Annotated in this window: 56 protein-coding genes and 3 tRNA genes (1 of these 59 only partly in view); 27 read left to right on the forward strand and 32 right to left on the reverse strand. The window is 70.7% G+C overall.

Annotated elements, in window-relative coordinates; translation table 11 throughout:
* Window positions 1–368 precede the first annotated feature (368 nt).
* Window positions 369–1208: a Rieske (2Fe-2S) protein gene (locus ACFY36_RS46910; RefSeq protein WP_499752428.1), complete on the reverse strand. Its 840-nt coding sequence runs from the start codon at window positions 1206–1208 to the stop codon at window positions 369–371.
* 50 nt (window positions 1209–1258) lie between these two features.
* Between ACFY36_RS46910 and ACFY36_RS46915 the strand changes: the two genes are divergently transcribed.
* Window positions 1259–2083: an MEDS domain-containing protein gene (locus ACFY36_RS46915; protein ID WP_499752429.1), complete on the forward strand. Its 825-nt coding sequence runs from the start codon at window positions 1259–1261 to the stop codon at window positions 2081–2083.
* On the opposite strand, the gene ACFY36_RS46920 is transcribed toward ACFY36_RS46915, so the two are convergent.
* Entirely contained in the window at window positions 2063–3415 is a 1353-nt protein-coding gene (locus ACFY36_RS46920; RefSeq protein WP_499752430.1) for a dihydrolipoyl dehydrogenase family protein, read from the reverse strand. The genes ACFY36_RS46915 and ACFY36_RS46920 overlap by 21 nt on opposite strands.
* Window positions 3416–3454: 39 nt before the next feature.
* Between ACFY36_RS46920 and ACFY36_RS46925 the strand changes: the two genes are divergently transcribed.
* Complete coding sequence (locus tag ACFY36_RS46925; protein WP_499752431.1) at window positions 3455–4561, forward strand: serine hydrolase domain-containing protein; 1107 nt, start codon at window positions 3455–3457, stop codon at window positions 4559–4561.
* 13 nt (window positions 4562–4574) lie between these two features.
* Here the strand turns inward: ACFY36_RS46925 and ACFY36_RS46930 are convergent, their stop codons facing one another.
* Window positions 4575–5564 (reverse strand): trypsin-like serine peptidase, encoded by a 990-nt coding sequence (locus ACFY36_RS46930; RefSeq protein WP_499752432.1) that lies wholly within the window; start codon window positions 5562–5564, stop codon window positions 4575–4577.
* A gap of 40 nt (window positions 5565–5604) precedes the next feature.
* Window positions 5605–6027, reverse strand: coding sequence for a nuclear transport factor 2 family protein (locus tag ACFY36_RS46935; protein ID WP_499752433.1), 423 nt, complete (start codon window positions 6025–6027; stop codon window positions 5605–5607).
* A 92-nt stretch (window positions 6028–6119) separates the two neighbouring features.
* Here ACFY36_RS46935 and ACFY36_RS46940 point away from each other — a divergent pair, with 92 nt between their 5' ends.
* Both ACFY36_RS46940 and ACFY36_RS46945 read left to right on the forward strand, forming a co-directional pair.
* On the forward strand, window positions 6120–6488 hold the full coding sequence (locus ACFY36_RS46940) for a YciI family protein (RefSeq protein ID WP_499752434.1): 369 nt from the start codon (window positions 6120–6122) through the stop codon (window positions 6486–6488).
* The gene (locus ACFY36_RS46945) at window positions 6479–7642 is read left to right on the forward strand and encodes an RNA polymerase sigma factor (protein ID WP_499752435.1); all 1164 of its coding nucleotides are present in this window, start codon (window positions 6479–6481) and stop codon (window positions 7640–7642) included. The genes ACFY36_RS46940 and ACFY36_RS46945 overlap by 10 nt, the downstream gene beginning before the upstream one ends.
* Window positions 7643–7753: 111 nt before the next feature.
* Here ACFY36_RS46945 and ACFY36_RS46950 read toward each other — a convergent pair whose 3' ends face one another.
* Window positions 7754–9073, reverse strand: a complete 1320-nt coding sequence (locus tag ACFY36_RS46950) for a cryptochrome/photolyase family protein (RefSeq protein WP_499752436.1) — start codon at window positions 9071–9073, stop codon at window positions 7754–7756.
* Window positions 9073–9960, reverse strand: coding sequence for a phytoene/squalene synthase family protein (locus ACFY36_RS46955; RefSeq protein WP_499752437.1), 888 nt, complete (start codon window positions 9958–9960; stop codon window positions 9073–9075). The genes ACFY36_RS46950 and ACFY36_RS46955 overlap by 1 nt, the downstream gene beginning before the upstream one ends.
* Before the next feature lie 64 nt (window positions 9961–10024).
* Here ACFY36_RS46955 and ACFY36_RS46960 point away from each other — a divergent pair, with 64 nt between their 5' ends.
* From ACFY36_RS46960 to ACFY36_RS47000, 9 genes are all read left to right on the forward strand, one after another.
* Window positions 10025–11125, forward strand: coding sequence for a polyprenyl synthetase family protein (locus ACFY36_RS46960; protein WP_499752438.1), 1101 nt, complete (start codon window positions 10025–10027; stop codon window positions 11123–11125).
* 8 nt (window positions 11126–11133) lie between these two features.
* Window positions 11134–12606: a phytoene desaturase family protein gene (gene crtI / locus ACFY36_RS46965; protein ID WP_499752439.1), complete on the forward strand. Its 1473-nt coding sequence runs from the start codon at window positions 11134–11136 to the stop codon at window positions 12604–12606.
* Window positions 12603–13193: an isopentenyl-diphosphate Delta-isomerase gene (gene idi / locus ACFY36_RS46970; RefSeq protein WP_499752440.1), complete on the forward strand. Its 591-nt coding sequence runs from the start codon at window positions 12603–12605 to the stop codon at window positions 13191–13193. Before crtI ends, idi begins: the two co-directional genes overlap by 4 nt.
* Window positions 13183–14112, forward strand: a complete 930-nt coding sequence (locus ACFY36_RS46975; RefSeq protein ID WP_499752441.1) for a MerR family transcriptional regulator — start codon at window positions 13183–13185, stop codon at window positions 14110–14112. Before idi ends, ACFY36_RS46975 begins: the two co-directional genes overlap by 11 nt.
* Window positions 14113–14274: 162 nt before the next feature.
* A tRNA-Glu gene (locus ACFY36_RS46980) sits at window positions 14275–14347 on the forward strand.
* 63 nt (window positions 14348–14410) lie between these two features.
* Window positions 14411–14484: transfer RNA gene (locus ACFY36_RS46985), tRNA-Asp, on the forward strand.
* A 10-nt stretch (window positions 14485–14494) separates the two neighbouring features.
* Window positions 14495–14571: transfer RNA gene (locus tag ACFY36_RS46990), tRNA-Phe, on the forward strand.
* 314 nt (window positions 14572–14885) lie between these two features.
* Window positions 14886–15275: a hypothetical protein gene (locus ACFY36_RS46995; RefSeq protein ID WP_499752442.1), complete on the forward strand. Its 390-nt coding sequence runs from the start codon at window positions 14886–14888 to the stop codon at window positions 15273–15275.
* A 263-nt stretch (window positions 15276–15538) separates the two neighbouring features.
* Entirely contained in the window at window positions 15539–15847 is a 309-nt protein-coding gene (locus tag ACFY36_RS47000) for a hypothetical protein (RefSeq protein ID WP_499752443.1), read from the forward strand.
* Here ACFY36_RS47000 and ACFY36_RS47005 read toward each other — a convergent pair.
* Window positions 15844–16236: a hypothetical protein gene (locus ACFY36_RS47005; protein WP_498693661.1), complete on the reverse strand. Its 393-nt coding sequence runs from the start codon at window positions 16234–16236 to the stop codon at window positions 15844–15846. The genes ACFY36_RS47000 and ACFY36_RS47005 overlap by 4 nt on opposite strands.
* Before the next feature lie 52 nt (window positions 16237–16288).
* The gene (locus ACFY36_RS47010; RefSeq protein WP_498656284.1) at window positions 16289–16711 is read right to left on the reverse strand and encodes a PaaI family thioesterase; all 423 of its coding nucleotides are present in this window, start codon (window positions 16709–16711) and stop codon (window positions 16289–16291) included.
* A gap of 84 nt (window positions 16712–16795) precedes the next feature.
* On the opposite strand from ACFY36_RS47010, the gene ACFY36_RS47015 reads away from it, so the two are divergent.
* Window positions 16796–17044 (forward strand): hypothetical protein, encoded by a 249-nt coding sequence (locus tag ACFY36_RS47015; RefSeq protein WP_499752444.1) that lies wholly within the window; start codon window positions 16796–16798, stop codon window positions 17042–17044.
* Here ACFY36_RS47015 and ACFY36_RS47020 read toward each other — a convergent pair.
* From ACFY36_RS47020 to ACFY36_RS47045, 6 genes are all read right to left on the reverse strand, one after another.
* The gene (locus ACFY36_RS47020) at window positions 17041–18270 is read right to left on the reverse strand and encodes a PrsW family intramembrane metalloprotease (RefSeq protein ID WP_499752445.1); all 1230 of its coding nucleotides are present in this window, start codon (window positions 18268–18270) and stop codon (window positions 17041–17043) included. The genes ACFY36_RS47015 and ACFY36_RS47020 overlap by 4 nt on opposite strands.
* The gene (locus ACFY36_RS47025; protein WP_499752446.1) at window positions 18267–18833 is read right to left on the reverse strand and encodes a hypothetical protein; all 567 of its coding nucleotides are present in this window, start codon (window positions 18831–18833) and stop codon (window positions 18267–18269) included. The genes ACFY36_RS47020 and ACFY36_RS47025 overlap by 4 nt, the downstream gene beginning before the upstream one ends.
* Before the next feature lie 51 nt (window positions 18834–18884).
* Window positions 18885–19427, reverse strand: a complete 543-nt coding sequence (locus ACFY36_RS47030; protein ID WP_499752447.1) for an RNA 2'-phosphotransferase — start codon at window positions 19425–19427, stop codon at window positions 18885–18887.
* Complete coding sequence (locus ACFY36_RS47035; protein WP_499752448.1) at window positions 19424–20200, reverse strand: class I SAM-dependent methyltransferase; 777 nt, start codon at window positions 20198–20200, stop codon at window positions 19424–19426. The genes ACFY36_RS47030 and ACFY36_RS47035 overlap by 4 nt, the downstream gene beginning before the upstream one ends.
* 192 nt (window positions 20201–20392) lie before the next feature.
* Complete coding sequence (locus tag ACFY36_RS47040) at window positions 20393–20602, reverse strand: BldC family transcriptional regulator (protein WP_014687221.1); 210 nt, start codon at window positions 20600–20602, stop codon at window positions 20393–20395.
* 282 nt (window positions 20603–20884) lie between these two features.
* A complete protein-coding gene (locus ACFY36_RS47045; RefSeq protein WP_498656278.1) occupies window positions 20885–21724 on the reverse strand; it encodes a DUF8083 family protein in 840 nt (279 codons plus the stop codon).
* Window positions 21725–21878: 154 nt separating this feature from the next.
* Between ACFY36_RS47045 and ACFY36_RS47050 the strand changes: the two genes are divergently transcribed.
* Both ACFY36_RS47050 and ACFY36_RS47055 read left to right on the forward strand, forming a co-directional pair.
* A complete protein-coding gene (locus tag ACFY36_RS47050) occupies window positions 21879–22958 on the forward strand; it encodes a Glu/Leu/Phe/Val family dehydrogenase (RefSeq protein WP_499752449.1) in 1080 nt (359 codons plus the stop codon).
* A 204-nt stretch (window positions 22959–23162) separates the two neighbouring features.
* Window positions 23163–23375 carry a DUF3073 domain-containing protein gene (locus ACFY36_RS47055; protein WP_097326961.1) on the forward strand — a complete coding sequence of 71 codons (213 nt, stop codon included), beginning with the start codon at window positions 23163–23165 and terminating at the stop codon, window positions 23373–23375.
* Between the two features lie 119 nt (window positions 23376–23494).
* Here the strand turns inward: ACFY36_RS47055 and amcA are convergent, their stop codons facing one another.
* The 5 genes from amcA to ACFY36_RS47080 all read right to left on the reverse strand — a co-directional run bounded on the left by amcA (window position 23495) and on the right by ACFY36_RS47080 (window position 28111).
* On the reverse strand, window positions 23495–23722 hold the full coding sequence (gene amcA / locus ACFY36_RS47060; protein WP_498693649.1) for a multiple cyclophane-containing RiPP AmcA: 228 nt from the start codon (window positions 23720–23722) through the stop codon (window positions 23495–23497).
* Window positions 23691–24794: a cyclophane-forming radical SAM peptide maturase AmcB gene (gene amcB, locus ACFY36_RS47065; RefSeq protein WP_499752565.1), complete on the reverse strand. Its 1104-nt coding sequence runs from the start codon at window positions 24792–24794 to the stop codon at window positions 23691–23693. The genes amcA and amcB overlap by 32 nt, the downstream gene beginning before the upstream one ends.
* 127 nt (window positions 24795–24921) lie before the next feature.
* A complete protein-coding gene (gene purM / locus ACFY36_RS47070; RefSeq protein ID WP_499752450.1) occupies window positions 24922–26055 on the reverse strand; it encodes a phosphoribosylformylglycinamidine cyclo-ligase in 1134 nt (377 codons plus the stop codon).
* Window positions 26056–26089: 34 nt separating this feature from the next.
* Complete coding sequence (gene purF, locus ACFY36_RS47075; RefSeq protein ID WP_499752566.1) at window positions 26090–27637, reverse strand: amidophosphoribosyltransferase; 1548 nt, start codon at window positions 27635–27637, stop codon at window positions 26090–26092.
* Between the two features lie 102 nt (window positions 27638–27739).
* Complete coding sequence (locus ACFY36_RS47080) at window positions 27740–28111, reverse strand: sterol carrier family protein (protein WP_499752451.1); 372 nt, start codon at window positions 28109–28111, stop codon at window positions 27740–27742.
* 267 nt (window positions 28112–28378) lie between these two features.
* Here ACFY36_RS47080 and ACFY36_RS47085 point away from each other — a divergent pair, with 267 nt between their 5' ends.
* Window positions 28379–29995 carry a carboxypeptidase-like regulatory domain-containing protein gene (locus tag ACFY36_RS47085; RefSeq protein WP_499752452.1) on the forward strand — a complete coding sequence of 539 codons (1617 nt, stop codon included), beginning with the start codon at window positions 28379–28381 and terminating at the stop codon, window positions 29993–29995.
* A gap of 60 nt (window positions 29996–30055) precedes the next feature.
* On the opposite strand, the gene purL is transcribed toward ACFY36_RS47085, so the two are convergent.
* From purL to ACFY36_RS47115, 6 genes are all read right to left on the reverse strand, one after another.
* Window positions 30056–32680: a phosphoribosylformylglycinamidine synthase subunit PurL gene (gene purL, locus ACFY36_RS47090; RefSeq protein ID WP_499752453.1), complete on the reverse strand. Its 2625-nt coding sequence runs from the start codon at window positions 32678–32680 to the stop codon at window positions 30056–30058.
* Window positions 32680–33390 carry a phosphoribosylformylglycinamidine synthase subunit PurQ gene (purQ, locus tag ACFY36_RS47095; RefSeq protein ID WP_499752567.1) on the reverse strand — a complete coding sequence of 237 codons (711 nt, stop codon included), beginning with the start codon at window positions 33388–33390 and terminating at the stop codon, window positions 32680–32682. The genes purL and purQ overlap by 1 nt, the downstream gene beginning before the upstream one ends.
* Window positions 33387–33644, reverse strand: coding sequence for a phosphoribosylformylglycinamidine synthase subunit PurS (gene purS, locus ACFY36_RS47100; protein WP_097326998.1), 258 nt, complete (start codon window positions 33642–33644; stop codon window positions 33387–33389). The genes purQ and purS overlap by 4 nt, the downstream gene beginning before the upstream one ends.
* 292 nt (window positions 33645–33936) lie before the next feature.
* Window positions 33937–35358, reverse strand: a complete 1422-nt coding sequence (gene purB / locus ACFY36_RS47105) for an adenylosuccinate lyase (RefSeq protein WP_499752454.1) — start codon at window positions 35356–35358, stop codon at window positions 33937–33939.
* Window positions 35355–36656 carry an MFS transporter gene (locus ACFY36_RS47110; protein ID WP_499752455.1) on the reverse strand — a complete coding sequence of 434 codons (1302 nt, stop codon included), beginning with the start codon at window positions 36654–36656 and terminating at the stop codon, window positions 35355–35357. The genes purB and ACFY36_RS47110 overlap by 4 nt, the downstream gene beginning before the upstream one ends.
* Window positions 36656–37189, reverse strand: a complete 534-nt coding sequence (locus ACFY36_RS47115) for an ArsR/SmtB family transcription factor (protein ID WP_499752456.1) — start codon at window positions 37187–37189, stop codon at window positions 36656–36658. The genes ACFY36_RS47110 and ACFY36_RS47115 overlap by 1 nt, the downstream gene beginning before the upstream one ends.
* Before the next feature lie 131 nt (window positions 37190–37320).
* On the opposite strand from ACFY36_RS47115, the gene ACFY36_RS47120 reads away from it, so the two are divergent.
* Complete coding sequence (locus ACFY36_RS47120) at window positions 37321–37773, forward strand: SCP2 sterol-binding domain-containing protein (protein ID WP_499752457.1); 453 nt, start codon at window positions 37321–37323, stop codon at window positions 37771–37773.
* Here the strand turns inward: ACFY36_RS47120 and purD are convergent.
* Window positions 37770–39005, reverse strand: a complete 1236-nt coding sequence (gene purD, locus ACFY36_RS47125) for a phosphoribosylamine--glycine ligase (protein WP_499752458.1) — start codon at window positions 39003–39005, stop codon at window positions 37770–37772. The two genes, ACFY36_RS47120 and purD, sit on opposite strands and share 4 nt — an antisense overlap.
* Before the next feature lie 119 nt (window positions 39006–39124).
* Here purD and ACFY36_RS47130 point away from each other — a divergent pair, with 119 nt between their 5' ends.
* From ACFY36_RS47130 to ACFY36_RS47140, 3 genes are read left to right on the forward strand one after another with little or no spacing between them, the layout of a single operon-like run.
* Window positions 39125–40417, forward strand: a complete 1293-nt coding sequence (locus tag ACFY36_RS47130) for an adenylosuccinate synthase (RefSeq protein ID WP_499752459.1) — start codon at window positions 39125–39127, stop codon at window positions 40415–40417.
* Window positions 40417–41388, forward strand: a complete 972-nt coding sequence (locus ACFY36_RS47135) for a diacylglycerol kinase family protein (RefSeq protein ID WP_499752460.1) — start codon at window positions 40417–40419, stop codon at window positions 41386–41388. Before ACFY36_RS47130 ends, ACFY36_RS47135 begins: the two co-directional genes overlap by 1 nt.
* Before the next feature lie 59 nt (window positions 41389–41447).
* A complete protein-coding gene (locus ACFY36_RS47140) occupies window positions 41448–43157 on the forward strand; it encodes a MinD/ParA family ATP-binding protein (RefSeq protein ID WP_499752568.1) in 1710 nt (569 codons plus the stop codon).
* Window positions 43158–43194: 37 nt separating this feature from the next.
* Here ACFY36_RS47140 and ACFY36_RS47145 read toward each other — a convergent pair whose 3' ends face one another.
* Both ACFY36_RS47145 and ACFY36_RS47150 read right to left on the reverse strand, forming a co-directional pair.
* Entirely contained in the window at window positions 43195–43617 is a 423-nt protein-coding gene (locus tag ACFY36_RS47145; RefSeq protein WP_499752461.1) for a DUF3151 domain-containing protein, read from the reverse strand.
* A gap of 43 nt (window positions 43618–43660) precedes the next feature.
* A complete protein-coding gene (locus ACFY36_RS47150; RefSeq protein ID WP_499752462.1) occupies window positions 43661–44671 on the reverse strand; it encodes an ADP-ribosylglycohydrolase family protein in 1011 nt (336 codons plus the stop codon).
* Between ACFY36_RS47150 and ACFY36_RS47155 the strand changes: the two genes are divergently transcribed.
* Complete coding sequence (locus tag ACFY36_RS47155) at window positions 44670–45887, forward strand: LOG family protein (protein ID WP_499752463.1); 1218 nt, start codon at window positions 44670–44672, stop codon at window positions 45885–45887. The two genes, ACFY36_RS47150 and ACFY36_RS47155, sit on opposite strands and share 2 nt — an antisense overlap.
* Here ACFY36_RS47155 and ACFY36_RS47160 read toward each other — a convergent pair.
* Window positions 45859–46380: a hypothetical protein gene (locus tag ACFY36_RS47160; RefSeq protein ID WP_499752464.1), complete on the reverse strand. Its 522-nt coding sequence runs from the start codon at window positions 46378–46380 to the stop codon at window positions 45859–45861. The genes ACFY36_RS47155 and ACFY36_RS47160 overlap by 29 nt on opposite strands.
* Window positions 46381–46483: 103 nt before the next feature.
* Window positions 46484–47509, reverse strand: a complete 1026-nt coding sequence (fbaA, locus tag ACFY36_RS47165; RefSeq protein ID WP_499752465.1) for a class II fructose-bisphosphate aldolase — start codon at window positions 47507–47509, stop codon at window positions 46484–46486.
* 159 nt (window positions 47510–47668) lie between these two features.
* Here fbaA and ACFY36_RS47170 point away from each other — a divergent pair, with 159 nt between their 5' ends.
* From ACFY36_RS47170 to ACFY36_RS47190, 5 genes are all read left to right on the forward strand, one after another.
* Window positions 47669–49234 (forward strand): COG1470 family protein, encoded by a 1566-nt coding sequence (locus ACFY36_RS47170; protein WP_499752466.1) that lies wholly within the window; start codon window positions 47669–47671, stop codon window positions 49232–49234.
* 19 nt (window positions 49235–49253) lie between these two features.
* A complete protein-coding gene (locus ACFY36_RS47175; protein WP_499752467.1) occupies window positions 49254–49433 on the forward strand; it encodes a hypothetical protein in 180 nt (59 codons plus the stop codon).
* A gap of 46 nt (window positions 49434–49479) precedes the next feature.
* Window positions 49480–50844, forward strand: coding sequence for a 3' terminal RNA ribose 2'-O-methyltransferase Hen1 (locus ACFY36_RS47180; RefSeq protein ID WP_499752468.1), 1365 nt, complete (start codon window positions 49480–49482; stop codon window positions 50842–50844).
* Window positions 50841–53330: a polynucleotide kinase-phosphatase gene (locus ACFY36_RS47185; RefSeq protein ID WP_499752469.1), complete on the forward strand. Its 2490-nt coding sequence runs from the start codon at window positions 50841–50843 to the stop codon at window positions 53328–53330. Before ACFY36_RS47180 ends, ACFY36_RS47185 begins: the two co-directional genes overlap by 4 nt.
* Before the next feature lie 120 nt (window positions 53331–53450).
* Window positions 53451–54269 (forward strand): DedA family protein, encoded by an 819-nt coding sequence (locus tag ACFY36_RS47190; protein ID WP_499752470.1) that lies wholly within the window; start codon window positions 53451–53453, stop codon window positions 54267–54269.
* Window positions 54270–54372: 103 nt separating this feature from the next.
* On the opposite strand, the gene ACFY36_RS47195 is transcribed toward ACFY36_RS47190, so the two are convergent.
* Together ACFY36_RS47195 and ACFY36_RS47200 are read right to left on the reverse strand one after the other, a co-directional pair.
* On the reverse strand, window positions 54373–55047 hold the full coding sequence (locus ACFY36_RS47195) for a class II aldolase/adducin family protein (RefSeq protein WP_499752471.1): 675 nt from the start codon (window positions 55045–55047) through the stop codon (window positions 54373–54375).
* Window positions 55048–55152: 105 nt separating this feature from the next.
* Window positions 55153–55404, reverse strand: the 3' portion of a protein-coding gene (locus ACFY36_RS47200; protein ID WP_014440216.1) for an ArsR/SmtB family transcription factor. Its footprint extends 126 nt past the window's final position; only the last 252 of its 378 coding nucleotides appear in the window; its start codon lies off the right edge, out of view; it ends in the stop codon at window positions 55153–55155.

The raw sequence follows: 55404 nt of genomic DNA on the forward strand, positions 1-55404 counted from the left end.
GACATCCAAAGACGCCGGCCGGGGTATTACTTAATTGGCACTGGCTTATCAAGCACCCTGTTGAGTTCTCAAAGAACAACCGCTACCCGGTTAACTGCCCCGGGGCACTCGCTCAACTTTACTAGGTCTTCCTGGCCGTGTCAACCGGTATCTCCCGGTTGGTGCCGATCTGCCCTAGCTTGCCTCCCCCGCCCTGAAGCGCGCAGCATCGCTGCGATCCGCAGTTCGAAGGATTTGGCAGAACGGCCGTCAAGCGAATCTCTCCGCTTGCCTCGCCCGTTTCCCTGCCGGCTCGCAAAACATTACAGGCTCGTTCCCGGGCCGCCAAATCGGGTACCACTGTCTCACGTATGCGCAGGTCAGCGTGGCTAAACGCTGACCGAGACCACTCCGCCGGACACCTCGACCCGCAGCAGCGGCTGATCACTGGCGGCCGGCCCGTGCACGACGCCACCGTCGGTAAGCCGGAAGACACTCCCGTGCCACGGACAGACCACACACGCCTCAGCGCCCGAGCCCACGACATCGCCCTCACCCAGCGGCCCCGTCTCGTGCCCGCATGCCTCGATCATCGCCGTCACCTGGTCGCCCAGCCGGTAGAAGAGCACGGGCACGTCCCCGACGTTCCGGACGAACGGCTTTCCCTCCGGCATCGAGGCGAGCGAACCGACCACGACAGGCGAGGAAGGGACCCGCATCAGCGCCGGCACCGCCTGATTGACGCCCGCTCCACGGGCGTACGACAAATGACCCCCGAGATAGGCACCCAGCCCAGCCACCGACAGACCGGCGAAGCTCAGCGCCCGCCCGGACCGCCCGCGCAAGCGGGCCACCAGCGAGGCCGCGTAGAGGCCGACCGCCACCGCGTTGGCCGAGGCGTGCACGAGACCGAGCCGCTGCCGGTCTTTCGCCATCTGAGACCAGTCGACCCAGCCCGCCGCGATCGCCGGCGGCGCGCCCGCCACCCCGACACCGACGAGGATGGTGGCGGCCCGGCGGGTTCCCGGCAGCAGGTCGAGGATCGCGGACGAGATGAACGCCCCCACCGGCACCTGCACCAGCACCGGGTGCAGGGGATGCCCCAGCCAGGTGCCGTGCAGGAGATCGCGGAGCCGCTGCGGCTTGACCGCGGCGCTCACGGCGGCCTGGAGCTTCTCCACCACGGGATCGAGGGAGCGGTTCTCTTCGAGCCGGTTGAGGATCTGCATGTGATGGCGGTTCCCGATAGAGGACGGGTGAAACGGGGTAACAGCCGTTCATGACGGCGGTGGACAGGCTTCAGCCCGGCGATCACGCCTGCCTGACCTTCAGCGAGACGGAGGAGCGGCTCGATCTGCTGGCCGCCTTCGTCACCGCCGGCATCCAGCGGGGTGAGCGGACGCTCTGCTTCACCGACGCGCTGAGCGTGGACGATCTTCACCACGATCTGCGACTTCGGGGCGTTCCGGACGAGGAGGAGATCCGGCCCGCCGGCGACCTCTGGGCCAGTGGCGCCTCACCCGACGCGTCGAACATGGTGCGGCGTCTCGCGGCGGAGCGCGACCGTTCCCCGCGCGGTCTGCGGGTCACCCTGGACATGTGCTGGGCCGCCCGCCCTCAGGCCGGGGCCGAGCAGCTGCTCGTCTTCGAGAACGAGGTGGCCAAGCTGTTCGCCGACGGCGGCATCACCGCCATCTGCGAATACGACCGGGAGGCGTTCGATTCGGTCACTTTGGCGTACGCCTCCAGGACGCACCCGAGAACGGTGACCGCCACCGTCTACCACGAGGACGCGACTCTCCGGATCTGCCGCCAGCACGTCCCGCCGGGCGTGCGGGTCGCCGGCGAGCTCGACGCCGGCGGGGCCGGTCCGCTGCGGGACGCGCTGGCCGAGGCCGTACGGCTGGACCCGGACGTACATCTCAACCTCGGCCAGCTGCGCCATCTGGACGACGACGCGGCCGCGGTGATCGTGCGGGCCGCCTCCGGTCTTCCCCGCAACCGGCACATGATCGTGGTCGGCGACCGCCGTACCGGCCGTGCGCTCCGGCTGGCCGGGGCGCACGGCGTGCCGAATCTGCGGCTACTGGAGAAGTCCCTCTAGCGCCGAGCCGATTCCACGGTGGAACGTCGGGTAGGCCCAGATGGTGCTGTGCAGGGTGGACACCGGAACGGACGCGTGCACGGCGACCGACAGCGCGCCGATCATCTCCCCGCCCGACGGCCCGGCCGTGGTGGCGCCGACGATCACCCCGTCGGCCGCGATGAGCTTGATGAAGCCGTCGTTGCCGGGCCCGTGGATGAAGCCACGGGACGTCGACGACAGCGGCACGTAGCCGACCCGCACGTCCAGACCGGCGTCGCGGGCCTGTTTCTCGGTGAGACCGACCGCGCCGATCTCCGGGTCGATGAAGGTGACCCGCGGCTTCGCGCGGTAGTCGGCGGGCGGGCCGCCCTGTCCGAGGATGTCGCGGACCGCGACGTCGGCCTCGTACATCGCCATGTGGGTGAAGGCCCCGTTGCCGGTGACGTCGCCGACGGCCCAGATCTTGTCGCCGGCTCGCAGCCATTCGTCCGTTTTCACGAAGCGCGCGGACGTGTCGACCCCCAGCGCCTCGAGGCCGGTCAGCCGGGCCGCCCGGCCCGTCGCCACCAGCAGTTTCTCCCCGGTGAGGGTCGAGCCGTCGTCGAGCGAGACAGTGAAACCGTCGTTGTAGGAGACCTGGGTCGCGTGCACGCCGGTCCGGATCGTCACCCCGTCGGCGGCCAGCGCCGTCGCCGCCACCTCGGACGACTCCGGCTCCTCCATGGCGAGCAGCCGGGCGCTCCCCTCGATGATCGTGACCTGGACGCCGAACCGGGCCAGCACCTGGGCCAGCTCGACCCCGATGGCGCCGCCGCCGAGCACCAGCAGCGTCGCGGGCAGCATCTCGAGCTCGACGACGTCGCGGTTGGTCCAGTACGGCGTGCCGGCCAGCCCGTCGATCGGCGGGATCACGGCCGCCGTGCCGGTGGCGATCACGATGCCGCGCGTGGCCTCGTACACCCGGTCGTCGACCCGAATCGTGTTCGGCCCGACGGCCTCGGCCGTGCCGCGCACGAAATGCCCGCCCTTGCCGATGAAGCGATCGACCGCGACCTTGTCGTTCCAGTCGTCGGTGGCGACCTCGCGGATGCGCTTCGCGACCGGCTGCCAGTCCGGGGTGACGGTCGCGACCCCGGCCAGCCCCGGGATGCGCCACGCCTCGGCGATCGCCGACCCGGCCCGCACCCTCATCTTCGTCGGCACGCATCCCCAGTACGGGCACTCGCCGCCGACCAGCGTGTTCTCCACCCCCACGACGTTCAGTCCGGCCGCGGCCAGGCGGCCCGCCGCCTCCTCGCCGCCGACTCCCAGTCCCATGACGACCACGTCGACCTGCTGAATCTCGCCCATGGCTCCACCTAAGCATCTGCGCGCGTTACCGTGCCCCGGATGGAGGGCTTGATCGCATCAGGTTTCGAGGCCGTCGCCGCGGCCTTCGCCACCGACCCCCGGGGCGGTTCCGCTTTGACCGTTCTTCGGCATGGCGAACCGGTGGTCGAGATCCACGAGGGCTGGCGGGACGCGGGACGCACCCAGCCCTGGACGGCCGACACGCTGGTCGATGTCTATTCGACCGGGAAGCCGGTCATCGCGGCGGCCGTCCTGCGGCTCGGCATCGATCTGGACAAACCGATGTCCGCTTACTGGCCGTCCTTCCAGGCCGAGGTTTCCGTACGGCAGGTGCTCTGCCACACCGCGGGACTGGCGTCGTTCCCGGTGCCGCGCCCGGTGTCGGCCTGGGCGGAGTGGGATCTGCTCTGCGCCGATCTGGCCGCGGCCACACCCGCCTGGGAACCGGGATCGGTGGCCGGGGAACACGCTTTGACGTACGGACATCTGCTCGGTGAATTGGTCCGCCTCGTCGATGGCCGGTCGCCCGCTCGTTTCGTACGGGAAGAATTCGGTCCTGATCTGCTCTATGACCTGACCCCGGACGAGCAGGACCGGTGCGCCGAGCTCGAATATTCGTCGCCGTCCTGGCTCGCGACGACGTTGGCGCGCTCGTCGATGCTGGCCAATCCGCCGGGCGCCTTCGACGTGGATGTGGTGAACAGTCCGCTCTGGCGTCAGGCGACGATCCCGGCCGTCAACCTGCACACCACGGCGACCGCCGTCGCACGGTTCTACGCTTTTTCGGCCGCCGACCTGCCCGTCCCTCAGTACACGGGCCCCGACCGGTTCATCGGCGAGGAGGTGACCTGGGGTTACGGCGTGCAGTTCGAGCCTGACGGCAGCTGGGGCCACGGCGGCACCGGAGGCTCCGCCGGCTGGTACGACCCGGCTCGCGGCCTGGCCGTCGGCTACGTCACCCGGCGCCTGGGCGACTTCGCCGCCGTCGACCGCATCGAAGCCGCCCTCGGCCACGCCGAAACCGCCCCCGGCCACGCCGAAACCGCCCCCGGCCACACCGAAACCGCCCCCGGCCACACCGAAACCGCCCCCGGCCACACCGAAACCGCCCTCGGCGACGCCGAACAGGCCCGGCACGACCTCTGAGCTCGGCCGGGGATCAGAATCCCGGATCGGCGCGGTCGGCGCGCATCCACGTCCGCAACTGCCGCAGGATCGGCTCGGTGATGCGGACGCCCTGGTTGGCCACGATGTCGAAGGGCGCGACATCGCGCGGCGAACCGCCGGTGAAGACGGCCACGAGGTTGCGGTGGCCCTCCCAGTTCAGCCACACCGGGCCGCCGCTCTGCCCCCGGGCCGCGTCCAGGTCGAAGGTCATCCGTGCCGGATCGAGCAGCCGGCCGGTGGACAGCCACTGCGTCGACCCCTGGTCCAGCCACTCCGGCATGTCGGGGATGTGGCCCGTGCAGGCCGCCAGATCGGCCGGCGTCGCCGATCCGCGCGGCGGCTGGTCACGGCACTTGTCGACCGGGTAGCCCGCGTGGTTGACCAGCACGTTCTCCCGGCGCAGCCGCCGCAGCACGTCGGCGTCGTAGGCCCGGATGCGCGTGGTGCCGCCGAAGCGGGGATGGCCCCACCAGCCCAGCGGCGGAGGCGGCAACGCCATCGTGACCACCGGAGGGAAGCGCGAGCCGAGCGGTGCGTCCAACGTCAGAAGGGCGAAATCACCCGCGGCCGGCCCGAAAACTCGCTGGGTGTTGCCATTTCGGGTCTGCCGGTTCGCCGCCGCCCGCCACAGAGGAGAAACGCGCATCCTCCGGACCGTGGAGGCGTGGCCGAGCAGTTGCCGGTCGTTCCGGGCCGGCGCGACCTGCATGTTGGCCGACCAGATGTAGCGCATGGGCAGCGGGGTGCGGTTCGAGTAGTCCTCGAGGACGTTGTGGGCGGCGGTCAGCACATGGCGTTCCCCGATGAGCGTTCCCGACCCGCGCACGAGGAACCGGCCGCCCGTGTGGGGATCCGCCACTTCCCAGCCGAGGCAGCAGACGAAGCGGAACGGCGTCCGCAGGGTATTCGTGACGAGGCTGCGCTGGTCGGGCAGGAAGATCTCGGTCTCCTGCCCGGCCCGAACACCGAGTCCGTTTCTCATGCCCTGTGGGCAGCAAGATGCGGACCAGCCCGCCGCTCCGCTAAGGCTCGAGATCGATGGCGGCTCGCATCTCGGCGTCCATGTGGAACGGGACCGACTCGTGCTCGTGGGTCACCAGCCAGCGGCCGTCGATGCGGCGCAGGCCCAAGGTGACCCGGTACCAGAGGGTGAACGGCTCCGTGCTGCCCTTCGGAGTGGCCGACATCGAGTCGATGCTGGTGGCGAACGCGACGTCGCCGTCGGCTGTGATCTCCAGTTGGGTCACCTCGCGGCGGGGTGGGGCCTCGAACGTGGCCAGCCACCGCTCGGTCGGGGCCGGGTCGGTGGTGTCGACGCGCGTGCTCAGCGGCGGCGCCAGGCTGAACTCGACCACCTCGGGGGCCGAGTAGGCCAGCATCGCCTTGACGTCGCCGGCCTGGAGCAGGGCGGCGCGGCGCTCGATGACCTCGCGGATCTCTTGCATGTTGGCCTCCTTGAAGGAAGAAATCTCGTCGGAGACGTCGAAGCCGGCGCCGTGGTTTCGACATCCTGGGCGAGGACGAATGGAGACGACCGATGAAATATCTGATCCTGATTCAGTCGAACCCGCGCAGCCTGGCCGTCTGGGACAAGATGTCCGACGACGATCGGACGGCGTTCGGCAAGGGGCACATGGACCTGAACGCGGAGATGCAGGAGGCGGGGGTGCACGTCGCCTCCGAAGGGCTGGCCGATCCGTCGCTGGCCAAGTGGGTGTCGGTGCGCGGCGGGGAGACGATCGTGTCCGACGGGCCTTACGCCGAGGTCAAGGAGCATCTGGCCGGCTTCTATCTGATCGACGTGGCGAGCATGGAGGAGGCCGCGGCCTGGGCCGCCAAGGTCCCGGACGCCGCCAACACCGAGGTCGAGGTGCGGCCGATCCTCGACATGAGCGCATGGGAATAGAGAGCGTTCTCCGCACTGCCGCGCCGCAGGCGCTGGGCGCGGTGGTGCGGCGCTACGGCGACTTCGACGCTTGCGAGGACGCTGTGCAGGAGGCGCTGCTCGCGGCGGCCCGGCAGTGGCCGGCCGAGGGGGTTCCCGACGATCCGCGGGCCTGGCTCATCCGGGTGGCGTCGCGGCGCCGCATCGAGACTCTGCGCAGTGATGAGGCCCGGCGCCGGCGGGAGGCGCTGCCTCCCGATCCCCTTCCGGTCGTACGCGGTGACGACGAGCTCACACTGCTCCTGCTCTGCTGCCACCCGGAGCTGACGCCCTCGTCGCAGATCGCGCTCACCTTGAGGGCGGTCGGCGGACTCACCACGGCCGAGATCGCCCGCGCTCTGCTGATTCCGGAAAGCACGGTCGGGCAGCGGATCAGCCGGGCGAAACGGCGCGTCAAACAGACCGGTGCCCGGTTCGTCGAGGGCAGTCCTGAGGCCGTACGCCAAGTGCTGTATTTGATCTTCAATGAGGGGCACACCGCGAGCGCGGGCCCGAAGCTGCAACGGGTCGAGCTCAGCACCGAGGCGATCCGCCTGACGCGGCAGCTGCACGCGCGGCTGCCGGACGATGGCGAGGTCACCGGGCTGCTCGCGTTGATGCTGCTCACCGACGCCCGCCGGCCGGCCCGGACCAACGACGGCGCTCTCGTGCCGCTGGCCGAGCAGGACCGGGCGAAATGGGACCGGGCGGCGATCGACGAGGGCATCCGCCTGATCACCGAGGCGCTGCGGGAGACCGCGGTCGGCCCGTTCCAGGTCCAGGCCGCCATCGCCGCCGTCCACGCCGAGGCGGCGAAGGCCGAGGACACCGACTGGCCGCAGATCCTCGAGCTCTACCGCCTGCTCGACGTGCTCGCGCCCGGACCGATGGTCACGCTGAACCGGATCGTGGCCCTGGCCGAGGTGGACGGGCCGCTCATCGCCCTGCGGGCGCTGGAGGACATCGCGCTGGACCATCACCGGGTGGCGGCGGTCCGCGCCCATCTGCTGGAGAAGGCCGGTGATCTCGTGGCGGCCGAGAAGGCGTACAGGGAAGCCGCCCGCCGGACCTTGAGCCTGCCGGAACGGCGCTATCTGGAGTCGCGGGCCTCGCATTTGCGGGTCGGCGAGGCATGAAAACCGGCCACGGCGGTAAGAAGGGCGGGGCCCGCCGGCCTTGACGTTATGACGGACGCAACCGGGCCGGCGGGCTCCGCTTTTACCCGCCCGGGCGTACCGGGCGGGGGTTCACGGCCGTAGCCAGACCGCCTCGTCCCGGTGCGACTCGAGCGGCCCTGGGTAGTCGAGGCCGCGGCGCACGTCCGCGGGCAACCGCCACGGCTGGTGGACCGCCACGCCCTCGATTCCCTTGAGCTCCGGTACGTAGCGACGAACGTACACGCCCGACGGATCGAAACGCTCCGCTTGGCGGATCGGATTGAAACGGCGGTAGGGCCGGGTGTCGTTGCCGGTGCCGGCCACCCACTGCCAATTGCCGGAATTGTTGGGCACGTCCCCGTCGAGCAGCCAGCGGAAGAACCACTGCACTCCCGGCCGCCAGTCGACGCCGAGATGCTTGGTCAGGAAGGCCGCGGTGATCAGCCGGGCCCGGTTGTGCATCCATCCCTCCGCCCGAAGCTGGCGCATCCCGGCGTCCACGATCGGCACGCCGGTAAGGCCATCCTTCCAGTGCTGGAGGGCGTCCGGATCATCCCGCCATGATGAGTCCGCGGCCGGGCGCATCGGCTTCACCGAGATCTCCGGGAAGGCCAGCGTGACCTGGTAGTAGAAGTCGCGCCAGCACAACTGCCGGACGTACGGCTCGTTCTCGCGCGCGGCGTTGGCCAGTTCGAGCGGCGACAGGCATCCGAAGCGCAGGTACGGGCTGAGCCGGCTCGTCCCGTCGGCCGGCATGTCGTCGTGCAGGTCGGCGTACGGCTCCAAATGGCGCAACCAAGTGGAAAGCCGCTTCCGGGCCTCGGTCTCCCCGCCCTCGGCGGCGTCCGGGGACTCGCCGTCGGGCAGCGACAGCAGACGGCCGACCGCGACGCCCTGAGGCAGAGTGATCTTCTCCGGCGCCGCCACCTCGTCGCGCCACTGTGCCGCCTGCCAGACCTTGAAGTACGGCGAGAAGACGCGGTACGACTGTCCGCCGCCGCCGGGCCGCAGCGCTCCCGGGTCGACCACGGTCAGACCGGGGAAGAGCCGCAGGGCGATCCGGTGCCGTTCACACTCGCGGCGCAGCCGCTCCTCGCGGCGGCGGGCGTAGCCGCTGACGTCGGCGGCCATCCCGATGCCCTCGGCGCCGACCGAGCGGGCCACCTCGATCGCCTCGGCCACCGGATCGCCCATGCGGACGACCAGGTCGCCACCGCGGGCCCGCAGCGTTTCGCGCAGATCGGCCAGGGCCTGGTGCAGGAAGCGCGTGCGGTTCGGGGAGAGCCTGCCGAGCGCCGGATCGAGCACGTAGAGGGGCACCACGTGTTCGGCGTTGGCACACGCGGCGGCCAGGGCGGGGTTGTCGTGCACCCGCAGGTCGCGGGTGAACAGGACGACGGCGGTCCGCATCAGGAAACCAGCTGCACGGGGGTGCCGGGGCGGGTGAGCAGGCTCCGCATCGCCACGGCGGCCCGGCGCCGGTTGGGCACGGTGGCCCGGCCGGCGAAGACGTCGTAGTCGGCCGCCTCGATCTCGGCCAGGATGCCGCCGTACAGGGCGAACGCCGTGCGCATGCACGCCTGCGAGGCCGGTTCGAGCATCGGGATGCCGAGCGCGGCCGCCGCATAGTGCTCCCGGGCGCGCTCCGTCTCGTACTTGATCAATGCTTTGACCGCCGGGGTCGACTGCCGTTTCTCCAGCGTGCGGCGGGTGACGCCGAACTCGGAGAGGTCTGACTCGGGCAGGTAGACGCGGCCCCGGTCGAGGTCCTCGGCGACGTCGCGGATGAAGTTCGTCAGCTGGAAGGCGAAGCCGAGCTGGCGGGCCGGCTCGCGGGCGGCGGCCGGATCGCTCGACCCGAGGATCGGCAGCATCATCGTGCCGATCACGGCGGCCGAGCCCTCCATGTAATCGAGCAGGTCGTCGTACGTCCCGTAGGACGTGACCGTGAGGTCCATCGCCATGCAGCGCAGGAACGTCGCGAAGTCGTCCACGTCGAGGTCGAAGACGGCGATGGTGTGCAGCACGGCCGGCAGCAGCGGATCGTCGACCGGCTCGCCGCGCAGGCCGGCCACGAACAGGTCGGACCATTCGGTCAGCAGCGCGGCCCGCTCGACCGGCGGCAGGTCCTCGGTGCGGTCGACGATCTCGTCGGCGTATCGGGTGAAGCCGTAGAGGGCGTGCACATGGCGGCGCTTCCAGGCGGGTAGGAGCCGGGTCGCCAGGTAGTAGGTGCGGCCGTGCTTCTTGTGCAGTTCGCGGCAGCGCTCATACGACGCGGCCAGATCTAGATCCACTTTTTCTCCCACTGAATCGACGCACGAATCGACGCAACCCTGAGGCTAGGGTACGGTAAATCTCGTGGCCAACGACACGCTCGAGGGAAACAGGCACCGCGGGATACCCCGCCAGGGCGCCACCCCCCACTCGCTCATCCACGCGATCCAGGGCACGCTGGCCGATTTCCTGGCCGCGCAGACCGCCTCGCTCGACTCGATCGACCCGGAGCTCGGCGGGTTCGCCCGCACGGCTCGTGACCTGGTGCTCGCCGGCGGCAAGCGGCTGCGCCCCGTCTTCGCCTACTGGGGCTGGCGCGGCGCCGTCGGTCCCGACGAGCCGATCGAGCCCGTGCTGCCGGCGTTCGCGGCGCTCGAGCTCATGCACACGTTCGCGCTGGTGCACGACGACGTCATGGACGAGTCCGACACCCGGCGCGGGCACCCGACGGCCCACCGCATCTTCGGCCGCCGCAACGGAGAGCGGTTCGGTTCCTCCGCCGCCATCCTGGTCGGCGACCTCTGCCTGGTCTGGGCCGACCAGTTGCTCGCCCGCGCCCGGGCCCCGCAGGGCGTCCGGACCGTCTACGACCGGATGCGCGTCGAAGCCATCGCCGGGCAATATCTCGACGTCCTCGGCGAGGCCGAGCCCGGATCGTGGTCGGTCGAGCGCGCGCTGCTCGTGGCCCGGCACAAGACCGCCAGCTACACCATCCAGCGGCCCCTGCAATTCGGCCTCGCTCTCTCCGGGCTCGCACACCCCGAGATCGATCTGGCGTACGGACGGTACGGCCTCGCCGTCGGCGAGGCGTTCCAACTGCGCGACGACCTGCTCGGTGTCTACGGCGATCCCTCGGTCACCGGCAAGCCCGCCGGTGACGACCTGCGGTCGGGCAAGCCGACAGCACTGCTGATGCTGGCCCGCCGCCTCGCCTCTCCCGCACAGCGAGAGGCCCTCGACCCCGCCGGAGCCGTCAACCCCGCCGACGGCTCCGGCGGGCTTACCGTCGATATTTCGGAAAAGGCGCAGGTGATCGCCGAGACCGGCGCCCCGGCCCGGCTCGAAGCGATGATCCAGGAGCGGGTCGCCGACGGCATCGCCGCGCTGGCCGGCGCTCCCCTCCACGAGGACGCGCGTGCCGCCCTCATCGAGCTTGCGGTGCGGGCTACGCACCGACCGGCATGATGTCCCCCATGCGAACCGTCACGGGCCCCACCGAGCGGGTGGTCGTCGTCGGCGCCGGCCTGGCCGGCCTCGCCTGCGCCCTTCATCTGGCCGCGGCCGGCCGCCAGGTCACCGTCGTCGAGCGCGAGCCGGTGCCGGGCGGGCGGGCCGGGCGGCTGAGCCTTCAGGGGTACGAGTTCGACACCGGCCCGACCGTGCTGACCATGCCCGAGCTGATCGAGGAACCTCTCGCAGCCGTGGGCGAGAAGCTGTCGGACTGGCTCGAGCTGACCCCGATCGACCCCGCCTACCGGGCCTACTACCCGGACGGGTCCACGTTGGACGTCAAGACCGACACGGTCCGGATGGCGGCCGAGATCTCCCGCGTCTGCGGCCCCCGCGAGGCCGACGGATATCTGCGGTTCGTCGACTTCGCGCGCCAGCTGTGGAAGCTCGAACGCGACCACTTCATCGACCGCAACCTCGACACCCCCGTCGACCTGGTCAACCTCAACCTGCTGAAACTGCTCGGCCTGGGCGGGTTCCGCCGGCTCCAGCCGAAGATCAACCAGTACTTCCGTGACCCTCGCACCCAGCGGATCTTCTCCTTCCAGGCGATGTACGCCGGATTGGCGCCCCAGGACGCGCTGGCCATCTACGCGGTCATCGCCTATCTCGACTCGGTCGCGGGCGTCTACTTCCCCAAGGGCGGCATGCACGCCGTCCCCAAGGCCCTGGCCGGAGCGGCCGAGAAACACGGCGTCGAGTTCCGGTACGACACCACGGTCACCGAGGTCACCACGGCACACGGCCGGGCCACCGGCGTGATCACCGCCGACGGCGAGCGCATCCCGGCCGACGTGGTCGTCCTCAACCCCGACCTGCCGATCGCGTCGCGCGACCTGCTGCCTCCCCGTCGGCAGCGCAAACTGACGTACTCGCCCTCCTGCGTGGTGCTGCACATCGGTTCCGACCGGAAGTACAGCAAGATCGCTCACCACAATATCCACTTCGGACATCAGTGGCGCGGCACCTTCGACGAGGTGATCCACAAGGGGCTGCTGATGAGCGACCCGTCGCTGCTGGTGACCAACCCCACCCACACCGACCCGTCGGCGGCGCCGGACGGCAAGCAGACCTACTACGTGCTCGCCCCAGCACCCAACCTCGAGGCCGGGCCGATGAACTGGCGGGGCGATCTCGCCGAGCGGTACGCCTCGTCGATGATCCGGACCCTGGAGCAGCGCGGCTACGTCGGCTTCGGCGACGGCATCGAGGTCCAGCGGATCATCACGCCGGCCGACTGGCTCGACCAGGGCATGGCGGCCGGCACCCCGTTCGCGGCGGCGCACACGTTCGCCCAGACCGGGCCGTTCCGGCCGTCCAACCTGCACCCGACCCTGCCGAACGTGGTCTTCACGGGCTCGGGAACGCAGCCGGGTGTGGGCGTACCGATGGTCCTGATCTCGGGGAAGCTGGCAGCCGGAAGGATCACGTCGTGACCGCGCGCGAGGACCACCTTGTCGAGCTGGTCGACGCCGAGGGCGAGGTGCTCGGGTCGACCACTGTCGAACAGGCGCATCGCGCGCCCGGCCAGCTGCACCGGGCGTTCTCGGTGTTCCTGCGGGACGAGTCCGGGAAGGTGCTGCTGCAACAGCGGGCGGCGGTGAAGACACGCTTCCCGCTCCGGTGGGCCAACACCTGCTGCGGGCATCCGGGGCCGGGTGAGGACCTCGCCGTGGCCGCGGGCCGGCGGCTCGGTGAGGAGCTGGGCCTGCCACCCGTCCCGCTGACCGAGGTGGGTGTGTACGCGTACTACGCGGAGGACCCGGCCACCGGGCGGGTCGAATACGAGTACGACCACGTGCTCCTGGGCGATCTGCCGGACGGCGCGCGGCCCGCACCCGACCCGTCCGAGGTCACCGACCTCCGGTGGGTCCCGGTGCCGGCCCTGCTCGACGAGCTGGGGGGCGACTCACGGGCGTACGCACCCTGGCTTCTCGGAGTGACCACCCGCCTGGCCGAACATCTCGGCGTCACGCCGTCATCCGCACCCACGCCCGCCTCGGAGCGGTCGGGTGGCCGTTGACGGACTGACCGCCGGAGCCGTGGCCCGCCGCCTGGGCGTGGCGGTCACGACCTTGAGGACCTGGCATCAGCGGTACGGCCTGGGGCCGTCCGCGCACGTGCCGGGCCACCATCGGCGGTACACCGAGGACGACCTGGACCGTCTGAAGGTCATGCAGCGGCTCATCGCACAGGGCGTGGCCCCGGCCGAGGCCGCGGCGTGGGCCCGGCGCGTCGATTCGCTGAGCATCACCGACTTCGCGGACGCGCCGGCCGCGGCTTTCTCCGCTCCCCGGAAGGATGGCGGCGGGCTGGCCATTCCCCTGGGCGCGGCATCGCCGGCCGCCCGCGGACTGGCCCGGGCCGCCATGCGCCTGGACGCCCCCGCGATGCGCGACATCCTCCAGGTCGCCATCGCCGAGAACGGGGTGGTCGAATCCTGGAACCACGTGGCGATGCCCGTCCTCATCGGCATCGGCGAACGCTACGAGGCGACGCGGCGCTTCGTGGAGGTCGAACACCTGATCTCCCGAACAGTCACCGAGGTGCTCGGGGCCGTACCCCGCCCACCGGCCACGGACCACCCACCGCAGATCCTCCTGGCCGCCGCCGACGAGGAACAGCACACGCTCCCGCTGGAGGCCCTGGCGGCCGCCCTGGCCGAGGCGGGCGTGTCCAGCCGCCTCCTGGGCGCCCGGGTGCCCAGGGACGCCCTGGCCGACGCGATCGCCCGTACCGGCCCCACGGTGGTCGTGCTGTGGTCACAGACCCCGCACACCGGCGATCCCGACCAACTGCTCCAGGTGCTCCACTCCCCGCACCCGCCACTGATGACCGCGGCCGCCGGCCCCGGCTGGCCCCACCCTCTGCCCGACAACGTGGCCCAGCTCACTGACCTCACTTCGGCCGTGCAAACCCTCGCAGCGGCCGCCCGCACATGAGTTTCCGCAGGTCACAAACGTGGCCGCCCCCAACGGGATACCGGTTTGGAGCCGGGGCGGTCGATCACGTATGCTTTCCAAGCCTCAAGCGGGGCCCGGTTGGGGTCTACGCCGCTGGTCATTGCAAACGGCGCAAAGCGAACGTGCAATACTAGCGGAGTTGCCCTCATCGTCTAGTGGCCCAGGACGCCGCCCTTTCAAGGCGGTAGCACGGGTTCGAATCCCGTTGGGGGCACTGGTAAGTCGGCAGTGTAAGGTATGCCGAGGCACCAGCCGGTAGGAAAGAAGTAAAGAGCAAGGTCCTGTGGAGCAGTTGGAGTGCTCGCCGCCCTGTCAAGGCGGAGGTCGCGGGTTCAAGTCCCGTCAGGACCGCAACACCCAAGGCCAGGTAGCTCAGTTGGTACGAGCGTCCGACTGAAAATCGGAAGGTCGGCGGTTCGACCCCGCCCCTGGCCACCAGGCCTCTCGCCGGGCTCTGAGCACCGTCCACCTGCGGAAACGCACGGTGGACGTTTTGCTTTCCGGCCCTTTTCGTTTGCTTCGCCCCTGACTCCGCGCCGGCTGCCCGGAAGGAACGGTGCCCGCGGCCAGGGGGAGGCCGCGGGCACCGGGGTGAAGAGGTTTTGAGGATCACGGGCACCAGCCCTGCCCGTGCGGGGGTTCCTCTCGGCCTCCTCGCTGTTTCCTCTTCCGCGAAGGTTCAGAATCGGTCGCGGCCCGAGTGGGTTGAGGATTGTGCCGGAACTGTTCCGTGCCGCCCCGCGTCCGAAGCTGTGCCGGCCACCGCCTCGGCGATCGTCGAGAAGCTGAAGGCGTCGGGCCTCGGGCTTACCCGGGTTGTCGTGCAGAACGAGGACACCGATCCGAACAACCTGCTGGGGCGACCCAACGGGTATGTCTCCCGCGCGTCCGGGGATCTGCCCGGCGGCGACGAAGCGGCCGACCAAGGGTCCGTCGATCGCGGGTTGGTCGTCGAGGTGTTCGAGACCGCCGCTCTGGCTCAGCGGCGCAGCGACTACATCCAGGGCCTGCAGAAGGACAGCCCGATTCTCGGCAGCGAATGGCATTACCGGACCGCTGACGGGAGCGGTCTCGTGCGAGTGTCCGGCCACGTCAAGCCGTCGTTGGCGAAGAAGGTTCAGGCCGCTGTCGCGAAGCTCTGAGACCGGTGCCCGCGGCCAGGGGGACGCCGCGGGCACCGGGGTGAGAAGGGCCGAGGATTACGGGCACCAGCCCTGCCCGTGACGGGCCTTCTCTGTGATCCCTCTTTCCGCGAAGGTTCAGAATCGGTCGGCGCGGCGGGTGGTTGAGGGATTGGGGTGGGCATTTCGCGCTTATTCGGGCTGGGGTCTGGGCCTTGATGGGGCGCCGCGCGGTCGACGAGAGTGTGTCCAGATCGGTGGGCAGCGGTTCGAGGAGGAACGCGGTGCTGACTTTCACCAATGCGGCGGAGCAGGCGGCCTGGACCATGGCGGAGGCCCTCAGCGACAAGGCCTTCGAGGCCATGCGGCTGGCCGAGGAGGCTCAGGAGAAATTCCGGGCCGGGCGGATGGCCATGCGTAAACAGTTCCGGGCCCGGGGCCTGTCCGACGTCGACGCGAGCATCCGCTGGAAGGGGACCGCGCAGGCGCAGGCCGCGTGGGCCGACCAGGAGTACTACATGGGGCAGGCGTCCATGTACAACGAGGCCGCCGCCGCGCAGTATGCGAAGGCCTTATATCTGAAGGGTCATTAGGCGGCCCGGTGGCGCAGCGTGGCCACCGTCGAGCCGGCCAGGGCCAGCAGGCAGTCGGGCAGCTGGCCGTCGGCGATCGCCGCGCCGAACAGGGCCTCGCCGGTCGGGATGTCGCCGTTGACGTAGGCGCTCACGAAACGGGCCACCCAGCGCTTGTCGTACCGCGCGTCGTCGATGCCGGGGAAGTCGAGGGTCCAGGCGCCGCCGGACGGGATCTGAGGTCCCACCATCGTGGCGGCCAGGCACCACGCCACGTCGTAGGCGCCGACGATGCCGTCGCGGTCGACGACGGCGTCGAACGTGCCGACCACTGCATCACTGTCGCCGGTCAGCGCACGCTGGAGCACGAGCGCCGCGTCGTCGAAGGCATGCTGTGGAACCTCGGTCACGTGAGAAAAGGTACGTGGATCGGTCAAGGTTCGCCCGCTGACATGGAAAAGTTCAGGCTCCGCGCAGCAGGCAGGTGATGCGCGCGGTGCACACGCGGTCGCCGCCCTCGTCGGTGATGACGATTTCGTACGTCGCCATCGTGCGTCCCCGGTGCACCGGCGTGGCGATGCCGGTGACGACTCCCGAGCGGGCCGCCTTGTGGTGGGTGGCGTTGATGTCGACGCCCACCGCGAACGGCCGGTCGACGCTCTGGCCGTGCATGACCGCGCCCACCGAGCCGAGCGTCTCGGCCAGCACGCAGGAAGCGCCGCCGTGCAGCAGGCCGTACGGCTGGGTGTTGCCCTCGACCGGCATGGTGCCGACGACCCGCTCGGCCGACGCCTCACTGAGCTGGATGCCCATCCGCGTGCCGAGGGTCCCGCCGCCACCTGTGGCGGAGAGGAGGTCCTGCACGCTGTCGGCAGCAATATCCATTCGATCCACGGTACCGGTGTGACCCGGCTCGCGGAGCTGTGACGTGAGCCCTACTCTCGTCAGGAGTCAACGAAGGGGAATCGCATGAGCGAGCCGCAGGAGATCGTCGAGACGCGCGGGAGCGACCGCGTCGACCTCATCGCGCAGGACGCGAACGGCGACGGCAAGACCGACGTCTGGGTGTCCGACACCGACGGCGACGGCAAGCCCGACCTCTACCAGTTCGACACGGACGGGGACGGCAAGGTCGACATCACCATGGTCGACCTGGACGAGGACGGCACCCCCGACACGATCGTGGACGGCGACGGCGGCCTGCCGCCCACGCCTTAGGCGCCGCCCAGCGCGGACAGGGCCACCCACAGGACGGCGATCGCCACCACCGTCGTGAGCACGGTCGACGCCGTGTGCCGCCACGACGTGGGCCCGGCGATCGCCTCCGGGTGGCCCAGGCCTTCGAGCACGGCCCGCTCCGACCGGATCACCGATGACCAGTGTCCGATTCCGGTCGCCGAGTCGCGGCTCAGTTCGACGCCCAGCCGTGCCTGGGCACGCTGCAGCCGGCGTACCGAAGCTTTGGCCTGTCCTGGCGCCTCCCGGCGGGCCGCCGCTCGCCGGGAGCCGGATCGCAGCGCGAAGAGCTCGGCCGAGGTGATCAGCGTGGGATCACGCAACGTGGCCAGCCGGGAAGCGTAGTAGTCGGCCTCCCGGTCGTGCAGGTGCCTCACCAGCCACAGGATCAGCAGCAGCGGCGGCAGGCCCTTGAGCAGGATCACGCCCAGCAACGCCAGGACGCCGTTGCCGAGGCCGTCGGTGAGCAGAGGCGAATTCCAGAGCACGTGCGCCGCCCAGGCCCCGAGAACGGCCAAAGTTGCTCGAACGGGGTCTCGGCGTACCACCAAATAGCCGACGCCGGCCCCCGCCAGCGCGCCGAACAGGGTGTGGCTCCAGACGCCGGAGAGAAATCCGCGCAGCAGGAACGTCGCGATCACCGGCTGGATCTGATCACCCTGCCCGGCCAGCGCGACCGCGCCCACCGCGAAGACGATGTCCTCGGCGATCTGGAAGCCGAGGCCGACCATGGCGCCGTAGACGACGCCGTCGAGCACGCTGTTGACCTGGGACCGGGCGATGAGCACGATCGCCACCACGCCGAGCGTCTTGGCGATCTCCTCGACCGTCGGGCCGGCGATCGCCGCTCCCCAGTCGGCCGCGAGGTGCGGCGAGCCGAGCTTCGCGACCAGGTTCTCCAGCGCCGCGCCGCCCGGGATCGACACCGTCGTGGCGACCAGACCGCCCCACGCGAACGCGATCACGCGCAGCCGGACCGGCTCGCGCTCGAGGAAGTCGAGCTCGGCGACGAAGAGCCAGAACGGGACGGCCAGCAGGGCGAAGAGCAACACCGAGGTCACGGTCGCTCGGGGGTACGTCGTGACGAACTTCCCGGCCAGCGAGGCCATCCGCACCGCGCCGATGCCGAGCAGGACCAGCACGATGCCGAAGGCGGGCGCCGACAGGCGGATCCGGCCGCTCGCCGGCCGCACGATGGAGGCGGTCACCGGCCCTCCCCGTCGTGGCGCAGGGTCCGGGTGCTCGCTTCGATCTGCGGCAGCGTGCGCCCGAGGTCGAGGTCGTTCCCGCTGATCGTGACCTCGATGGTGAGCCCGTCGCCGACGAAGACCGCGTACCGCCCGCCGCGCCCCGGCGCCGTATATCCACCCTGGACGCCGGACAGCCCGCCGGCCGTGCTGACCGCGAGCTGGGCGCCGGTCACCTGGTAACCGGCGGTGTTGGTGATTCGCTTACGCAGGCGGGAGGCCGCCGCGTCGAGGTCGCCGCGAAAGGGGCGTACGGCGATCGCGTATCGCACCGGGCCGAGCCGGAAGAGCGCGGTTCCCTCGTTCTCGCCGGGCCGGGTCTCGGTGACGTCGATCGTGGCTCCGGCCGGTGGCACCACACTGACTCCGGCGCCTACCTGGTACGGCTCGTCGGCGCTGACCGCGCGCTGGGCCGGCAGTGAGCGGTCGAGGGCGGGTAGCCCGTAGGCGAGCCCGGCCAGGGTGGCGACGACCCCCACGGCGCCGGCGAGATTCATCAGCTCACGCCGGGTGATCCGCCCCATGGCCCAACGCTAACGGCGGGTGAGCCATTGATCACTGTGGAGTCAGGGATATTACGGATTTGTCGGTTCTAGCAGGAGGTACGCCGACGGCACGGCATCGGTCAGCCAGACCCCGTTCTCGCTGCGGTGGAAGACGTGCCCGGCCGCTTCCATCTCCCCCGCGGCCACGCGCAACACCATCACGTCGTCCGAGCGCCGGCGGCCGACGACCAGCGCCGTCGGCACATCGGGCGACAGATGTACGTGATGACGGCTACCCGGCCGCAGGCCGTCACGCCGGATCGATTCCTCGTTCCGGCGGGGCGTGCCGTGGAAGAGCACTGCTGGCGGCGACGCGGGGGCCAGCCCGAGGTCGACGGCCACCCGGCGCGAGTGCCCCTGGTTGGCCCGGATCCACTCCGACCCGTCGGCGCGGCGCTCGATGGCGTACCGGGATTTCTCGTCGTTGGCCACGATCTCGTCCAGCTCGGCCCGGTCGATCGGCAACGCCGACAGCAGGTCGCCGACCGGCACCCACCCGTTCGGGTCGAGGGTCAGCCCCGCCGTCTCGGGCCGGTGCCGCAGCAGAAAGGCGATACGGCGGCCGACGCTCATCCCGCCAGCTCCAGGACCGCGATGTAGTAGGGCCGGTCGCCGTCGTCGACCGCCTTCAGCCGCCACGCCGTGCCCTGGACCAGCGCCTCCAGCTCCTCGACCGAGCAGTTCAGATAGTCGAACCACTCGGTGGCCAGCAGCCGGTAGCGCAGCCGCAGCCGCAACTGGCCGCCGAGCCGCCCGCGCTCGCGGTTCCGCTGGTGGTACGAGACGTGCACCGGGTCGGTGGTGCCGTACGGGTCGGTGCCCTGCGCGATGAGCCGCGCCCCCGGGTTGGCCAGCCGGGCCAGCGCCTCCAGGAAGACCGGCGCCCGTTGCGGCCCCTCGAGCAGCCCGAGGTTGTTGCCGAGCAGAAGGAAGGTGTCGTACCGGGCGCTGGCGGCGGCGTACGCGTCGATCGTGTTGATCACGGTGTCACGCAGGCCCCGGCGGCGGGCGATCTCGATGGCTCCCGGCGAGGTGTCCAACCCGGTCACCGCCATGCCGCGTTTCTGGAGCTCCACCGCCGTACGGCCGGCTCCGACCCCGATGTCGAGAACGTGCCCGCGGCAGAGTCGCAGGGCGCGGTGGTCATGCGGCTGCCAATCACCGGGCGCGGCCAGATAGTGATCGGCCGGGGCGCCGTTGATCAGGCCGTCGTCGCGCTCGATCACCTCGATCACCGGACGGGGCACGCGACCGCCCGCCAGGGGACGGGGCCCGACTCCGGTGTGTACCGCGTACGCGTCCCGGATCATCTCGCCGAAGACGTCGCCGATCGGTGGTTGTTCCATGGTGCTAACCCTTGGCGCACGACCGCCGGAGGGCAACTCGGTTCCGGTGAAATACGTCCGGCCGGGGCCGTCACGGCGGACGTACATCCTCGTTTCCAGGAGAAAGAGAACCTGATCAAGAAACGAGGAAGGGGCGATCGCCTTCCCCGACGTCGCCCCTTACAACGATCTTTCGTACCGACTGAGGTCGGTTCAGTCGCCCTGACGCTGCGTGGGAATCTGCCCCTGCAGCAGGGCGCGAACCTCCGACTCCCGGTAACGACGGTGGCCGCCCAGAGTGCGGATCGCACTCAGCTTGCCGGCCTTCGCCCACCGGGTGACGGTCTTCGGGTCGACACGGAACATCGACGCCACCTCTGCCGGCGTTAGTAGCGGCTCAGGATCGTGCGTACGCGATGCCATCGGTCACTCCTCCACAGGTACCTACGAACATCGGCCGGGGTCCCGCCGGCCGGTGCGTCTCTCATGGTCCGGCTAGTCCCCGATGTCCGACATGGGCCGAACGGACGAACGTCCCCAGATAGACGGATGAAGCATGCCCGATTTTTGCGTGTTTTCTACGCCAGATAGTGTCTCGTTTAGTCCGATTATCACGCTTCGGCCAGCAGTGATTACGAAGAGTATTCACTTCGGGAGCGTTCCCACGGACCGCGAAACCCGCCGGTCTGTCCCTATTTCCGCAGCTCAGTTGCAGCGCTCGAGGAGCTGGACGGCCCGCCACCGCTCGACGAGCTTCTCGTAGACCGCGGAGGCGTCGTCGGCGTCGCCGCGGGACAGGGCGGAAAGTCCGGCCGCCACCAGTCCGGGTGAATCGTCCGCCGCGAGGTCGTCATCCGGGAGAAGGTTGACGAGGCCGCCGTAGTCGAGCTCGACGATGGACCGCGGGTGGAACTCCTCCAGCCAGCGCGTGCCCTCCTCGACCGCCTCGGTGATCGGCGCGTCGCCCAGCGACTTGCGCAGCACCGCGACGGCGCGGTGCGCCCGCCGGCGGGCCTTCGAGATCTCCGTGCGGTAGCGCAGCGTGCGCCCCTCGGGGGTCAGCGAGAACTCCCGCTCCTCGAGGTCGACGAAGGCGAACCAGCGCAGCGGCACACCCCAGGTGGCGATCTGCTCGTGCACCCGCGGCACGCCGTGCTCCAGCACCTTGGCCCCGCTGCGCCAGTCCTCGACGATGGCCTTGGCCTGCCCGGCCAGCACCGGCGGCACGAAGGCGTCGGCCAGCACGCTGGGCACACCGTCGCGCGCGTTCAGCGCGGCCTCGGCCACGCGCAGGCGCAGGTTCCAGGGGCAGACCAGCAGAGAGTCACCCCACTGCAGCACGTACGCCTCGTCGGGCAGGTCGGGCAGCCGGGTCCAGCCGGCGCCGAGCGCCTCGAGCACCGCCGTGCGCTGCCGGACCGGGCCGTCGACCGGCCCGAGATCGCGCCCCTCCCGGGCGTAGCGCCGCCAGAAGACCTGGCGGTCACGGTCGAACGCGGTCAGCGGCTCGTAAACCCGTAGGTACGACGCGAACAGTGACGGCACGGCGGAAGTCTTTCACGAAATCGGCCGAGCGGAACTTCCCGCGCGGACGTAATCCCGACCGGGGCGTCACGACTAGGCTCGCAAATGTCCGGCCCACCCCCGCCGGGACAACCGGTCCCACGAGGGCCACAACAAAAGAATCAGGAGAACAGCCATGGGCGTGTTCGACACCGACGGCACCGACGCCACCGGTCACGAACAGGTCGTCTTCTGCCAGGACAGGCAGACCGGCCTCAAGGCGATCATCGGGATCTACTCGACGGCCCTCGGGCCGGCGCTCGGTGGCACCCGGTTCTATCCGTACGAGAGCGAGGCGGACGCGCTGGCGGACGTGCTGAAGCTCTCCCGCGGGATGGCCTACAAGAACGCTCTCGCCGGCCTCGACCTGGGCGGCGGCAAGGCGGTCATCTGGGGCGACCCGGCCCGCGCCAAGTCCGAGGGCCTGCTGCGGGCGTACGGGCGCTTCGTCGAGTCGCTGCACGGCCGCTACTACACGGCCTGCGACGTCGGCACCTACGTGCCGGACATGGACGTCATCGCCCGCGAGACCAGATATGTGACCGGCCGCAGCCTGGAGCACGGCGGCGCCGGCGACTCCTCGATCCTCACCGCCTGGGGCGTCTTCCAGGGCATGCGGGCCGCCGCCGAGCACGCCTGGGGCCGCCCGACCCTGGCCGGGCGCACGGTCGGCATCGCCGGCCTCGGCAAGGTCGGCAAATATCTGGCCGGCCACCTCGTCGAGGACGGCGCCGCGGTCATCGCCACCGACGTGAACGAGGCCGCCCTCAGCTGGGCCCGCACCACCTATCCCCAGATCGAGCTCGTGGCCGACACCCAGGCCCTGATCACCAGCGACCTCGACGTCTACGCGCCGTGCGCGCTGGGCGGCGCCCTCGACGACGACACCGTGTCCGCGCTGCGGGCCAAGGTCGTCACCGGCGGCGCCAACAACCAGCTGGCCCACCCCGGCATCGAGAAGACCCTTGCCGAACGGGGCATCCTCTACGCGCCCGACTACCTCGTGAACGCCGGTGGCGTGATCCAGGTGGCCGACGAGATCGAGGGCTTCAACTTCGAGCGGGCCAAGCTGCGCGCCACCGGCATCTTCGACACGACCCGCCGGATCCTCCAGCTCGCCGACTCCGAGGGCGTCTCGCCCGCGGTCGCGGCCGACCGTCTGGCCGAGCAGCGGATGGCCGAGGTCGGCCGTCTGCGGTCCATCTACCTGGGCTGAGGCCAGTCGAACCGGTCGAAATGGGAGCGGTTTCGTGCCTGCCGCGCGTCCTCGGACGGAAAACCGCGACGCGCGGCAGTGTCACAGGCAACCCGAGGTGCCAAACAAGGCATCGTCCATGTACCGTAAGACCCACGAGAGATGCCTGACGTCATCGGGGCCCGCCTTCGGGCTGCCCCGAATTCTGTGCGAGGGGGTCGAGCCATGGGGCGCGGCCGTGCTAAGGCCAAGCAGACGAAGGTGGCCCGGGAGTTGAAATACCACTCCCCGAACACCGACCTCACCGCCTTGCAGCGCGAACTGGCGGGTACACGCCAGTCCGACCGTCACTTCGACGACGACAACGATGAGTTCGTCGACGATGACGAGGATGATGCTGACGACGACCAGGACACCTGGTCGCCGACAAGGCGCTGACCCGTATTGCACAGAGCACGCGGCTGACCGCGTGCTTCCGTGTGTCGTGGTCACCTTCTAACCAACGGTTCAACACAAGCCCACGCGGGTGCCAGCCCGCGTGGGCTAGAACCGCCGCCCTACCGCGGGCGGTTGTTCCAGTTGTAGAACGTGGGAATGTTCTCGAAGTGGTTCCAGGCGCAGACCGCTGAGCCGCCGTCCTCCGACGTGCCCTCCGCGCGCTGCCGGCGAGCCTCCTCCGCCTCGGCGATGAGGGCCGCCAACCCGGCCCGGGTGTCTCGCACCCGTGCCGTCACCGGATCGCTCCCCGCGTCGTCAGACAGCCGTGGGTTCATGATCTCGGGCATGGTCCAGCACTCCCTCCAGTAGGCGCATCTTGCTGTTCCGGCAGTGGTCCGTCTCGGTGGTGTCGAACCGGCCGGTCTCGAAGTAGCGGTTGGCCGCGTGGGCCCCGCCGCAGAAGCCGAAATAGGGACAGGTCGCGCGGCAGGATTCCACCCCGCGCAGGAACTCGGCGATCCATGGCGACCCCTCGGCATCGGCCAGAATGTCGCCCAGCGGCGCGCTCAGGACGTTTCCGCTGGTGAAGTCGCCGTAGTGAGGGTCGGAGAAACCGGCCAGCTCGGGCGAGAGCAGCACGACCGAGCCGTCGTGGGCGATCGTCGGGATGGGGTCGAGCCGGCGCGGCAGCAGCTGGTCGGCCGTGCCGTCGAGGACCGCGGCCACGTACCGCAGCGACCATTCCACCTCGCGCAGGTGGATCCGCGGGTCGCGGCGCCAGGCCGACACCAGCTCGGACCAGAAGGCCGTCACCTCGGCCGCGTCGTGGCCGTTGGTACGGGTGTTGACCCCCTCCAGCTCTTCGACGTTGATGCCGAGCACGTCGCAGCCCAGAGTGAGGAAATAGTCGTAGAGCTCGGCCGCCACGCCCGGCCGCGGATCGCCGACCACGCAGAGCGCCGAGAACGGGATGCCGTGGCGGCGGAGCGCTTCGACGCCGCGCATGATCCGGTCGTACGCCGGGCGGCCGCCGCGCGTCACCCGGTCGCCGTTGCGGGCCTCCGGGCCGTCCACGCTGACACTGACCCGCATCTGGTGCTCGGTGAAGAACTCGCACCAGGCGTCGTCGATCAGCGTGGCGTTGGTCTGCACGTGATGCTCGACCTCCGGGCCGAACGGGGCCATCAGCGCGGCCAGATGCTCCCGGCCGGCGGCGAGCGGCTCACCGCCGTGCCAGACCACCGAGAACCGCCCGCCGGCCGTCCAGGGCTCGACCGCGGTGGCCACGGCCCGGGCCACCTCGACCGGCATGCGCTTGTCGGCCGCGCGGAACGGCAGATAGCAGTAGGAGCAGTCGAGGTTGCAGAGGGTCGTGGGCTGCATGACGACGTAGGTCGGCACAGGCGCTATGCCGCGCATCCCGCTCCACGTCTCCACACGCACCTCCGCCACGCTAGGCCCCTCAGTCCACCCCGAACACGAAAGATCCGCATGTGCCCGACATCGACACACGCGGATCATTTCATGTTCATCCTGAAACCCGGCGTCAGCCGCGGGTGTACTGCCCCATCATCTGCACCTCGCCGGTGCCCTCGATGACCTCGCCGACCTGCCAGGCCTCGACACCGCGGCCGGTCAGATAAGCCATGGCGCGGTCGGCGTCGTCGGACGAGACGACCGCGAACATGCCGACGCCCATGTTGAACGTGGCTTCCATCTCGTGGTCCTCGATGCGGCCCTTGGCCTGGATGAGGTCGAAGATCGGCTGCGGGCGCCAGGTCGAGCGGTCGACGACCGCGTCGACGTGCTCGGGCAGCACGCGCACCAGGTTGCCGGGGATGCCGCCGCCGGTGACGTGGGAGAACGCGCGGACGTCGGTCTCCTCGATCAGGCCCAGGCAGTCCTTGGCGTAGATCTTGGTCGGGGTCAGCAGCTCCTCGCCGAGGGTGCGCTGCGTGCCGAAGTCGTCGACCACCGAGTCGAGCCGCATGCGGCCCGCGCCGAGCAGCACGTGCCGCACCAGCGAGTAGCCGTTGGAGTGCAGGCCCGAGGAGCGCATCGCGATGACCGCGTCGCCGATCTCGACCCGCTCGCGACCCAGGATCTCGCTCTCCTCGACCACGCCGACGCCGGTGGCGGACACGTCGTACTCGTCCGGGCGCAGCACGCCGGGGTGCTCGGCGGTCTCGCCGCCCAGCAGGGCACAACCCGCGTAGCGGCAACCGTCGGCGATGCCGGCGCCGATCTCGGCCACCTTGTCCGGCACGACCTCGCCGCAGGCGATGTAGTCGAGCAGGAACAGCGGCTCGGCGCCGCAGGCGACCAGGTCGTCGACGACCATGGCGACCAGGTCGATGCCGATCGTGTCGTGGATGTCGAGCTGCTGCGCGATCACCAGCTTGGTGCCGACGCCGTCGGTCGACGAGGCCAGGATCGGGCTCTTGTACTTCTGGGTGTTCAGCCGGAACAGGCCGGAGAACCCGCCGAGGTCACCGATCACCTCGGGCCGCACGGTCTTTTTGACCTTGGACTTGAGCAGCTCGACCGCGCGGTCGCCGGCCTCGATCGAGACGCCGGCGTCCGCGTAGGTGGACGTGCGCTTGCGAGCACCGCCGCGTCCAGCACCGGCCGTCCACGGCTGGTTGGACCCGGCGTTGTTGCGCTCGGACACGTGCGTCACGGTTCTCCCCTTAGAGCTGCTTGGTACATCAAAGTCACTGGTGGTGCGAGACGGCGGTCTCGTACTCGGTCTCGAGCTCCGCCACCGCCGCGGTCGCGGCCTCGTCGGTCGCGGACGGCATCGACGCCCGCTTGCCGACCCCCTCGAGGACATGCTTCCCGATCAGGTTGCCGGCCGGGAGCTCGATCGGGTACTCGCCGTCGAAGCACGCCATGCAGAGGCGCGACTTCGGCTGCTCGGTCGCCTGCACCAGGCCGTCCAGGGAAACATAACCCAGGGAGTCGGCGCCGATCGAGCGGCGGATGCCATCGATCTCCAGGCCGTTCGCGACGAGCTCGGCGCGGGTGGCGAAGTCGATGCCGTAGAAGCACGGCCATTTCACCGGCGGCGACGAGATGCGCACGTGCACCTCGAGCGCTCCCGCCTCACGCAGCATGCGCACCAGCGCGCGCTGGGTGTTGCCGCGGACGATCGAGTCGTCGACGACGACCAGGCGCTTGCCCCGCACGACCTCGCGCAGCGGGTTGAGCTTGAGCCGGATGCCGAGCTGGCGGATGGTCTGCGACGGCTGGATGAAGGTCCGGCCGACGTACGCGTTCTTGGTCAGACCGGCGCTGTAGGGGATGCCGGACGCCTCGGCGTAACCGATCGCGGCCGGGGTGCCCGACTCGGGCACCGGGATGACCAGGTCGGCCTCGACCGGATATTCCTTGGCCAGGCGGCGGCCGATCTCGACACGGGCCGAGTAGACGTTGCGGCCGGCGATCGTGGTGTCGGGACGGGCCAGGTAGACGTATTCGAAGAGGCAGCCCTTGGGCTCGGGCGCGGCGAACCGCGTGGAGCGCAGACCGTGCTCGTCGACGGCGAGCATCTCGCCCGGCTCGACCTCACGGACGAAGCTGGCGCCGACGATGTCGAGGGCGGCGGTCTCGCTGGCCACGACCCAGCCGCGCTCCATCCGGCCCAGCACCAGCGGGCGCACACCCTGGGGGTCGCGCGCCGCGTACAGCGTGTTCTCGTCCATGAAGACGAAGCTGAACGCGCCCCGCAGGCCCGGCAGCACCTCGAGCGCCGCGGCCTCGACCGACAGATCGGGGCGGCTGGCCAGCAGGGTGGTCACCAGGGCGGTGTCGGAGGTGGCCATATCTGCCTCGAGGCCGCGCTCGGCGACCTCGCGGGCCAGCTCGGCCGTGTTGACCAGGTTGCCGTTGTGCGCCAGCGCGATCGTCGTGCCGGCCGTGGTGGCGCGGATCGTCGGCTGCGCGTTCTCCCAGTTCGACCCGCCGGTCGTCGAGTAGCGCGTGTGGCCGATCGCGAGGTGGCCGCGCAGGCTGGCCAGCGTCGGCTCGTCGAAGACCTGCGACACGAGGCCCAGATCCTTGTAGACCACCACACCGGAGCCGTCACTCACAGCGATGCCGGCGGCCTCCTGGCCGCGGTGCTGAAGAGCGAAGAGCCCGAAGTAGGTGAGTTTGGCGACCTCTTCCGCGGGGGCCCAGACGCCGAAGACGCCGCAGGCATCCTGGGGGCCGCGCTCCTGGGGGTCGAGATCGTCGGTCAACCGGCCGTCGCCTCGGGGCACCTGTCGCTCCCTCATGCTGATCTGCTCGAACGTGAGTGGGGGTCCACCGCTCCGCTCCCGACCGCCCAGTGTACGCGAGGGGAGGGGTCACGGCTCGGGCTGTCAATCGGCGGACGCGCCGGTCAACGGAAGGTATTCACTCAGATCCGTACGGATACCGCTTGCCCGCAGCCGCCCGTCACGCACCGCATCGGCCCAGCTCACACGCTGCGTGGCCACGAGCACCCAGGTGACCGGATCGGCTTCGACCACATTGGGCGGTGTGCCGCGTGTGTGCCTGGGACCTGGAACACACTGAATCGCACCGAAAGGCGGAATTCGCACCTCCACCGATCGGCCAGGCGCACGGCGGGACAACTCGGTCAGCAGCGCTCGCACCGCGTCACGCAGCACCGTTCTCTCCGGTTCAGCGCCGCGGTCCAGCGCGTCCAACGCCTGGATCACCGACTCGGATTTATTCTTCGCAGCGGACATGTCGGGACGATACGACCCGGTCCGCTGAGATTGGTACGCGGCCCTGGGTCGCGCGATGGACGTGTGACAAGGCATAGTGGCCGACGGTGTTTTAGTCGCGGGATGTAACCGGCACCTGAAGAGCAGCCGGGAGACCGTGCGACCGGAAGGCGGTGGATGGTGACGACGCACCTACGAGCCCGGGCGTTGCAGGGCGGTGCGTTACTGGCTGTGGTCGCAGGCAGCCTATTCGTAGCGCCTGTGGCGGCGTTGGCCGACCCTCCCTCAGTGGAGATCACCAACCTGCAGACCGAGGTCCTCACCGGCGGCCAGCTGAACATGCAGTACAGCGTGTCGGCCCCCGAGGTGGAGCCCGGCGAGGGCGAGCCCGGCGGCGGCAACCCGGGGCGAGTCACGGTCGCCTATCAGGTCACCGGCATGAGCTGCTCCGGCGACTGCTCGGGCGTCACGCAGATCGACGCGGGCGGTGACCGCGGGTTCAACGCGCGCCTCACGGCGCCCAACGTGAACGCCGGCGACACCCGCCAGGTGCAGGTGCGGGTCACGGCGTCGATCAACGGCGAGTCCGACAGCGCCACCGCGAACATCACGGTCAAGGGCCCGGACAAGCCGCAGAGCGTCCGCCAGGTCTCCGGCAAGGTCCGCGACCAGGACGGCAAGAGCGTCTCGGGCGCGACCGTCGGCCTGCGCGACAGCACGGGCGCCATCTTCGAGACGACCTCGAGCGGATCCGGCGGGTACACGTTCAGCTCGACCGAGAGCAAGCCGATCGCCCCCGGCACCCTGACGATCGGCGCGGCCAAGGACGGTTTCGAGCGCGCGACGGTCACCATTCAGGCCTCGGCCGACCGTACGGTCTCCAAGAACCTGACGCTCCAGTCGACCGTGGTGGAGAGCCCGTCGGCCACGCCGTCGGCGACACCGTCCGCGACGGTCAGCGCGGCGCCGACCGCGGAGGAGTCCGCGGCCGAGGAGCAGCCGGCGACCACGGAGACCGTGGAAGAGGGCGCACCGGCCAACAACGCGGCCGCGAGCGAGGACAGCGGAAGCTCCTGGCTCTACATCATCATCGGCGTCCTGCTGGTCGCGGCCGGCATCGGCGCGATCGTGCTGGTCTGGATGCGCCGCAAGAACAACCCGTCCGACGGTGACGACGACGACCCGACCGGCATGTCGCCGTCGGGCGGCGCCGTGCCGCCGAGCCAGGGCCGCTTCAACGACGCGACCCGGGTGGCGGCGCCGGTCGGCGGTGGCCGCGCCAACGACGCCACCATGATCGCGCCGGCGCCCGGCATGTCCGACGCGCCGACCATGCTCCAGCGCCCGGTGCCGGCGGCCGAGGACGAGTTCCCCGACCCGTACGGCGCGCCGGTCCCGCCGCAGGGCGGCTACGTCGGCGCCGGCGGCTGGGACAACGCCCCGCAGGGCGGCACCCAGCAGTACGGCGGGGGCACGCAGCAGTACGGCGGCGGCACCCAGCAATACGGTGGCGGCACGCAGCAGTACGGCGGCGGCACCCAGCAGTACGGCGGCGCGCAGCAGGCCGACAGCGGCTACGGGTCCTACAGCGAGCCCACCGGCTTCTACCGTCCCGAGGACGACCAGGCCGACGCCGGCTACGGCGGTTACGACCAGGGCGGCCAGCAGTACGGCGGCCAGCAGCAGCAGGGCGGCTGGGACGAGCACGACAACGGCGGCTACGGCGGCTACGACCAGGGCCAGCAACAGCAGCAGGGCTGGGACGACCACGACAACGGTGGCTATCCCCCGCAGCAGGGCGGCGGCCAGCAGGGCGGCGGCCAGCAGTACGGCGGCCACACCCAGCCGTACAACGGCGGCTACGACCAGGACGACTACGACCAGCGCGGTCAGCGCCGCTACTGAGTCATAGAGAAATCGGCCCCGCACCTTTCGAGGTGCGGGGCCGATTTTCTATGAGACGAGTCAGGCGGGGTCGATCGGCCCGCCCGGCTTGGGCTCGGTCAGCTCGAGCGTGACCGAGGTGCCCTCGGCCGGAACCGGCTCCTTGACCTCGGCCACCGACGCCGCCGGGATGCCGTCGGCCTCGATCGGGGCGGCCGACTCCATCGCCGCGCCGGCCGCCGCCGTCACGAGGACCTCGTCGCCGCGGTCCGGTCGCGCCGGAGCGGACGGGTCGGCCGCGTGCTCGGGGTCGCCGTGCCGGTTGGCCAGCTCGGCCGCGCCGCCGAACAGGGCCGGCAGCGTCGCCGTGTGCGCCTCGCGCAGTTCGTCCAGCGCGATGCTGAACTGGCCGGCCACGTCGAGCACCGGCTCGGCGGTGGTGACGCCGATCGGGGCGCAGGCGATGCCGAGCTCGGCGGCCAGGGCGACGAACGCCTTGTCACGCCCGCGGGGCACCGCGACCAGGGCCCGGCCCGACGACTCGCTGAACAGCTGGACGAACGCCGAGTTGCCGTCCTCGGGCAGCGTGATCCGGGCGCCCACGTTACGGCGCAGCGTGCTCTCGACGAGGACCTGCGAGAGGCCGCCGTCGGAGAGGTCGTGCGCCGCGACCACGTGGCCGGTCCGGGAGGCACGGGCCATCAGCACGCCCAGGCGCTGCTCGTGCTCGAGGTCGACCTTCGGCGGGCGTCCGCCGAGGTGGCCGTGGGTGACCCACGCCCACTCGGAGCCGGAGAGCTCCGCCGACGTCTCGCCGAGCAGGAAGAGCAGGTCGCCGTCGCCGGTGGCGGCCGGGAAGCCCATCGGGATCCGCCGGGCCACGTCGTCGAAGACGCCGAGCACGCCGACCACCGGGGTCGGGTGGATGGCGGCCGCGCCGGTCTGGTTGTAGAAGCTGACGTTGCCGCCGGTCACCGGGGTGCCCAGCAGCTGGCAGCCGTCGGCCAGGCCGCGCACGGCCTCGGCGAACTGCCACATGACGGCCGGGTCCTCGGGCGAGCCGAAGTTGAGGCAGTCGGTCACGGCCACCGGCTCGGCGCCGGTGACGGCGACGTTGCGGTACGCCTCGGCCAGCGCCAGCTTCGCGCCCTCGTACGGGTCGAGGCGGGCGAAGCGGCCGTTGCCGTCGACCGAGAGCGCGACACCGAGGCCCGTGCTCTCGTCGATGCGCAGCACACCCGAGTCCTCGGGCTGAGCCAGCACGGTGTTGCCGAGCACGTACCGGTCGTACTGCTCGGTGACCCAGGTCTTGTCGCAGAGGTTGGGCGAGCCGGCCATCCGCAGGACGGTCTCGCGCAGCTCCTCGCCCGTGGAGGGGCGCGGCAGCGTCTCGGCCTTGTCGGCCTGGAGCAGGATCAGGTCGGCCGGCTCACGGATCGGGCGGGCGTAGACCGGGCCGTCGTCGGCGAGCGAGCCGGGCGGCACGTCCACCACGACGTGGTCGTTCCAGGTGATGACGAGCCGGCCCGGTGAGCCGTCCTCGCCGGCCGGGGTGACCTCACCGATCGCGGTGGCCCACACGCCCCACTTCTCGGCCACGGCGAGGACCGCGTCGAGGTTTTCCGGGGTGACGATCAGGAGCATGCGCTCCTGCGACTCGCTGGCCAGGATCTCGGTGGGCGACATCGACGCCTCGCGCAGCGGCACCCGCTCGAGCCAGACCCGCATGCCGGTGCCGGCCGCGGCCGCCGTCTCGGTGAGCGCGCAGGTCAGACCGGCGCCGCCGAGGTCCTGGATGCCGGCCACGAGGCCGGCGTCGTACAGCTCGAGGCAGCTCTCGATGAGCAGCTTCTCCATGAACGGGTCGCCGACCTGCACCGACGGGCGGCGCTGCTCGGCCTCCTCGTCGAAGGTGGCCGAGGCGAGCACGGAGACGCCGCCGATGCCGTCGCGGCCCGTGCGGGCGCCGAGCAGCACGACGATGTTGCCGACGCCGGCCGCCTCCTTGTGCTGGAGACGCTCGACCGGCAGCACGCCGATGCTCAGCGCGTTCACCAGCGGGTTGCCCTGGTACGTCGGGTCGAAGACGATCTCGCCGCCGATGTTGGGCAGGCCCAGGCAGTTGCCGTAGCCACCGATGCCGGCGACCACGCCGGGCAGGACCCGGGCGGTGTCGGGGTGGTCGGCCGCGCCGAAGCGCAGCGGGTCCATCACCGCGATCGGGCGGGCGCCCATGGCGAGGATGTCGCGGACGATGCCGCCCACGCCGGTCGCGGCGCCCTGGTAGGGCTCCACGAAGCTCGGGTGGTTGTGCGACTCGACCTTGAACGTCACGGCGATCTCGTCGGAGATCTGCACGACGCCCGCGTTCTCGCCGATGCCGGCGAGCATGCGGTCGCTGCGCGGCGCCTTCTCACCGAACTGGCGCAAGTGCACCTTGCTCGACTTGTACGAGCAGTGCTCGCTCCACATGATCGAGTACATCGCCAGCTCGGACGCCGTGGGCCGCCGGCCCAGGATCTGCCGGATGCGCTCGTATTCGTCGTCCTTGAGGCCCAACTCCGTGTGCGGCTGCAGCTCGTCCGCGGTCTGGAAGGCCCGGTGCACAGTGTCGGGGCCGCCGTCGAACTCGTTGACCAGCACGTCCGTCGCGGCAAAGCCGGTCGGCTTCTGGTTCGGCGCTGCCGTCTCCGGCTGCGTGGTCATTACTGGTGTCCCCCTGCGTGCGAAGCCCCCGCGGACGCCCCGGCCAGGGCCCGCAGGACCGAGGTGAAGAAGCCGAGGCCGTCGAGCGACGGGCCGGTCAGCGCCTCCACCGCGTGTTCCGGATGCGGCATGATGCCGACGACGTTGCCGGCCTCGTTGGTGATGGCGGCGATGTCGCGCTGCGAGCCGTTCGGGTTGCCGCGGACGTACCGCGCGACCACCCGTCCCTCGGCCTCGAGCGCGTCCAGCGTCCGCTGGTCGGCGACGTAGCAGCCCTCGCCGTTCTTCACCGGGATCAGGATCTCCTGGCCCGGGGTGAACGCGTTGGTCCAGGCGGTGTCCGCCGACTCGACGCGGAGCCACTGGTCACGGTTGCGGAAGTGCAGGTGCTGGTTGCGGGTCAGCGCACCGGGCAGCAGGTGGGCCTCGCAGAGGATCTGGAAGCCGTTGCAGATGCCGAGCACCGGGAGGCCGCCGCGGGCCGCGTCGATGAGCGACTCCATGACCGGGGCGAACCGGGCGATCGCGCCGCAGCGCAGGGCATCGCCGTAGGAGAAGCCGCCGGGCAGCACCACGGCGTCAACGCCGTGCAGGTCGGGGTCGCCGTGCCAGAGGCGGACGGCGTCGGCGCCGGCGAGGCGCACGGCGCGGGCCGCGTCCCCGTCGTCCAGCGAGCCCGGGAAGGTGACCACACCGATGCGCATGGTCAGGCGACCTCGGCCTTCGCGTCGTCCTCGACCTTGATCGAGAAGTCTTCGATCACCGGGTTGGCGAGCAGCTTGTCGGCGATCTCCCGAGCCCGGTCCAGGTCGGGTTCGCCGGCGAACTCGATCTCGATCCGCCGCCCGATCCGGACGGAGGAGACATCGGTGACGCCGAGCCTGGGCAGCGCGTTCGCGACCGCCTGGCCCTGCGGGTCGAGGATCTCCGGCTTGAGCATGACGTCGACCACGACGCGAGCCACGGGCACTCCTGACTGATAGGTGTAAGCACGTGGAGCCTACCTTGCGATCCACGTGGCGGGCGTGTCGGCCGGTGTCGCGCAGACGACGCCGACCAGGCTGAGCAGGCGATTTCGGCGGTGATCTCAGCCACTCGAACGATCAAAGCTTCAATTTCTCCACGACCGGCGCGACGGTCATCACACCGTGATAGGTGGCAAGTGAGTCTTGGCGGCCGCGCCGCCGCCCCCTAACGTCAGTGTTCCGCTGGGGCGTGGCGCGACGGTCGAGCTCCGCCGCGCCCCGGCGGCAGTCTCAGAGGATGGGCGCGGGCGCGTATTTCGCCGCTTCCGGGTGGGCCGCGACGATCGTGGCGACCCGGTCGGCCACGAAGCGCACCTGCGACGGGGCGGCGCCCACGAAGGCGGCCCGGTCGGCCACCAGCGCGTCGATCTCGCCCCGGCTCAGCTGGAGCCGGCCGTCGTCGGCGAGCCGGTCGAACAGGTCGTTGCCGGCCGCGCCCTTCTCGCGCATGGCCAGCGCCACGGCGACCGCGTGCTCCTTGATCACCTCGTGGGCGACCTCGCGGCCCACGCCCTTGCGGACCGCGGCCACCAGGATCTTGGTGGTGGCCAGGAAGGGCAGGAAGCGGTCGAGCTCGCGGGCGATCACGGCCGGGTAGGCGCCGAACTCGTCGAGCACGGTGAGGAAGGTCTGGAAGAGCCCGTCGGTGGCGAAGAACGCGTCGGGCAGCGCGACCCGGCGCACCACCGAGCAGGAGACGTCACCCTCGTTCCACTGGTCGCCGGCGAGCTCGCCGACCATCGACAGATAGCCCCGGACGATCACGGCGAGGCCGTTGACCCGCTCGGACGAGCGCGTGTTCATCTTGTGCGGCATCGCCGACGAGCCGACCTGGCCCGGCTTGAAGCCCTCGGTGACCAGCTCCTGGCCGACCATCAGGCGGATCGTGGTGGCCAGCGACGACGGACCGGCCACGATCTGGGCCAGCGCCGAGACGACGTCGAAGTCGAGCGAGCGCGGATAGACCTGGCCGACGCTGCTGAGCACCCGGTTGAAGCCGAGGTGGGCGGCGACGCGCTGCTCGAGCACGGCCAGCGCCTCGAAGTCGCCGTCGAGCAGGTCGAGCTGGTCGGCGGCGGTGCCGACCGGGCCCTTGATCCCGCGCAGCGGATAACGCCCGATCAGATCGTCGAGCCTCTCGTACGCGATGAGCAGCTCCTGCGCGGCCGACGCGAACCGCTTGCCGAGCGTGGTCGCCTGGGCCGCCACGTTGTGCGAGCGGCCGGTCATGACCAGGTCGGAATATTCGACGGCCCGCTCGGCCAGGCGGGCCAGGGTCGCGATGATCCGGGAGCGGATCAGCTCGAGCGACGCCCGGATCTGGAGCTGTTCGACGTTCTCGGTCAGGTCGCGCGAGGTCATGCCCTTGTGGATCTGCTCGAAGCCGGCGAGCGCGCTGAACTCCTCGATCCGCGCCTTCACGTCGTGCCGGGTGACCCGCTCGCGCTCGGCGATCGACGCCAGGTCGACGGTGTCGAGCACCGCCTCGTACGCCTCGACGGCACCCTCGGGCACCGACACTCCGAGGTCGCGCTGGGCGCGCAGGACGGCGAGCCAGAGCCGGCGCTCCATCCTGATCTTCTCCTCCGGGGACCAGAGCTCGACGAGCTCGGCGGAGGCGTAGCGGGAGGCAAGGACGTTCGGGATGGTCACGCGACCGATTCTTTCACGGGCCCGGGATCACGCTCCGGCAGCTCATGACGCAGGGTGCGCACGTCCCGGCTGCTCAGCATGCCGAGCACGGCCACGATGACCAGCACGCCCGCGCCGACCAGGGTCGCCTCCACGCCGACCTGGTGCGAGATCGGCCCCACGAGCAGCTCGCCGATCGGCATGGCGATGAAAGAGCCGACCATGTCGTACGAATACACGCGCGCGAGCTTGTCCGGCGGCACATGCTCCTGCATGGTCGTCTCCCACGCGACGCCGAACTGCTCGAGCAGCGCCCCGGCCACCAGCGCCCCCACCGCCAGCACGATCACCTGGGGATAGAGGCCGAGCAGCAGCAGCGGCAGGGCCATGCCGAAGGTGCTGACCACGCCGACCAGCAGCAGGCGGCGCAGCCTCAGCCGCATCGCGATGAGGCCGCCGATGATCATGCCGGCGGTCTGTGCGGCCAGGACGAAACCCCAGCCGCGCCGGCCGAAGGTGTCGTCCGCGACCGCCGGGCCGAGCACGGCCAGGCCGCCGCTCCAGCAAGCGTTGATCACCGCGAAGGCGGCCACCACGACCCACAGCCAGGTGCGCGAGCGGAACTCCGTCCACCCCGTGCGCAGATCGGCGAAGACGTTCGGCCGGGACGGCTCGACCGCCGCCTCACCCGGCGTCTTCTCGTCGCCGATCGTGCCCTCCGGCTCGGCGACCTTGACCGGCGCCGGCGTCCGCAGGGCCATGAAGATGAGCGCGGCGACCAGGAAGGTGGCGGCGTCGACCGCGATGCCCCAGCCCGGGTTCGTCGCGGCGACCACCACACCGGCCAGCGGCGCGCCCAGGATGACGGCCGAGTTGAGGGTCAGCCGGTTGATCGCGTTGGCCTGCTGCCGGATCTCGGCCGGCACCGTCTGGGGCAGGATCGACGAGCTGGCCGGCAGCGCGAGCGCGCCCACCATGCCGTTGATCGCGCCGAGCACGATGAGCAGCGGGATCGTGGCCATTCCGGTGAGCACCAGCGCCGCCACGACGGCCTGCGACGCGAAGGCGGCCAGGCTGGAACCGACCATCAGGAACTGCTTGGGCATCCGGTCGGCGAGCACGCCACCGAAGAGCAGGAAGATGACGTTCACCAAGGTACGGATGCCGACCACGAGGCCGAGGTCGCTGGTGGAGCCGGTGAGGTCGAGGACGGCGAAGGCCAACGCCAGGTTGGCGAACGAGTTGCCCAGGGCGTTGACCGTGCGGCCGGCGATGAGCAGCCGGAACGGGGCGTAGCGCAGCGGCGTGAGGGCACCCATCAGGACTCCATCTCGAACATCGCGACCGTCGTGCTCGTGCGCATGGTGCCCGGCGTCCGCGGCGGCTGGGCCGCCTCGTGGATCTCCCGGACCAGCTCGTGCATCCGGTGGCGGAGCTCCGCCCATTTGTCGGGGTCGATCCAGAAGTCACCGTCGGCCAGCAGGGTAGCGCCGGGCCGGCGCCGCTCGCTGTCCCATTGCCCCTGCCCGGTGCGGCGGATGAGCTCGCCGCCGAGGGCGGAGAACATCGCGCGCAGCTGCTCGGGCGACTCCCGACCCTTGTCGCGGGAGGCGTCGTAGCGGTAGCGCTTGGCCACGCCGCCGCGGATCTTCTCCTCGCCGGCCTGGACGATCAGGCCGCCGGCGAGCAGGTTGCGCAGGTGATAGCTGGCGTTGGCATGGGTCAGGCCCAGCTCCCGCGCCACCTCGGCCGCGGTCATCGGGGCGCCGGTGAGCAGGGACATGATCTGCAGCCGTACGGGATGGGCCGTCGCCCTCAGCGACGCCCGCCCCGGCTCATCTCCCAAAGACATGTTGGGGAGTCTAGGGAACGGCACGCCGACTGTCCAACAGTTCTTTGGGAGTGGCACACTGCACGAAGAAGCGGCAAGGTCGCTAGTGTTACTGACGAGTAGGTAGTCCGCTCATCCCGAAAGGTCCACCGATGACTGATTTCAACCCCGAGTCGCTCGCCTCGATCGGCCCGAAGGAGTTCGCTCAGCTCGTCAAGTCGACGCCGGACTCCAAAATCGCTGAGGTCATGGCGGGCGAGAACCGCACCAAGATCCTCGACGAGGTCTTCAACCGGATGCCCACGCTGTTCCGCCCGGAGAAGGCCGGCAGCACCTCGGCCGTGATCCACTGGGTCATCACGGGCGGCGCCGGCGGCGCGAGCGACACCTACGAGACGGTGATCGAGAACGGCGCCTGCACGGTCACCAACCAGCCGGCCCGCGACCCGAAGCTGACGATGACCATGGACGCCGTCACGTTCCTCAAGGTCGTCTCGGGCGACGGCAACCCGATGATGCTCTTCATGACCGGCAAGGTGAAGGCCAAGGGCGACCTGGGCCTGGCCGCCAACGTGGCCAAGCTCTTCGACATCCCGAAGGCTTAAATACGCTTCTCGACGGCGCCCAGGGCGATATCGGTCCGGTACTGGGCGCCGTCCAGCCGCACACCATCGACCAGGGCGTACGCGGCGTCGCGAGCCGAAGCGAGGTCAGCGCCGACCGCGGTCACGCTCAGCACCCGGCCACCGGCCGAGATGAGCGCGCCGTCGTCGCGGCGGGCCGTGCCCGCGTGGATCACCCCGGGCACCTCGGCGCCCTCGATGACGTCGCCCGTGCGCGGCGTCGCCGGATAGTTCTTGCTGGCCACCACGACCGTGATCGCGGCGCCCGCGCGCCAGCGCAGCGGCGGAAGCTCGGCCAGCGTGCCGGTCGCGGCCGCGTTGAGCAGGCCACCCAGCGGCGTCTCGAGCAGGGCGAGCACGACCTGGGTCTCCGGGTCGCCGAAGCGCGCGTTGAACTCGATCACCTTGGGGCCGTCGGGCGTGAGCGCGAGTCCGACGTAGAGCAGACCGGCGAACGGCGTGCCCCGGCGGCGCATCTCGGCCAGGGTCGGCTCGACCGTCTCCCGCAGCACCCGGTCCACCAGGTCGTCCGGCGCCCAGTCGAGCGGAGCGTACGCGCCCATGCCCCCGGTGTTGGGTCCCTCGTCGCCGTCGGCGAGCCGCTTGAAGTCCTGAGCCGGCATCAGCGGCACGGCGGCGGTGCCGTCCGTGACCACGAAGAGGGAGACCTCGGGGCCGGACAGGTACTCCTCGATCACGACCGTGCCGCAGTCGGCCGCGTGCCGCTCGGCGACCTCGCGGTCATCGGTCACCACGACGCCCTTGCCGGCGGCCAGACCGTCGTTCTTGACGACGTACGGGGCGCCGAAATCGTCGAGCGCCCGCGCCACTTCCCCGGCGGTCGTGCAGGCGTACGACCCGGCGGTGGGAACGCCGGCGGCGACCATGACCTCCTTGGCGAACGCCTTGGAGCCCTCGAGCTGCGCGGCGGCCGCACTCGGGCCGAAGCAGGCGATGCCCTTGGCGCGGACCGCGTCGGCCACCCCGGCCACCAGCGGCGCCTCGGGACCGACCACGACCAGGTCGGCCGCCAGCTCGACCGCGAGCGCGGCCACCGCGGCCGGATCGGTCGCCTTGACTTCGTGCAGCTCGGCGACCTGGGCGATGCCCGGGTTGCCGGGGGCCGCGGCCAGGAAGTCGACGGACGGGTCGGCGGCGAGGCCGAGGGCGAGGGCATGTTCGCGGCCGCCGGAGCCGATCAGAAGTACGCGCACGGGCGCCGATCCTACCGGCGGCCTCCTTCCCCACGTCGCACAGCGGGGCTGTCGCGTAAACTTCGGCAGTACCCGGACCTCTGCCAGGTACGACCTGTTCTACGGAAGGCGTCACGCAAGTGCCGGTGATCGTGTTGGTCGGAGCCCAATGGGGCGACGAGGGCAAGGGCAAGGCCACTGACCTGCTGGGCGACCGGCTCGACTACGTGGTGAAGTTCAACGGCGGCAACAACGCCGGCCACACCGTGGTGATCGAGGGTGAGAAATACGCCCTCCACCTGCTGCCCAGCGGCATCCTGACCCCGGGCGTGATCCCGGTGATCGGCAACGGCGTCGTGGTCGACCTGGCCGTCCTCTTCCAGGAGATCGACGGTCTCGAGGCGCGCGGCGTCGACACGTCGCGGCTGCGCATCAGCGCGAACGCGCACGTCATCCCGTCGTACAACCGCTCGATGGACAAGGTCGCCGAGCGTTTCCTCGGCTCGCGCCGCATCGGCACGACGGGCCGCGGCATCGGGCCGACCTACGCCGACAAGATGAACCGCGTCGGTGTCCGCGTGCAGGACCTGTTCGACGAGTCGATCCTGCGGCAGAAGGTCGAGGCCGCGCTCTCCTTCAAGAACCAGGTGCTCAGCAAGATCTACAACCGTCAGGCGGTCAAGCCGGACGACGTGGTCAAGGAACTGCTGTCCTACGTCGACCGTCTCCGGCCGTACGTCGGTGACACCGCCCTCGAGCTCTCCGAGGCCCTCGACGAGGGCAAGGTCGTGCTCTGCGAGGCCGGCCAGGCCACCCTGCTCGACGTCGACCACGGCACCTATCCGTTCGTGACCAGCTCGAACGCGACCGCCGGCGGCGCCTGCACCGGCTCCGGCATCCCGCCCACCCGCATCGACCGGGTGGTGGCCGTGCTCAAGGCGTTCACCTCGCGCGTCGGCGAGGGCCCGTTCCCGACCGAGCTGCACGACAAGTTCGGTGACCACCTGCGCGAGGTCGGCCACGAGTACGGCACGACCACCGGCCGCCCGCGCCGCATCGGCTGGCTCGACCTGGTGATGGCCCGCTACGCGCAGCGGATCAACGGGGTCACCGACTTCGTTCTCACCAAGTTGGACAATTACGACGACCTGGACGAGATTCCGGTCTGCGTGGCGTACGAGGTCAACGGCGTCCGCCACGACGAGATGCCGATCAGCCAGTCCGACTTCCACCACGCGGTCCCGATCTACGAGACGCTGCCCGGCTGGAAGCAGGACATCTCCGGCTGCCGCACCTTCGCCGACCTGCCCAAGGACGCGCAGCGCTTCGTCGAGTTCGTCGAGGAGCGCATCCGCGCCCGCGTCTCGGTGGTCGGCGTCGGCCCGGGCCGCGAAGAGGTCATCGAGCGTCACTCGGTGCTGAGCGAGGCCTGATGTACGACGTCATCCTGCTCAGCCTGGCCGAGGGCGCACCCGCCGCCGGCGCCGGCGCGTGCGGTTCCGAGTGCGGCGGCTGCGGGGTTCTCGAGAAGGAAGCCTGCGACACCCCGCGCGTGCCGGTGCGCGAGTGCGCCGACGCCCTCAAGGCGGGCGGAGCCCTGGTCGAAATGATCACGGCCCACTCCGACGCCGAGATCGACGAGGTGATCGCCCGCCTCGACGGACCGACCCGGCCCGACGGCTTGACCTGGCCTTCTTCGGAGTCCAGGGTCCGGCTGGTGGTGGCTTCGGCCACGGACGGCCAGTTGCGGGCTGTCGTCCGCCGGTTGGTACGCCGATACGCGCCCCCGCCGAGCAAGCGGCCGGCCGACCTGGCCGCCGACCGCACGGTGCCCGACCTTCCGCCGATCGCGATCCTGCCGCTCGACGTCGCCAACACCACCGACCTGGCGGCGCAGCTCGGCCTGCCCCGGGTGCCGTCGGCGGTGGCCGAGGCGGTCCTGTCCGGCCGGACCCGCCGCCTTGACCTGCTGCGCAACGATGGTGGCTCGGTCACGGTGGACGGCGCCCTGGTGGGCGGCGTCGGCGACGACGGCCGGGCCCTGCCGTGGCGCGGCCGTGTCGAGGTCGACGACGCGGTCCTCTCCGGCGGTGACGACCCCATCCTGGCCTGCGCGATCGGCAACGGCGCGGGCTACGCCGAGTTCGACGGCCTGCGGCTGCTGGCCGAGGGCAACGCCGAGGACGGCACGGTCGAGGTGGCGGTGGCCGTCCCCATGGTCGTCAAGCAGCGCTTCAAGGGCACGAAGATCCGCATCGAGGTCCGCCGGGCCCGCGGCCGCGCGGTCTCGGTGCTGCCCCGCGACGGCGAGCTCCAGTTCCTCGACGACGGCGTCGCGGGATCGATGAACCGCAAGCGTTCCTGGTGGACGGAGGCCGGGGCCTGGGCGGTGTACGCGGGCTGACCGTCTGTGCGAGTCTGAAAATGTAGGACCAACCGGGGAGGGTTGCATCCGTGGCATCGGTGGAGGACGAAGGCGCTGACCGCGTCTACGCACCCCCGGACAGGGACGTCGAGCCGCTGTGGGAGGCGGAAGAGCTGGAGGCCCCGGTACACGGCCGCCCGGTCCCGCACGACACGCCGCCACCCGTGCCCGTGCCGCCCGCCGGCGTCTACCGCCCCGGCGATCGCGTGCCGGTGCCCCCGCCGCCCGCCATTCCGGTCTCGCAGCCGTACGCCGCGGCGGCCCCTCAACACGGCCAGCCACCGGTCCCGGTCCAGCGGACGAACGGTGTGCCCGCACCTCAGCCGACCCGGGCCTGGCCCGAGACCGAGCCCGGCGCTCCCCCGCCGCCGCAGTCCCCAGCACCCCATTCTCCGCCGCCACCCTCGGCTCCCGCTTCTGGCAGCGGCGCACCCGACGAGGAAGAGTCCGGTGTGCACACTTCGCCGGATTCGCCCTGGTCGCAGCCGCCGCAGAGGCCCACGCCGCCGACTGTTTCCCCTGAGCCGGCGACCGCGCCGCCCGCCATGGGCTCGGCGTCCGTGCCCCCGCCGCCCGCCCAGCAGGATGCCGCCGCTCCGGCCCCGGGCCCGCAGGCACCTGGTCCTCGGGCGCATGCGACGCCACCGCCGCCGCCTCCCGGTCCCTATCCGCCGAGCGTCGATCCGCGGGCGTTCCCGCAGCAGCCGCATCCGCAGATGTACCAAGCCCATCCGCAGGTACAGCCGCCGGCACACCCGCAGGCGCCGAGCCCACCGCCCACCGATCCGTTCCAGGATCTGCCGTGGGTCTCCGACGGCACGCCGACGGCCGAGGAGTTCGCCCGGCGCCGGCTGGCCAAGCCGCCCGAGCCGATCGCCAAGGTGGGCGTGCGCGGCGCGGTCAACAACATCACCGGCGGCCTGGCCAAGCTGTCGCCGGGCCGGCGCGAGGTGGAGCGCAAGCAGGACGTGGAGATGGTCCGCCGCAACTTCGGCGGGCTGCGCCAGGTCACCGTGGTCAACCCCAAGGGCGGCGCCGGCAAGACGGTCGCCGTGCTGCTGCTCGCGATGACCTTCGGCCAGAAACGCGGCGGATATGTGCTGGCCTGGGACAACAACGAGACGCAGGGCACCCTGGGCATGCGGGCCCAGCAGGACTTCCACGCCCGTACGGTCCGCGACATGATGCGCGACCTGCATCTGTTCCGCGGCGCGCACGGCCGCGTCGGCGACCTGTCGCAGTACGTCCGGGCCCAGGGCGAGGGCATGTTCGACGTGCTCGCCTCGGACGAGTCGGCCACGGCGGGCGAGATGCTCACGGCCGACGCCTTCGCCGAGATCCGCGAGATCGTGAGCCGGTTCTACAAACTGATCTTTGTGGACACCGGCAACAACGTGAGGGCGCAGAACTGGCAGGCCGCCATGGACGCCACCGACCAGCTGGTGATCACCATGTCGGCCCGTAACGACTCGGCCGAGACCGCGGCCCGCATGCTCGACCACCTGGAGCAGACCGGCCGGCAGCGCCTGGTCCGCCAGGCCATCAGCGTCGTGTCGATGCCACCCACCCGCAAGGACATCGACCTGCCGGCGATCCAGCGCCACTTCGCCGCCCGGACGAGGGCGGTCCTGCTGGCCCCGTACGAGAAGCTGATCGACTCGGGCGAGCCGCTCCGCTACGGCCAGCTCTCCGGCAACACCCGCGACGCCTGGCTGAAGATCGCCGCCGCGGTGGCCGAGGGCCTCTGACCGGCCGCCATCACGGGCGACCGGTCAGAACCGGGTCTCAGGACAGGGCGTCGGCCGCGGCCGGGTCGCTGTCGCGCAGGAACTGGGCGCAGCGGGCGGCCTCGTCGGCCTCGCCGATCTCGGCGGCGGCGATGGACAGGCTGTGCAGGCAGCGCAGGAAGCCCTGGTTGGGCGCGTGCGCCCACGGGACCGGGCCGTGGCCCTTCCAACCGTTGCGGCGCAGCGCGTCGAGGCCGCGGTGATATCCGGTGCGGGCGTAGGCGTACGCGGTGACGGGCTCACCGGCGGCCAGCGCGTCGGCGGCCAGCGCGGCCCAGCCTCCGCTGTAGGCGGGGTGGGCGGCGGCCACCGCCTTGTACGCGTCGGCGGTGCCGCGCTCGGCGGCCTCGGCCAGGGCCTTGTCGGCCTGCTCGTCGGCGGGCAGCAGGGTGGCCGGCGGCTCGGGAAGGAGGTTCTGCATGCCCTTATTCAACCGGTCCGGCCCATTCTCATTCCGTCCGGGCTCAGTCCCAGGCGTCGGCCAGGCGGCTCAGCCGGGCGGCGTACTCGATCCGCTGGTTCCAGCCCGCCGGCCACGCCGCCATGCCCAGCGCCGCGCCCGCGAAGGCCCCGGCGAGGCAGGCGATGGAGTCGGAGTCGCCGGACGACGCCGCGCCCCGGCCCAGCACGGCCACCGGCTCCTCGGGCGAGATCAGGTAGCAGTATAGGGCTGTGGCCAGCGCCTCCTCGGCGATCCAGCCCTCGCCGGTGGCCAGGCACGGGTCACCGGCGAAGCGGCCCGCCGCGAGCGCGGCCGCGACCCGGTCGAGCGCGACGGCGGTCTCGTCCCAGCCGCGGGCGATGAACTCCTCCGGCGAGTCGACCCCTGGCTGCTGCCAGAGGTCGCCGAGCCACTGTTCGCGGTAGACCTTCCGCTGGCTGTCGCACCGCTCGCGCAGCGCGCCGAGCAGGCCGGCCGGCGCCATGCCGTCGGCCAGCCACCTCACCGCGTACGCCGTCAGCTCGCTCGCCGCCAGGCCCGTGGGATGGCCGTGCGTAAGGCCGGCCTGCAACTGAGCCGCGCCCGCCCGCTGGTCGTCGGTCAGGCCGGGCACCAGGCCGACCGGCGTGACCCGCATGTTGGCCCCGCAGCCCTTCGACCCGGCCTGGGTCGCCCGCTGCCACGGCCCGCCCGCTTCCAGCGCGGCGCAGGCCCGCAGGCAGGTCATCCCGGGCGCGCGGTTGTTGTCGGGGCTGACCGCCCAGGCCAGGAACGCCCGGCGCAGCTCCGGCTCGAGCGCGGCGGCGGTGAATTCCGGGGCCGCGAGGATCGCCTCGCCGACCGCGAGCGCCATCTGCGTGTCGTCGGTGACCAGCGCCGGGTCACCTTTCAGCTCACGGGGGCCCTCCGGGCCGTACGCCGCGATAATGGTCTTGTAGTCCTGGAATTCCGTCGGCTTGCCGAGCGCGTCGCCGTACGCCAGGCCGAAGAGCGATCCCGCTGCGTTTCGCACGGTGGCTACCCTACGGGGCATGGTCGGCGATCCCCTTCAGCCCGTCTTCGGCGGCGACGTTCCCTTCGACGCCACGGTCAACGAGATCGAGTCGCGGGCCGAGCTCGACGTCCATCTCGCCAAGAAGTCCCTGGCCGGCCTGGTGATCCTCGGGCTGCGCCTCGATCTCGATCCGCCCGATCTGAGCGAGGTCGAGGTGGCGGGCGCGCTGTTCATCGGCTGCCGGCTGGCGAGCGACGACGTCGAGATCGATCTCATCCGGCGCGGCGCCCACCTGGTGCCGCCGTTCGACGCGCGGCCCTATCCGACCCACCCGGCCAACCTCTACACGCCCGAGGACCTCTCGTTCGGCTTCGCCGAGGGTGGCTTCGCCGGCATGTACGACACCCAGGTGTACGACCATTTCGTCGCGCACGGCGGCGCCTCACCGGACATCCGCGAGGCGATCGCGCAACGGCTGCACGACGCCGGCGTCGACAACGCGCTGGGCAAGGCGCTCGCGGCCTGGGTGCACGGGCGCGGCGTCGAGGGCGCGGTCGGGATCATGGGCGGGCACGCGGCGCCGCGCGGATCGCAGGCGTACCGGATGGCGGCCACGCTGGCCTGGCGGCTCGCGTCGCTGGGACGGCTGGTGGTGACCGGCGGCGGGCCGGGCGTGATGGAGGCGGCGAACCTCGGGGCGTACTTCGCGGCCCGCCCCGCGCCCCAGCTCATGCAGGCGATCGACGACTTGTCGGCGGCGCCGCACTTCGCCGACCACGACCCGTACACGGCGGCCGCTCTGGCCGTCCGCAAGAGGTTCCCGGCGCCGCCGAAGGCGGTGGCCGACGTGGTCGGGCGCCTGCGGCACGGCGGCCTGGCCCTGCCGACGTGGCTGTACGGTCACGAGCCGGCCAACCTCTTCGCCGGTCAGATCGGCAAGTACTTCTCGAACGCCGTCCGCGAGGACTCGATCCTGCGGCTCTCCCGTGGCGGCATCGTCTTCGCGCCGGGGTGGGCGGGCACGGTCCAGGAGATCTTCCAGGCGGCCACGAAGACCTTCTACCAGACCGACGGGCCGTCCGGCGCGTTCGTCTTCCTCGGCGTCGACCACTGGCGTGAGCTGCCGGTCGAGGCGCTGCTGCGCCCGTTGCTGGCGAAGAGCCCGCACGGCGACCAGTCGCACCTGGTGGTGGTCACCGACTCGCTGGACGTGGCGATGAAGGCGCTCACGCCACGTGCACACGCCGCCAGTTAGTCACCGGGAGATCTTTTTCCGGTACGTCGGTGAGGCCGTTCTCGTCCATCGCGTTGTAGACGGCGAGGCGTGCCTCCTCGAAGAGGAACTCGACGGCGTGCAGCACCCGGGGCCGCCACTCGGCGGTCGTGACCAGCTCGATGATGTTGACCGAGCGCAGGCGCTGGCCCCGGGCCGCGCGCAGGGCCGCGTGCGGGTCGGGGCGCCAGTCGAAGTGCTCGTACCAGTCGATCGGGTTGTTCAGGTCGATCTGGTCCCAGGTGATCGCGCACTCATCGAATTTACGATGGGTTATCTCGACTCTCGTCACTCCAAAGTCGAGGATCACCGGTCCGTCGGCGAACCAGCCGCGCTCGGCGATGTCCCACATCAGCCAGCTGGAGCGCAGTTTCTTGCCGATGAGCCGCACAAACCTGGTCCGGTGAACGGCCGCCAGGGCCTCGGCGTCATGGTGCCACGTGGGCTCATAGCCCTGAATCCCAAGCACGATCATGATCCACCTCCCGGGGGACGACGATCGTATACATACCTCTCAGTAACCTGCCAGAAAGAGAAAACAGCCGGCCCCTCAAGAGGGACCGGCTGTCATCTTTCGATTACTTCGAGAGAGTGGTGCCCACCGAGCGCAGGTGCTCGCACGCCTCGACGACGCGCTTGGCCAGACCGTTCTCGGCCAGCTTGCCCCAGGCGCGCGGGTCGTACGCCTTCTTGTTGCCGACCTCGCCGTCGATCTTCAGAACGCCGTCGTAGTTCTTGAACATGTGCTCGACGACGGGGCGCGTGAACGCGTACTGCGTGTCGGTGTCGATGTTCATCTTGACCACGCCGAAGTCCAGAGCGCCGTGGATCTCCGAGAGCAGCGAGCCCGAGCCGCCGTGGAAGACCAGGTCGAACGGCTTCTCCTTGCCGTACTTGGCGCCGACCGCGTCCTGGATCTCCTTGAGGATCTCGGGGCGCAGCTTGACGTTGCCCGGCTTGTAGACGCCGTGCACGTTGCCGAAGGTCAGGGCCGTCATGTAGCGGCCCTTCTCGCCCAGGCCCAGGGCGGCGGCGGTGGCCAGGCCGTCCTCGACGGTCGAGTAGAGCTTGTCGTCGATCGCGGCCGAGACGCCGTCCTCCTCGCCACCGACCACGCCGACCTCGATCTCGAGGATGATGTGCGCGGCCGCGGCGTCCTTGAGGAGCTCCTCGGCGATCTGGAGGTTCTCGTCGACCGGCACGGCCGAGCCGTCCCACATGTGCGACTGGAAGAGCGGGGCCTGCCCGTTGGCGACGCGCTCCTTGCTGAGGGCCAGCAGCGGGCGGACGTACTTGTCGAGCTTGTCCTTGGGGCAGTGGTCGGTGTGCAGCGCGATGTTGATCGGGTAGTTCTTGGCCACCTCGGTCGCGAACTCGGCCAGCGCCACGGCACCGGTGATCATGTTCTTGACCGTCGGACCCGACACGTACTCGGCGCCACCGGTGGAGATCTGGATGATGCCGTCGCTGCCCGCCTCGGCGAAGCCCTGGAGGGCCGCGTTGAGGGTCTGCGAGGACGTCACGTTGATCGCCGGGTACGCGAACGCGCCCGCCTTGGCCCGGTCCAGCATCTCGGCGTAGACCTCGGGAGAAGCGATGGGCATCGGTGCGCTCCTTGCTCTTTGCGTTCGGGAGACAGAGGGCAGGACCGCGCTGTCCTCCAACAGGCAGTATTCCGTAGCCGCCCGGCCGATCAGAAATGACCCCGTAACTCTCCATAGATTCCGGCACATCGCCGCAATACGCCCATTTAGTCTTCGACCATGCCAATGATCATCGGCCGAGCGGCGGCCGCGCTGCTCCTCGTGCTGCTACCGGCCACACCGGCCTCGGCCGCCCCGGCGACCCCCACCGCCGAGGCGCACCTCGGCCGGATCACGGTGGCGCCGGGCGGCCCGGTGCGAGGCACCCTGCTGTGGTTGCGCGCGGAGAACATCGCCGAGGACGACACCCACCGTGTGGCGCTCTCCTTGGACCTCGGCAACGCTGAGAAGCTGGCGGAATTCGACCTCTCCCTGACGAACTTCGGAACGACCGCCGCCGGCACCGTCGCCGACGAGGTCGACGACGTGGTCAGCACGGCTCCCGACGGCCCCTGCCGGGCGACCGGGCCGGTGATCGAATGCGTCTGGACGGACGCCTTCTTCGCCGACGGGACCCTGCCCGTCGCGGCGCTGATCGCGAGACCGAGGGCGAAGGTGGAGACCGGCGACACCGCGGAGATCGAGCTGACGGCCCGGATCGGCGACGGGCCGGCCCGCACGACCCGTGCCGAGATCAGGGTGGGTGAGGCGGTCGATCTGGACGCGGGCGCCCACCAGGACGTCAGCGCGCGGCCCGGCAGCCGGGCCAAGGTCACCCCGAAGGTCCGCAACTCCGGCTCGAAGGCCGTCGAAGGGGCGGTCCTCTATCTCCACGCCGACGGCCGCCTGCTCGAGAAGTCCTCATTCAGCAACTGCCGCTACACCGAGGATCAGATCGTCTGCACCTTCGACGAGCCCCTGCGACCCGGCCGGACCTATCGGACGTCGGCGCCGCTCACGCTGCGGCCACCGGCCGACTCGGCGGCCGGGAGCCAGTCCGATCTCATGCACCAGTGGTTCACCCCCACCGACTTCGAAGCCATCGCCGAGAGCAACCTGTGGGACGAGCCGGGCGAGCCCGGCACGGGCGCTCCGCTCACCCTCGAGGAACTGGTCGCCGCGCAGGCGGCCCCGCAGTCGGACGTGCAGCCGGAGAACGACTACGCGGGCGTGACGCTGACCGTGACCGGATCCCTGAAGCGGCGTGCTGTGGCCGTCGGCGCCCATCCGAGCTCGGCGGTCGGCGACCGGCTGACGATCGGCGCCGGGGCGCTCTGGCGCGGGCCGGGACGGCTCCAGCCCGATCTCTATCCGAACAACACCCTCCTGTCCGTCGTGCGCCTGCCCGGCAACGTCGAACCGGTCGAAGTCGACGAACGATGCTGGGACAAGGAGGAACCAGGACTTTACGTCTGCGCGGACAGGGAAGCCCTGGGGCCGGGACAGCGGCAGATGTTCGCCTTCACGGTCGAGACCGAGAAGCCCTGCGGCGACGCCGGCTCGGTCGAGGTCACCGATGTCCAGCCGGAGATCAACGCTTGGCGGGCGGGGCGGCGCGACGACGGCACCGCCGCGATCACGGTGACCGTTCCGGGCGCGCGGTGTGCCCTGCCGATCACCGGGCCGGGGGAGCTGTGGGCCGCCGGCGCCGGTGCCGCGCTCGTCGCGGTGGGGCTGCTCCTGGCCGTACGGCGTCGTCGGTCGGCTGTTTGCGCGCATGCTGTGGGGGAAAGGTGGCCCGGATGACGGCGGAAGGAAGCGCGTGATGACGTATCCAGGCAGCGACGATCTCGAAGCTCCCGAGGCGGACGCCGCGGAGCAGGCGACCGACGCCTTCCTCGACGACGACAGCGACGACCCGTCGCCCGCGCTGGGCGACGAGACGCCGGAGTGGGACGCGCAGGAGCAGAGCCGGTCCGTACGGCTGGAGGACGAGTACCGCTGAATTAATGGTTCGCTCTTGATCGTTTCGGCGGCCCATCATTACGGGCGTGCTGCTCACTGTCACGACCACTCACCGCCCGGCCACCGATCTCGGATATCTGCTGGTCAAGCACCCCGGCAAGGTGCATTCGTTCGACGTGCCCACCGGTACGGCGTACGTCATGTACTCCGAGGTGGGCGACGAGCGGTGCACGGCCGCGCTGATGCTGGACGTCGATCCGCAGCGGCTGCGCGCCCAGCGTGACGCGTTCGAGCTGAGCCAGTTCGTCAACGACCGGCCCTACGCGGCCTCCAGTCTGCTCGCCAGCGCCCTCTCCAAGGTCTTCCGCTCCGCCCTGCGCGGCGCCTCCAAGGACCGCCCCGAGCTGGCCGCCACCCCGATCCCGCTGGAGATCCGCGTGCCGGTGCTGCGGGGCACGGCCGAGCTGGCCACTCGCCTTTTCGCTCCGCTCGGCTGGGAGGTCGAGGCCACCGGAATCCCGTTCGAGCCGGAGATCGGCGGCGACAGCCGCTACGTCGATCTCACCCTGCGCGGTTCGCTGACGCTCTCCGCGGCCCTCAACCATCTGTACGTCCTCCTGCCCGTCCTCGACGACGCGAAGCACTACTGGGTCGCGCCCGACGAGATCGAGAAGCTGCTGCGCTCCGGTGAGGGCTGGCTGGCCGGCCATCCCGACAAGGTGCTGATCGCCCGTCGCTACCTGGCGCACAAGCGGGCGCTGACCACGACCGCGCTCCAGTCGCTCGAGGGCGAGGAAGCCGAGGAGCCGCCGGCCGAGGAGGAGGCCGAGCTTCCGGTGGTACGCCGCCAGTCGCTCGCCGAGCAGCGCCGCGACGCCGTGCTGGCCGCCCTGACCGAGGTCGGCGCGACACGCGTGCTCGACCTCGGCTGTGGCGGCGGGGCCCTGCTGGGCGCGCTGATGAAGGACCGGCGCTACATCGAGGTCGTCGGCACCGACGTGTCGGCCCGGGCCCTGGAGATCGCCGCCCGCAAGCTGCGCCTCGACCGCCTGCCCGAGCGGCAGCGCGGCCGTCTCAAGCTGTGGCAGTCCGCGCTGACCTATCGCGACGACCGGCTGCGCGGCTACGACGCGGCGGTGCTGATGGAGGTCATCGAGCACCTCGACGTGCCGCGGCTGCCGGCGCTGGAGGCGAGCGTCTTCGGCCACGCGCACCCCGGCGCCGTCGTCGTGACCACGCCCAACGCCGAATACAACGTCCATTACGAGGGCCTGACCGGCATGCGGCATTCGGACCATCGCTTCGAGTGGACGCGCGCCGAGTTCCAGGACTGGGCGACCCGGACCGCCGAGACATACGGATACAACGTGACATTCAGGACAGTCGGCGAGCTTGACGAGGCCACCGGCTCCCCCACCCAGCTCGCGCTCTTCACGGAGGTGACCGCATGATCGACCTCCCGGAGCTCGCGCTCGTCGCCCTGGTCGGCATCTCCGGCTCGGGCAAATCGACCTTCGCCCGTACGCATTTCCGCCCCACCCAGGTGCTGTCGTCCGACTTCTTCCGCGGCCTGGTGGCCGACGACGAGAACGACCAGTCGGCCTCGGCCGAGGCCTTCGACGCCCTGCACTACATCGCCGGCAAGCGGCTGGCCGCCGGCCGGCTCACGGTCGTCGACGCCACCAACCTCCAGCCGCACGGCCGGGCCGAGCTGGTGCGGGTGGCCAAGGAGCACGACGTGCTGCCGGTGGCGATCGTCCTCGACGTGCCCGAGGCGCTGGCCTGGGAGCGCACGCAGGCCCGCCCCGACCGTACGTTCGACCGCCGTGTCCTCAGCCGGATGCACCGCGACCTGCGGCGCAGCCTCGGCTCGCTGGCCCGTGAGGGCTTCCGCAAGGTCCACGTGCTGCGCGGGCCGGAGGAGATCGCCGCCACCTCGATCCGCTACGAGAAGCTGTTCAACGACAAGCGCGAGCTCACCGGGCCGTTCGACATCATCGGCGACGTGCACGGCTGCCGGGCCGAGCTCGAGACCCTGCTCGAGCGGCTGGGTTACGTCCTGACCCGCGACTCCGAGGGCCGCCCGGTCACCGCGGCGCACCCCGAGGGCCGTACGGCCGTCTTCGTCGGCGACCTGGTCGACCGCGGACCCGACTCGCCGGGGGTGCTGCGCCTGGTGATGGGCATGGTGGCGGACGGGGCGGCGCTGTGCGTGCCCGGCAACCACGAGCAGAAGCTGGCCCGCAAGCTCAACGGCCGCAAGGTCCAGCTGACGCACGGCCTGCCCGAGACCCTCGAGCAGCTGTCGGCCGAGCCCGAGGAGTTCGTGGCCCGGGCCAAGACGTTCATCGAGGGCCTGGTCAGCCACTACGTGCTCGACGGCGGCCGGCTCGTGGTCGCCCATGCCGGGCTCAAGGAGGCGTACCAGGGCCGCACGTCGGGCCGGGTGCGCAGCTTCGCGCTGTACGGCGAGACCACCGGCGAGACCGACGAGTACGGGCTGCCGGTCCGCTACCCGTGGGCCCGCGACTACCGCGGTTCGGCCGCTGTCGTCTACGGCCACACCCCGACCCCGAAGCCGGAGTGGATCAACAACACCATCTGCCTCGACACCGGCTGCGTCTTCGGTGGCGCGCTGACCGCGCTGCGCTGGCCGTCACGCGAGCTCGTCTCGGTGCCGGCCGAGAGGGAGCATTACGCGCCCGTACGCCCACTGGTCGCGCCCGGCCGGCCGGACGAGGGACTCGACATCACCGACGTGACCGGACGGCGTCACCTCGACTACGGGTACGGACGGGCCACCATCGCCGCCGAGAACGCGGCCGCCGCGCTCGAGGTGATGAGCCGGTTCGCGCTCGACCCGGCGACCCTGGTCTGGCTGCCGCCGACCATGGCCCCGTGCTCGACGTCGGAGCTGGACGGATATCTGGAGCATCCGGCGACCGCCTTCGCCGACATGCGCGCCGCCGGCGTGGAAAAGGTCGTGTGCGAGGAGAAGCACATGGGCTCGCGGGCCGTGGTCCGCGTGTCCCGGCTCGGCGAGGGCGACGCGATCTGGACCCGGACCGGCCGGCCGTTCTTCGGCCCGGCACTGGACGGGCCGCTGCTGGCCGGGGTGCGGGCGGCCGCGGCCGGGCTCTTCGACGAGCTCGGACGCGACTGGCTGCTGATCGACGCCGAGCTGCTGCCGTGGTCGGCCAAGGCGGCCGGCCTGATCCGGGAGCGGTACGCGGGGGTCGGCGCCGCCGGCCGGGCCGCCCTGCCCGCCGCCCTCGACGTGCTCGCCGGCACGGCCGCGCGCGGGCTGGACGTGACCGCGCTGCGCGAGCGGCTGGAGCTGCGATCGGCCGAGATCGACGGATATTCGGCCGCCTACCGCTCGTACGTGAAGCCGACCGACGGCCTCACGGGCGTCACGCTGGCCCCGTTCGCGGTGCTGGCCGGCGACGGCGTCTCGTACGCGGACCGTGACCACGGCTGGCACCTGAGCCAGGCCGACCGGCTGGTGGCGGCCGGCCCGGAGCTGTTCACGCCGACCCGGCGGGTCGTCGTCGACCTGGCCGACCCGGCGTCCGAGGCGGAGGCCACCGAGTGGTGGCTGGCGCTGACCGCCGCCGGTGGCGAGGGCATGGTGGTCAAGCCGTGGCCGGGCCTGACCGCCACCGAGGAGAAGGGCCGGCTGGTCCAGCCCGGCGTGAAGTGCCGCGGCCGTGAATATCTGCGCATCATCTACGGCCCGGAGTACACCCGCCCCGAGCAGCTCGCCCGCCTGCGCCGCCGCAACCTGGGCCGCAAGCGCAACCTGGCCCTGCGCGAGCACGGCCTGGGCCTGGCCGCCCTCGACCGGCTGGCCGCCGGCGAGCCGCTGTGGCGCGTCCACGAGCTGGTGTTCGCCATCCTGGCCTCGGAGTCGGAGCCCGTCGACCCGCGCCTCTGACCGGCTCCACCCCCGCTCACCTGGCCGTTCGGGTGAGCGGGGCGATCGTTCGGCCGGGAAAGCCTCTCCACAGGAAGTGGACAGGTTTCACATGGGCTGATGCCGGTACCCTGGCTCCTCGTGGACATCCGTGCGCTCAGCGAGCAGCTCGCCTTCAATCCGACGGATCCGGCGGACCTGATTCACACCCTTGGTCTGTACGGTGTGTGGGCGATCATGTTCGCCGAGACAGGCCTGCTGGTCGGGTTCTTCTTCCCCGGCGACTCGCTTCTCTTCCTGGCCGGTGTGGCGGCCTCGCCCGTGGCCGACTCGATGTTCGGCGACGGCACCCAGCTGTCCTACGTCGGCCTGCTGATCGGCGCGCCGATCTGCGCCATCGTGGGCGCCCAGTTCGGCCACTGGCTCGGCGCCAGGTACGGCCGGCGCATGTTCGACAAGCCCGACTCGAAGCTGTTCAAGAAGGAGTACGTCCAGAAGGCGGAGTACTACTTCGAGAAGTTCGGCCCGGCCAAGGCCGTCGTGCTGGCCCGCTTCATCCCGATCGTGCGCACCTTCCTCAACCCGGTGGCGGGCACGCTCGGCATGCCGGCCCGGAAGTTCTTCCTCTGGAACGTGGTCGGCGCCATCCTCTGGACCGACGGCATCATCATCATCGGCCACACGCTGGCCCAGCAGATCTACGACGCCGTCGGCGACCACATCGACCGCTACATCCTCCCGGTCGTCGCGGTCATCGTGCTCATCTCGCTGCTGCCGATCTTCATCGAGATCCTGCGTGAGCGCCGCCACAAGAAGAAGAACGGCGACTCGGCCGAGCCCGAGCCGTCGGCCGCCATCGGCGTCGTCGCCGCCGCGAGCATCGCCGGCCTGGTCGACGCCGCCCGCGAAGAGGACGACAACGACGACCGCTACCCGCCGCGCTCGCACCGCCGCAACTGACCGACCCGCAGTCCACAAAAGACGCCGCCCCGGCTGGGGCGGCGTCTTTTCGTTATTCGTTTCAGGCGGAGAGCCCGGAGGGCGACGGGCTCCTGGGATCAGGTCAGACGGATAGCGCGGTGGAACCGGAGAGGCGGTTCAGGAACTCCTCGGGGCAGTCGCGCAGGTTTTCCAGGCGGCCGGCGGCCAGGGCCCGGTACGTGAGCTGCGCGGCCTCCTCGAGGTTGCGGGCCCGCTTGTGGGCCAGCTCGACCGTGTCGCCGAGGACCACGCAGCCGTGCTGGCTCAGGACCAGGCAGTCGGTGCCGTCGGCGGCCATGGCGGCCGTCAAGGAAGCCAGTTCGACCGTGCCGGGCATGCGGAACGGCACCGTGGAGACACGCCTCAGGTAGTAGGCGTGGTCGGTGGTGACGATCCGGATGTGCTCGCCCAGCGCGTCGAGCAGCAGAGCGGTCTGCGGATGCAGATGGATGATGGCGTTGACGTCGGGACGGGCCCTGTACAACGCGAGGTGCAACGCCAGCTCGCTGGTCGGCTCGCACTGCGGCGGCGGCATGTTGCCGATCGTCGCGGGTGAGCCGTCCGACACGCGAACGGCGGCGAAGGTAGTCCGGCTGAGACGGCCCAGCCAGGAGCCACTGGCGGTGACCCAGATGGCGTCCTCGTCGGGGATGCGCGCGGACAGGTTGCCACCGGAGCCGGCCACCAGGCCGGCCTGGATGACGTCGAATCCCACGAACGCGAGCTGATCGCGCAGATCGCCGTGGACGTAGTTCACCCGTTACTCCTCGGGTCCTGGGGGTGGACTTGAGGCGGAGAAGGTCTTCGGCCTGGCGTCACGCCCCACGTGATGCCGGTGACGCCAGGCGAGTCCCGAAAGCGGTCAGCGCGCCTTCTTCGTAGCCCGCTTGCGAGGCGGGGTCAGAAGATCGGCGATCGTCGCGATGGCGGTCGGCACGAGACGGTAGTACGCCCACACACCCCGCTTCTCACGCTCGAGCAGGCCGGCCTCCGTGAGGATCCGAAGGTGATGGCTCACCGTCGGCTGAGACAGACCGAGCGGAGCGGTCAGGTCGCACACGCAGGCCTCACCGTCCGTCGCGGACTGAATGAGGCTCAGCAGCCGAAGCCGGGC

Origin of the sequence: Actinoplanes sp. NPDC000266 (genome assembly GCF_042899005.1) — a bacterium.
Taxonomy (GTDB): domain Bacteria; phylum Actinomycetota; class Actinomycetes; order Mycobacteriales; family Micromonosporaceae; genus Actinoplanes.

Excerpts from the sequence above, each read along its gene's own strand:
- ACFY36_RS47050 (WP_499752449.1), top strand. The coding sequence starts at position 21,879 with ATGGGCGTGTTCGACACCGACGGCACCGACGCCACCGGTCACGAACAG.
- ACFY36_RS47015 (WP_499752444.1), top strand. The coding sequence starts at position 16,796 with ATGAGCGAGCCGCAGGAGATCGTCGAGACGCGCGGGAGCGACCGCGTC.
- ACFY36_RS47150 (WP_499752462.1), bottom strand. The coding sequence starts at position 44,671 with ATGCCCCGTAGGGTAGCCACCGTGCGAAACGCAGCGGGATCGCTCTTC.
- purL (WP_499752453.1), bottom strand. The coding sequence starts at position 32,680 with ATGACCACGCAGCCGGAGACGGCAGCGCCGAACCAGAAGCCGACCGGC.
- ACFY36_RS46935 (WP_499752433.1), bottom strand. The coding sequence starts at position 6,027 with ATGCAAGAGATCCGCGAGGTCATCGAGCGCCGCGCCGCCCTGCTCCAG.
- ACFY36_RS46940 (WP_499752434.1), top strand. The coding sequence starts at position 6,120 with ATGAAATATCTGATCCTGATTCAGTCGAACCCGCGCAGCCTGGCCGTC.
- ACFY36_RS47035 (WP_499752448.1), bottom strand. The coding sequence starts at position 20,200 with ATGGAACAACCACCGATCGGCGACGTCTTCGGCGAGATGATCCGGGAC.
- amcB (WP_499752565.1), bottom strand. The coding sequence starts at position 24,794 with ATGCGCGGCATAGCGCCTGTGCCGACCTACGTCGTCATGCAGCCCACG.
- ACFY36_RS47040 (WP_014687221.1), bottom strand. The coding sequence starts at position 20,602 with ATGGCATCGCGTACGCACGATCCTGAGCCGCTACTAACGCCGGCAGAG.
- ACFY36_RS46930 (WP_499752432.1), bottom strand. The coding sequence starts at position 5,564 with ATGAGAAACGGACTCGGTGTTCGGGCCGGGCAGGAGACCGAGATCTTC.
- ACFY36_RS46910 (WP_499752428.1), bottom strand. The coding sequence starts at position 1,208 with ATGCAGATCCTCAACCGGCTCGAAGAGAACCGCTCCCTCGATCCCGTG.
- ACFY36_RS47120 (WP_499752457.1), top strand. The coding sequence starts at position 37,321 with ATGACTGATTTCAACCCCGAGTCGCTCGCCTCGATCGGCCCGAAGGAG.
- ACFY36_RS47155 (WP_499752463.1), top strand. The coding sequence starts at position 44,670 with ATGGTCGGCGATCCCCTTCAGCCCGTCTTCGGCGGCGACGTTCCCTTC.
- ACFY36_RS47145 (WP_499752461.1), bottom strand. The coding sequence starts at position 43,617 with ATGCAGAACCTCCTTCCCGAGCCGCCGGCCACCCTGCTGCCCGCCGAC.
- ACFY36_RS47135 (WP_499752460.1), top strand. The coding sequence starts at position 40,417 with ATGTACGACGTCATCCTGCTCAGCCTGGCCGAGGGCGCACCCGCCGCC.
- ACFY36_RS47025 (WP_499752446.1), bottom strand. The coding sequence starts at position 18,833 with ATGGGGCGGATCACCCGGCGTGAGCTGATGAATCTCGCCGGCGCCGTG.
- crtI (WP_499752439.1), top strand. The coding sequence starts at position 11,134 with ATGCGAACCGTCACGGGCCCCACCGAGCGGGTGGTCGTCGTCGGCGCC.
- ACFY36_RS47030 (WP_499752447.1), bottom strand. The coding sequence starts at position 19,427 with ATGAGCGTCGGCCGCCGTATCGCCTTTCTGCTGCGGCACCGGCCCGAG.
- ACFY36_RS46915 (WP_499752429.1), top strand. The coding sequence starts at position 1,259 with ATGACGGCGGTGGACAGGCTTCAGCCCGGCGATCACGCCTGCCTGACC.
- ACFY36_RS47110 (WP_499752455.1), bottom strand. The coding sequence starts at position 36,656 with ATGGGTGCCCTCACGCCGCTGCGCTACGCCCCGTTCCGGCTGCTCATC.
- fbaA (WP_499752465.1), bottom strand. The coding sequence starts at position 47,509 with ATGCCCATCGCTTCTCCCGAGGTCTACGCCGAGATGCTGGACCGGGCC.
- ACFY36_RS47080 (WP_499752451.1), bottom strand. The coding sequence starts at position 28,111 with ATGTCCGCTGCGAAGAATAAATCCGAGTCGGTGATCCAGGCGTTGGAC.
- ACFY36_RS47185 (WP_499752469.1), top strand. The coding sequence starts at position 50,841 with ATGATCGACCTCCCGGAGCTCGCGCTCGTCGCCCTGGTCGGCATCTCC.
- ACFY36_RS47055 (WP_097326961.1), top strand. The coding sequence starts at position 23,163 with ATGGGGCGCGGCCGTGCTAAGGCCAAGCAGACGAAGGTGGCCCGGGAG.
- ACFY36_RS46925 (WP_499752431.1), top strand. The coding sequence starts at position 3,455 with ATGGAGGGCTTGATCGCATCAGGTTTCGAGGCCGTCGCCGCGGCCTTC.
- ACFY36_RS47010 (WP_498656284.1), bottom strand. The coding sequence starts at position 16,711 with ATGGATATTGCTGCCGACAGCGTGCAGGACCTCCTCTCCGCCACAGGT.
- ACFY36_RS47160 (WP_499752464.1), bottom strand. The coding sequence starts at position 46,380 with ATGATCGTGCTTGGGATTCAGGGCTATGAGCCCACGTGGCACCATGAC.
- ACFY36_RS46950 (WP_499752436.1), bottom strand. The coding sequence starts at position 9,073 with ATGCGGACCGCCGTCGTCCTGTTCACCCGCGACCTGCGGGTGCACGAC.
- ACFY36_RS46945 (WP_499752435.1), top strand. The coding sequence starts at position 6,479 with ATGGGAATAGAGAGCGTTCTCCGCACTGCCGCGCCGCAGGCGCTGGGC.
- ACFY36_RS47175 (WP_499752467.1), top strand. The coding sequence starts at position 49,254 with ATGACGTATCCAGGCAGCGACGATCTCGAAGCTCCCGAGGCGGACGCC.
- ACFY36_RS47170 (WP_499752466.1), top strand. The coding sequence starts at position 47,669 with ATGCCAATGATCATCGGCCGAGCGGCGGCCGCGCTGCTCCTCGTGCTG.
- ACFY36_RS46920 (WP_499752430.1), bottom strand. The coding sequence starts at position 3,415 with ATGGGCGAGATTCAGCAGGTCGACGTGGTCGTCATGGGACTGGGAGTC.
- amcA (WP_498693649.1), bottom strand. The coding sequence starts at position 23,722 with ATGCCCGAGATCATGAACCCACGGCTGTCTGACGACGCGGGGAGCGAT.
- ACFY36_RS47115 (WP_499752456.1), bottom strand. The coding sequence starts at position 37,189 with ATGTCTTTGGGAGATGAGCCGGGGCGGGCGTCGCTGAGGGCGACGGCC.